Origin of the sequence: Streptomyces sp. NPDC059009 (assembly GCF_042740175.1) — a bacterium.
Lineage (GTDB): Bacteria > Actinomycetota > Actinomycetes > Streptomycetales > Streptomycetaceae > Streptomyces.
Window position 1 is genome coordinate 112,572 of record NZ_JBHYJB010000015.1, and the last position, 56,544, is coordinate 169,115.

A 56,544-nucleotide genomic window follows, 5' to 3' on the forward strand; every position below is an offset into this window, starting at 1 on the left:
CAGGGTGAGCTTCATGCGTAGCTCCGCTGAGTGGGGTGGACGTACTCGAAGACGAGGTCTTCTTTATGAAGGACCGGGGCATCGCCGGTCTCGGTGAACTCCCAGGCGGCCGCGTAGCCGAACTCGTCGTCCTTGCGGGCCGCTTCGCCGTCCGGCGTCTGGGACTCCTCGCGGAAGTGGCCGCCGCAGGACTCGGCGCGGTGCAGGGCATCGAGGCACATGAGCTCGGCGAGCTCCAGGTAGTCGACGATCCGGTTGGCCTTCTCCAGCGACTGGTTGAACTCCTCGCCCACGCCGGGGACCTTGATGCGGCGCCAGAACTCCTCGCGGATCTGCGGGATCCGCTCCAGGGCCTTGCGCAGCCCCGCGTCGGTGCGGGCCATGCCGCAGAACTCCCACATGAGCTCGCCCAGTTCGCGGTGGAAGGAGTCCGGCGTGCGGTCGCCGTCGACGGCGAGGAGCAGTTGCAGCCGGTCCTCGGTCTCGGCCAGCACCTCGCGCACGACGGGGTGTTCGTCGTCCACCGCGTCCTGATGGGGGTGGCGGGCCAGGTAGTCGTTGATGGTGGACGGCAGTACGAAGTAGCCGTCGGCGAGGCCCTGCATGAGCGCGGACGCTCCCAGCCGGTTGGCGCCGTGGTCGGAGAAGTTGGCCTCTCCGATGGCGAACAGGCCGGGGATGGTGGTCTGCAGGTCGTAGTCGACCCAGAGGCCGCCCATCGTGTAGTGCACGGCGGGGTAGATCCGCATCGGCACCTCGTACGGGTTCTCCGCGGTGATCCGCTCGTACATGTCGAAGAGGTTGCCGTACTTCTCCTCGACCTTGTCGCGGCCCATGCGCCGGACGGCGTCGGCGAAGTCGAGGTAGACGCCCTGCCCGCCGGGTCCGACGCCGCGCCCCTCGTCGCACACGTTCTTCGCGGCGCGCGAGGCGATGTCGCGAGGGACCAGGTTGCCGAAGGACGGGTAGATGCGCTCCAGGTAGTAGTCGCGCTCGTCCTCGGGGATCTCGCCCGCGGGCCGGGTGTCGCCCTTGGCCTTGGGCACCCAGATCCGGCCGTCGTTGCGCAGCGACTCGCTCATCAGGGTCAGCTTCGACTGGTGGTCGCCGGTGCGCGGGATGCAGGTGGGGTGGATCTGCGTGAAGCAGGGGTTGGCGAAGTAGGCGCCGCGCCGGTGGGCGCGCCACACCGCGGTGGCGTTGGAGTTCATGGCGTTCGTCGACAGGTAGAAGACGTTGCCGTAGCCCCCGGAGGCGAGCACGACCGCGTCCGCGAAGTACGTGTCGATCTTGCCCGTCACCAGGTCGCGGGCGACGATGCCCCGCGCGCGTCCCTCGACGACGATGACGTCCAGCATCTCCGTACGGGGGTGCATCTCCACGTTCCCGGCGGCGATCTGCCGCGAGAGGGCCTGGTAGGCGCCGAGGAGCAGCTGCTGTCCCGTCTGCCCGCGCGCGTAGAAGGTGCGCGACACCTGGACGCCGCCGAAGGACCGGGTGTCCAGCAGTCCGCCGTACTCGCGCGCGAAGGGCACGCCCTGCGCCACGCACTGGTCGATGATCTCGACGGAGATCTGTGCGAGCCGGTGGACGTTGGACTCGCGGGCCCTGAAGTCCCCGCCCTTCACGGTGTCGTAGAACAGCCGGTGGATGGAATCCCCGTCGTTCCGGTAGTTCTTGGCGGCGTTGATGCCGCCCTGCGCGGCGATGGAGTGGGCGCGGCGCGGCGAGTCCTGGTAGCAGAACTGCACGACGTGGTAGCCCTGTTCGGCGAGCGTCGCGCCCGCGCTGCCGCCCGCGAGGCCGGTGCCGACCACGATGACGGTGTGCTTGCGGCGGTTGGCGGGGTTGACCAGCTTCGCCTGGAAGCGGCGGGTGTCCCAGCGCTCGGCGACCGGGCCGCTCGGGGCCTTGTGGTCGACGACGGGCTCGCCGCTCGTGTACTCGACGTAGGAACTCATGGGTCAGCTCACCACTCCGGTCATGACGGCCACGGGGACGATGACGAAGCCCGCCGTCAGCACCAGGGCGACGCCGTTTGCAAGGGGCTTGAGGACGCGGTTGCGGGTCGCGGTGCCGGCTCCGAGGGTCTGCGCGGCGGCCCACAGGCCGTGCCGGACGTGGAGGCCGAGCGCGAGCATCGCGATGATGTAGATGACGTTGCCGTACCAGGTGGAGAAGGTGTCGATCACATTCTGGTACGGGTGCAGGTGCTGGTATCCGTCCGGGTGCACCGTGCCCGTCGTCAGGTCGAGGATGTGCCAGACGATGAAGAGGCCGAGGATGACGCCGCCCCAGCGCATGGTGCGCGTCGCGAAGCTCGCCGCGGCCTTCTTGTGTACGTACTGCGTCGGGCGGGCCTTGATGTCGCGGCGGCTCAGCTGGTACGCGGAGACGGCGTGCGCCACGACGGCGAGGACGAGCCCGGCGCGCAGCACCCAGAGCGTCCACTCGTAGTGCATGACCGGCTCGCCGATGGTGCGCAGCCAGCGCGCGTAGTGGTTGAACTCCCCCGGGCCGAAGAAGATCTTGAGGTTCCCGACCATGTGCGCCACGAGGAAGGCCAGCATCATCAGGCCGCTCACCGCCATGACGGTCTTCTTGCCGATGGTGGAGTCCCACAGGACGCGCATCAGGGACGGCTGCCTGCCCGGCCGGCCGCCGCCCGCCCCCTTGCCCGTCTTCCCGGTACCGGGTTTCGGACGTGCGTCCGCCGGTTTGTCCGTCCGCGTTGCCAGAGCCATGCCAGGAACGCTACGGCCGAAAGTCCCGATCGGTCCAAGACATGGATCAGCTCATCTCAATAGCGAACGCCTATCGACCGACGTACCCTGGCGTTCATGCAGTTCCAGCAGCTCCTCTACTTCGTCGCCGTCGCCGAGACCCGGCACTTCACCCGCGCCGCCGAGCAGGTGCACGTCTCGCAGCCCTCCCTCTCCCAGCAGGTCCGGGCCCTGGAGAGCGAGCTGGGCGCGGAGCTGTTCAGCCGGGCCCGCGGCAACATCGCGCTCACCGACGCGGGCGAGGCCCTCCTCCCGCTGGCCCGCCGCATCCTCGCGGACGCCGACACCGCCCGCATCGAGGTGCAGGAGCTGGCCCAGCTGCGCCGGGGCCGCATCCGCCTGGGCGCGACCCCGAGCGTCTGCACGGGTCTGCTGCCCGAGGTGCTGCGCTCCTTCCACGACCGCCACCCCGGCATCCAACTCCTCCTGGAGGAGGGCGGTTCCCACGATCTCGTACGTCAACTCGCGCGCGGCGCCCTGGACCTGGCCCTCGTCGTACTGCCCCTGCCGAGCCCGTCCCCGGCCCTGACGACGGTGGAGCTGCTGCGCGAGGACCTGGTCGTGGTGGCGTCTGCGGACGCGCCGCCCCTCGGCAAGCGGGTGCGGGTGGCCGACCTGGAGGGCGAGCGCCTCGTGATGTTCCGGCACGGCTACGACCTGCGCGAACTGACCGTCGCCGCATGCCGCGCCGAGGGTTTCGAGCCCGAATTCGCCGTGGAGGGCGGGGAGATGGACGCGGTCCTCGGTTTCGTACGAGCAGGGCTCGGTGTCGCCGTCGTCCCGCGCATGGTGGCCGAGCGGGCGGGCAGCGACTTGCGGGTCGCTCCGCTGGGGCGCCCCGGGCTGCACCGGACCATCGCGCTGGCGCACCGCAGTGACGTGGCGCCGCCTCGCGCTGCGCGGGAGCTGCAGAAGTTGTTGCGGTCCCGTTAGGGGCACCCTCTCGGTGAGCTGACCTCACGGGGGCTCCACCCCCGGAACCCCACGTCGCCGCTCCGCGGCTCGTCCTCAAGCGCCGGACGGGCTGACATTCCCGCGCTGCCCCGAGTCCGGCTGCCGCCCCGTCAGGCAGTACACGCCACCCGCCGGGTCCCTCATCACGATCCAGTGCGCCCCCTCCGCCACCGAGCTCGCCCCCAGTTCCTCATGCCACCGGCGACACGCCTCGCGGTCCGAACACGCCACGTCCACATGGGCGTTGACGGGCCCCTCCTCCTCCAGCCGCTGCACCAGGATCTGTACGGGAAGCTCTGCCGGGGACCGGACGACGTGGAATTCGGGCCTCGAACCCGGCACCGATTCCCAGCCGGTGAACGCCGACCAGAAGGACACCTCCGCCTCGAAGCGCGACGGGGCCGCGTCCACGCACACCTGGTCGAGGCGGCTCCGGTCGCCGGCCGGACCCGTCACCGGAGCAGGCCGGGTCTTCTCGCTCTCCCACGGGACCAGGCAGAACCCGTGCCCGGCGGGTGAGCGCAGCACCTCCAGGCCCTCCTCCGCGAACACGGGAGTGGCCCCCAGCTCGCGGGCCCGGCGCGCCGCGGCGGCCACGTCGTCCACCGCGAAGTCCAGGTGCGCCCCGCCCGCGCCCTCCACCGCCTGGGCCTTCACGAAGGCGTCGGCGCCCGCGGCGTGCGGCAGGAGCGTCGTGAACTGGCCCCATTCGCCGCGGAGTTCGGAGCGCTCCGTGTCCGTGACCGCCGACCAGAAGTCGACCGCCCGCGCGAAGCCCGCGACGGGGCGGTCGACGAACGCGTACACCCAGCGGATGCCACGGCTCATGGCGTGCTCACCGTCCATGACTCCCTCATCCCGTGGCGTCCACGAGCGCCAGCTGGTGGAGCCGGTCCGGCGGGCCCGGGCGGGCGTAGTACCAGCCCTGGGCCGTGTCGCAGCCCAACTCCCGCAGCTGGTCGGCCTGTGCGCCCGTCTCGACGCCCTCGACCGTGACCGCGAGGTCCAGGCTGTGGGCGAGCGAGACGATCCCCTCGACGATCTTCAGGTCCGTGGGGTCGGCCGGGTAGTGCTGCATGCCCTGGGTGAAGGAGCGGTCCAGCTTGAGGACGCTCACGGGCAGGCGGCGCAGGTTGGCGAGGTTCGAGTAGCCGGTGCCGAAGTCGTCGAGGGCGATGTCCACGCCCATCTCGGCGAGCCTGCGCAGCGGTTTGAGCAGGTCGTCGTCGGCGCCGATGAGCGCGGACTCGGTGACCTCCAGGCACAGGGCGCCGGGCTCCAGGCCGTTGCGCTCCAGGATCTCCACGGTGTCGGAGACCAGACCGGGGTGGGTGAGCTGGCACGGCGAGAGGTTCACATTGACGCGCAGCGGGCCCGCGTCGGCGTGCCGGGCCTCCCAGGTGCGGGCCTGGCGCACGGACTCCTCCAGGACCCAGCGGCCGAGCGGCACGATCAGACCGGTGTGCTCGGCGAGCGGGATGAACCGGTCCGGGCCGATCACACCGTGCTGCGGGTGCAGCCACCGCACGAGCGCCTCGGCACCGCGCACGCTGCCGTCACCGAGGCGTACCAGGGGCTGGTACTCGATGAAGAACTCGCCGCGCTCCAGGGCGGCGGGCAGCGCCGTGGTCAGGCCGTGCCGCGTGATCGCACGGGCGTCGGCCTCGGGGTCGGCGAGCTCGTAGCGGTTGCCGCCCGCGGACTTGGCGCGGTACATGGTGATGTCGGCGCTGCGCAGCACCTCGGCCGCGCCCCGCTCACCGGCCGGTCCCTCCACTATGCCGATGCTGCCGCGCACGGTCAGCTCACGGCCGTCGACACGGATCGGCGTGGTCAGGGCGTTCATGATGCGCCCGGCGAGCTCGTCCACCTCGGTCTCGGTGTCGGGCCCGGTGGTCAGCGCCACGAACTCGTCGCCGCCGAGCCGGGCGACCATCTCGCCGGGGGCGGTGGCGCAGGACTGGAGACGGTCCGCGACCTCCACCAGGAGCCGGTCACCGGCCGCGTGCCCGAGGCTGTCGTTGATGGTCTTGAAGCCGTCGAGATCGAGGTAGCAGAGCCCGAACCGGGCGTCCTGGCCGGCCGCGAGGGCCTTCTCCAGGCGCTCGAAGAACAGCGTCCGGTTGGGCAGCCCGGTGAGCGCGTCGTGCGTGGCCTCGTAGCGGAGGCGGAGGTTGAGCAGCCGCCGCTCGGTGGTGTCCTCCATGAGCGCCAGCTGGTACTGCGGAAGCCCGTCGGCGTCGCGGAGCAGCGAGACGGTCAGGTTGGTCCACAGGACGGTGCCGTCGGGCCGGTAGAAGGCTTTCTCCACGCGGTAGTGCTCGCGCTCGCCGCGCACCAGTTCCTCGTACAGGCGCCAGACGTGCGGCGAGTCGTCGGGGTGCGTCCAGGTGAGGACGTTGCGGCCGCGCAGCTGGTGCTCCAGGCCGCCGAACATCCCCACGAGCGCGTCGTTGACCTCGAGGACCGTGCCGTCCAGGTCGGCGATGCCGATGCCGATCGCGGCGCCGTGGAAGACCGCGCGGAAGCGGGCCTCGCTCGCGTGCAGGGCCTCGGCGACGGCGCTGCGGGCGGAGAGCGCAGCGCGGGATATGGCCTCCTGCTCGGCGAGGGTGCGCTCGCGCAGCGCCCCCGCGAAGCCCGCGGCCATGGCGTGCTGGAGCCGCGCACTGCGGGCGCGCAGCTCCTCCTGGTCGCCGTCGCCGCCGCAATACAGGACGAGGTAGGCGTCCACGCAGTCGAGGCTGCGGCTGAGTGCCTCCGGGTCGGTGCAGTGCGTGCCGATGAGCGCGGCGCCGACGCCCTGTCCCTCAGCCGTCGCCGTGTTGATGGACGCGTCGTGCAGCGCGTCGCTCAACCGCCGTGCGAGCGGCACCAGTTGCTGCTCGAACTCGGGGCGGGTCAGCGACGTCGCGGTCACCGGGTAGATCGCCCGGCTCCAGATCGTCGCGAACCTGCGCAGTCTGTCCTCCGGCCCGTCCGGCTCCCGGTTCATGCCGCGCGCCCCACACCTGCGTAACCGGAGAAGGCATAAGGATCCTCCTCCTGGGGAGCGGTGTCGGGCCGCCACTGCGGCATCGGCACGAGCCCGGGTTCCACCATGTCGTATCCCTCGAAGAACCGCGCGATCTCCTCGCGCGAGCGCATGATCAGCGGATTGCGGATGTCTCGGTAGACGTCGACTGCTTTTCCTGCCTGCTCCTGGGGGATGGGAATTCCTTCGTACGAGGCGTGTGTCAGGGCGATGAGGCTGCCGGGCGCGAGGGCGTCCCGCAGTTCGGCAACCGCGGCGTAAGGATCGTACGCGTCCTCCACGAAGTGCAGGACGGCGACGAGGAGCAGAGCGACCGGCCGGTCCAGGTCAAGTAGAGCGTCTACTTCAGAACTTCCCAGGATGTCCTGGGGTTTACGCAGATCGGCGGCAACGATTCCGGATTGTTCGTCGTCCTCGAGGACCTCGCGGCTGTGCGCGACGGCCACCGGGTCGTGGTCGACGTAGACGACGCGGGCCTCGGGAGCGGCCTCCCGCGCGATCTCGTGCACCGAGCCGAAGGTGGGGATTCCGGCCCCGATGTCGAGGAACTGGGTGACGCCCTCGGCCACGGCGTGGCGCACGGCCCGGCGCATGAACGCCCGGTGCGCCTGCATGACCTTGGGGAGTCCCGGCATGAACTCCATGACCCGCCGGGCCGCCGCCCGGTCCACCTCGAAGTTGTGGGAGCCGCCCAGGTAGTAGTCGTGCATGCGGGACACGCTGGGGCTGGTGATGTCGATGCCCTGCGGGGCCCAGGCAGGACGCACCATCGATTCTCCAAGACGTAGGCGTAGGCGAGCCGGTGTTCGAGCTGAGGCTACTGATCGTCCGCCAGCGGAGCGAGCCAAAACGGAAATTGGCCGTCCGTTCTCGGTCACTGCCTTTGGCAAGTGCCGAAAACGGACGGCCGGTACGGATCACATCACTCCGGATCCCGCCGGACACTCCTTCCTTACCGCCTGCGCGTGACCCCTGTCGTCACTTCTTGCCCACGGGCTTGCCGTCCGGCCCCGCCGCGTACCAAGTGCCGCCTACGCCCTGGCCGTTGGTGTCGCCGGGCTTGGCGTCACCGGAAAAGGTGTACAGGGGCCAGCAGTTGATGGTCTGCTGCTTGCCGCCGTCGGGCCGGGTGTAGGTCATGTAGCCCTTCTTCTTGATGCCTTGGGTGTCGCTCCTGGGCACGGGGGCGACGGCGGGCCACTTCTCGGCGCAGGCGCCCACGCAGGCGGACTTGATGGGCCAGGCGGAGTCCTTGGTGAAGCGGTAGACGGTCATGCCGTTCTTGTCGACGACGATCGTGCCGAGCTTGGGGTCCTTGCGGGTGGAGAGCCCGGCGGGGTCGGCGGGCTCGGCCTTGGCGGGGGCCGCCTTCTTGCCGTCGGGCGCGGAGGCGAACCATGTCCCGCCCACGCCTTGACCCTTGGCGTCGCCGGGCTTGGCATCCATGGCGTACCGGTACATCGGCCAGCCGTCGAGGGTCAGTTGCCTGGTGCCGTCGGACCGGGTGACCGAGCCGAGGAGCGACTTGTCGACGCCGGGCGCCGCGACGGCCCCTTCGGCGAGGACCGGGGGCCAGGTCTTCGCGCAGTCGCCGGAGCAAGTGGAGGCGGGGGGCTGGGCGGTGTCCTTGTCGAAGCGGTAGAGGGTGAAGCCGCCGCTGTCGGTGACCACCCGGCCCAGCTTCTTGCTGTCCCACACGGCGAGTTGACCTGCGGACTTGGCCGCGGCACCGCCCTTCGCCGCGCCGGAGCCCGAGCCGTATCCGTCGCCGGAGTCGCCGGAGTCGCCGTAGCCGTCCCCACCGCCGTAGTCGCCGCCCTTCGCCGGGTTCGCATTGCCCACGGACTGGCCCTTGGGGGACGCGTCGCCCTTGTCCTGGCCGCACGCCGTCGTCAGCGCCAGCAGGGCGGCAGCTGCTGCCACGAGCGAGGCATTCCGCCGTGCCCGGAGGGAACTCCCGGAAAAGCGCTGCATCTCTGACTCCCGTTGTTCTCCTGGGTGGTGTGGCGCCGGATGCGTCACACATGGCCCTAGGTACGGGTGCCGACGGCCGCCCCGTTCAACGGGATCTCAAGATTCTCGGGTCAACTCCCGCCCTCCGTACCCACGTTCGGGGCAATCAGGGGCGGCTACCGGCGTACTCGGGCGGCGCTTGTCACATGATCCCCCTCGTGCATGGATCTTCGAGGACCCAACGCGCCTGCCGCTCGCGGCTGTTGGCGCTCGCGGGTCTCGCCCTGATGTTCGGCGGCGCCGGCCCGGCGTCCGCCGCCCCCGCCGACGACTGCTCGTACGCCTCGGTCAGCCGGGACGGACCGGGCCACAGCGGTGCGAATCCCGACGATGCGGGGTCAACCGGCGCCGTGGCGGTCGCGGGCGACGGCCCGTCGTGCTCGGCGGGCCCCAGCCACCGACCGACGCGGCACCCGACCCACGCCCCGTCCCCTCGCCCGACCCACCGCCCCACGACGGCCCCCCGCGCCCCCGTACCGCCGACGCCCGAGCCCACACCCACATACCGGCCACGTTCCCCGACTCCCCCAACATCCCCGCAGGTCACACAGGGCGCACCGCCCGCACCCCCGCGTTCCACACCCCCAACTCCCCACCCCGGCAGGCCCGTTCGCCGCGCCCCCGCACCCGCCCCGGTGCACTACCCCGCCTACCACGCACCACCTCGCCCGGCACCCGTCCGCGACGGCCCGTCACTGGTCTCCCTGACCCTGCTGATCACCGCGCCCGCGGTGCTCGCCGTCGCCGCCCTGCGCCCACGCTGACCGCTGGAGGAACCCTTGTCGGAATGGCTTGTTCTCACCCTCGCGATGGCGGCGGCCTGCTCCGTGGTCCTCGTCATCACGCTCCTGCGGCACCGCACGGTCCGCGCGGACGAGGACCCCACGGAGACACCCGACGTCATCGAGTACATGACGATGATGATCGGCGTGGTGTACGCGATCGTGCTCGGCCTCGCGATCGCGGGCGTCTGGGAGGCGCGCGGCGCCGCGGAGGACCACGTCCGCGCCGAGGCCCAGGCACTGCACGAGATCTCCGAGCGGGTCCGCGTCTACCCCGCCGACGAACGGGACCGCGTGCGCGCGGACGTGGATGCGTACGTCGGGCACGTGGTGACGACCGAGTGGGACACCCTGACCGAGCGGGGCGAGCTCACCGGCCGGGGCCAGCAGCTCCTGGACCGCGTCCGCCACGACCTCGCCGACTACGCGCCGCGCTCGGACCTGGCGGCGCAGGCGTACCAGCCGCTGCTCGACCAGGCGGCCGCGGCGGACCGGGCCCGCGGCGACCGGGGGGACAGCGCGGGCGCCACCATGCCGGGCGTCGTGTGGTTCGGGCTGATCGCCGGGGGCGTAGTCACGGTCGGAATGGTCTTCGCGCTGCAGATCCGCCGCACCCCGCGCGAGCTGGTCCTCGCGGGCCTGTTCTCCGCCCTGATCGCTTTCCTGCTCTTCCTGATCTGGGACTTCGACGCCCCGTACAGCCGGGGCATCTCGGCCACCGCCGAGCCGTTCCTGACCCTGTTCCCGGGCGCCGGGGGCTGACGCCGGGTGCGCCGGGCCCCGGCTCGGCGCACTCTGGTGACATGCCCTGGCAGACACCCATCGTGGTGCACTCCCCGGATCCCGACGGCGGACGGCGGGTGACCGTGCGCGGTCAGTACGCGGGGACGGCCCGGTCGGACCACGAGCTGGTGGAGGTGCTGCGCCGCGCGGGCCTCGGCGAGGCCGACATCGCCCTGGACGATCCGCACCTCGTGGAGTGGCACGGGGCGGCAGCGCACGCTTGGGGCGCCGCCCGTCGCAGGTGACCGAGCCACCGTCTCAGGTGACCGAGCCGCTCGCCGCATGCACCGAGCCATCCGTCCGATTTGACTGATTCACACCCATTGCTATGGTTTTTTGTGAGCGGACAGATGGTGCGTTCAAGTCCACCCAGCTCCACTGCGCGGGGCTGTAGCTCAAGGTAGAGCGGTCCGCTCACCTACTTCCCCTCGGGGCCGGCCTGCTGGCCGGCCCCGAACCCGTGGTGCGGACGCCACGGTACGCAGACCGTCGGACGGATGGGGACGCGCGTGGAGCGGACGACCTCGCTGGCCTCCGGGCCTCTGGACTGGTCACTGGTCACGGGGGCGGTGCCGCTCGTCGTGGAGATCCTCGGCGCGGCCGGACTCGCAGTGCTGCTCTTCTCGCGCGACCGCCGCTGGTGGCTGCGATGGCTGCCCGTCGCGGTGGTCCTCACCGTGCTCCTGACGTACCTCGTGAAGCTCATCGTGGACGACTGGTGGCAGCCCTTCCCCGACGAACTCCCCTCCGACGTCCTCTTCTGGATCGGCGTCGCGCTGCTCGGGGTGCTCCTCGCCGTGTTCCGCATGCCGACGCTGCACTGGCGCGGCCGCCTGGGCGCGGTCGTCGCCGGAGCGCTCGTGGTGGTGCTCGGCTGCTCCGAGATCAACATCCACTACGACAACTACCCGACCCTGCGGACCATGCTGGGCCCGGAGGGCACGGTCAGCCTCAAGGACGCGACCGGCACCAAGGAGAAGACCCTCGACGTCCCCAAGGGCAAGGCCATCTCCGACGTGTGGAAGGCCCCGAAGGACCTGCCCGCCAAGGGCACCGTGTCCAAGACCCCGATCCCGGGCACCAAGTCCCACTTCGGCGCCCGGGACGCGTACGTCTATCTGCCGCCCGCCTACAAGGCGTCGCCGCGGCCGCTGCTGCCCGTGCTCGTCCTGATGGCCGGTCAGCCCGGCGCCCCGCAGGACTGGATCACCTCGGGCCAGCTGCCCGACATGATGGACTCCTACGCCGCCGACCACGCGGGCCTCGCCCCGATCGTCCTGGTCGTGGACCCGCTCGGCTCCTCCTTCGACAACCCGCTGTGCATGGACTCCAAGCTGGGCAACGTCCAGACGTATCTCGCCGAGGACGTCCCCGCCTGGGCCGCCGCCCACCTCCAGGCGTCGGCCGACCGCGCCCAGTGGGCGATCTCGGGCCTCTCCAACGGCGGCACCTGCGCCCTGCAGATGGCGGTGAACGCGCCGCAGCGCTACGGCAACTTCGTCGACATCTCCGGCCAGGACGAGCCCACGCTCGGCAACCGCCAGAAGACCGTGAACGCGGCCTTCGGCGGCAACGAGGCGGCCTTCGACAAGGTCAACCCGATGAGCGTGATGGCGCGCAAGAAGTTCCCCGACACCGCGGGCGTCTTCGTCGCCGGCGAGGAGGACTCGGTGTACGGGCCGCAGGCCAAGAAGGTCTACGCCGCCGCGCAGAAGGCCGAGATGAAGGTCGAGCTCATGGAGCTGCCCGGCGGACACAGCTGGCAGGTGTGGCGCCCGGGCCTGGAGAAGAACCTGCCCTGGCTGGGCAAGCACACGGGCCTGACCGACTGAGACACGCCCCGCCCGACGCCATGTCCGACGCCACGTCCGACGCACCGCCTGACGACGCGTCCGACACCATGCCTGACGCCATGCCTGACGCCGCGTCGGCCGGCTCTCGCACCGGCCGTCGCACCGGCCCACCGCCCTGACACACCGGCGGGCCCCGTCCCGGCCGCGACACCCGCCCGTTCCCCTGTCCGGCCCAGCGCATTGCCCCGTTCGCACGACAGCGATCGCGGGATCGGGGTGCCCTCCCTAGCGTTTCGGGCATCGAGGTGCATTTCAGGCCCGAGCGGAAGAGGTCCGCCCGCTGCTCCTCGGGGACCCGGAGGAACCACCATGCGCGCGATACCCGTCGCGGCGGCCACCCTGCTCACCGCCACCACCCTCGCCCTCTCCGCCCCCACCGCGTCGGCGGCCGTCGCGGGCGACAACAACATCACGTCGTTCGGCTTCCACGTCTCCCCCACCACCATCGCCGCGGGCGGCCAGGTCACGCTCAGCGTGGACGGGTGCGAGGGCGACGCCAAGGCGACGTCCGGCGTCTTCGACGACGTCAGCATCCCCAAGGGCCAGGGCTCCGCGACCGCCAACGTCTTCTGGGACGCCAAGCCCGGCGCCATGTACGAGGTCACGTTCAGCTGCAAGAACTCCGCGGGCAACTGGGAGTCGGGCACCACCGACCTCACCATCGCCACCGGCCGCCCCGACGGCAACACCCCCGTCCGCCGCGGCGTCAGGGCCGGTGTCGGCGGCAGCGTCGGCGGCTTCGACCTCCAGGAACTCGGCCTCGGCGCAGCACTCATCGCCGGTGCGCTCGGCACCGCGTACTACTGGACCCGCCGCCGCACCACCGGCGAGAACAACTCCTAGGGCCTGTCCGGCGGATCAGGCCCTAGCCCTCCCCGCCTCCCCGCACCCTTCGCCCCCGGGACGTCTCCAGGTCCCGGGGGCGAAGTGCTGCCGTGCTGCGGGCCGGGCGCGGAAGGGGGCACGCCCGCCCCGTTCCGTACGCCGGATCAGACCTTGTTCTCCGAGCGGCGGCGCATCCAGAAGACGCCGCCGCCGACCACGGCGGCCGCCACCAGGGCCCCGCCGATCGCCATGTCGGTGGTGGTCGCACCGGAGGTGGTGGCACCGCCGAGACCACCGCGCACGCCGCCGTGGATGACGGTGAACGCGGACGGCCGGGTGAGGGTCTTGCCGCCGCAGTTGGCGGTGATGTCGTACGCACCCGGGTTGGCGTGCTCGTGGATGGTGGCGGTCGCGCTCGACGTGCTGCCGCCGGGGATGGACGTCAGGTTCGTCTTCGGGAAGGCGGGCGATTCGACCGTGCCGCCGGACTGGCACGAGGTGCCGTCGACCGTGACCGTCAGCTGCCCTCCTCTCGCGATCACGCTGGGCATGGCCGTGATGTTGCTGGGGTCGGTCCAGGCCGAGGCCGCCGGGGCGGCGAGGGCGACGACCGCACCGGCCGCGGTGGCGACCGCGAGGGCACGAGTTGTACGCATGTGAAACCTCCGCGGAAGACGCCCCGGGGAAACCGGTCCCCGGTCGATCGGCGAGAGCGCCTCCCAGACAGACCCTCAGATGCCGTGTGCGGACCCGCATTTCGGGAATCGGCCGTCTTGGTGAGACGACACGCCGAAGGGCGTCCATACAACGCGACATAGCCGCAGGTCACGGACCGTCAGAAATTTACTGGGGGTGTCACCTCGGATGGCGCACGGCCGCCCGGTCCGCCACCCGTTCGCCCCCGCCCTTTCGCACGCCGCACGCGCTCGACTTAGCGTTCTCGTATGTGCGACGGACGCGGCCTTGAATTCCGCGTTGAGAGGGGATAGAGAATGCCTTCGTCCCAGCCGGCCGAGGAATCCGAAGACGTCGAGAGGCAGAAGAAGCGCGCACCCTGGGGTGCGATGGCGCTCGTGCTCCTGACCGGGCTCGCCCTGATCCGCAACGGCTCCGGCGAGTTCGACGTGGGCCCGCCGCAGCCCGCGTCCGCCGCTGCCGCCGACCAGCGGGCGGGCGACGCCGCGCACCCCAAGACCCCGCCCCCGCTGGCCTTCTCGCCCGCCGACCGGGTCCGTATCAAGGGCATCCGGGTGGACGCCCCGGTGATGCCCGTGGGCCTCGACGACGACGGCTGGGTGGACGCTCCGCCCCCGGACGACCCGAATCTCGCGGGCTGGTTCACCGGCGCCGTCGCCCCCGGCGAGAAGGGCACCGCCGTCATCGTCGGCCACGTCGACAATCAGCAGGGCCCCGCGGTCTTCTACGGCCTCGGTTCGCTCAAGAAGGGAAATCGCGTCGAGGTAACCCGCAAGGACAGGAAGACCGCCGTATTCGAGATCTACGGAATTGAGGTCTTCGAGAAGGAGAACTTCCCCGGAAAACGCGTCTACGCGAACAACGGGACCCCCGAACTGCGGGTCATCACCTGCGGCGGCGGATTCACCAAGCAGGCCGGATACGACGGGAACGTCGTCGCCTTCGCCCGCCTGATCGCCGTGCGCTGACGCGCGGCGACCGGGCGGGCGAGCCCCGAGCGGCGGCCCGGCAGCCGGGCGCTCCTGCTGCCGGGCGCCCCGGCTACCGCGCGTACCGGCGCGGCACCGTGATCCGGTAGCCCTCGTCGAGCAGGTCGGGCAGGTACGAGCGGAGTGCGGCGACGGTCTGCGAACGGTTGCCGCCCGCGTCGTGCGAGAGCACCACCACACCGGGCGCGGCGCCGGACTTGATGCGCCGGATGATCGTGCTCGTGCCCGGCTCCGTCCAGTCCAGCGAGTCCACGGTCCACGCCAGCGGCTCCATGCCGAGCTCGGCGCCGATCCGGAAGGCCGTGCGGTTCCAGGCGCCGTAGGGCGCGCGGAACCAGGCGGGCGGCTCCCCCGTGGCGTCCTCGATGACCTCGCAGGTCCGCTCGATCTCGTCGCGGATCGCGCCCTTGGTCATGCGCGTCAGCTGCGGATGGCTCCAGGTGTGGTTGCCGATCACATGCCCGTCGTCGAGCATCTCGCGGAGCAAGTCCTGGTTGTCGACGGCCATTTCACCGCAGACGAAGAACATCGCGCGCACGTCGTGCTCGCGCAGGGTCCGCAGGATGTCGGGGGTGTAGCGGGGGTCGGGGCCGTCGTCGAAGGTGAGCACCAGCGGGCGGCCGCGGCCGTCCATGCGCAGGATCGGCTTGCGGCGCACCCGCAGCTTGGCGGGCAGGGCGCGCGGCGGCCCGTATCCGGCCATGGGCTGCAGGCGGTACGCGGAGGGCTGGGCGGGCTTCGCGGCGCGGGCGGCCTGCGGTCCCGCGGGGGGTGCTCCGGTGGCGGCGGCCCGGTGGGGAGCGGTGGACCGTTCCGCTTCCGCGCCGCAGCCGGTCACCGTGGCGAGGCCGACGACGACGGCGCCGCGCAGCAATGCCCGCCGCCTTGGAGGCATCTGATCGTTTTTCATGACTAATCCCTCGCATGGCCGCAGCCCCGCGCGGAAACACCAACACCGGGGGCGCCCGCGAAAGCACCCGATGGGACCAGCCAGGAAGGGAGAAGAGCGCGGTCAGCGGCGGCGGACGAGGGGGAAGGGGAGGGTCTCGCGGATCGTCAGGCCGGTGAGGAACATGACGAGCCGGTCGACGCCGATGCCGAGGCCGCCGGTGGGCGGCATGGCGTACTCCAGGGCGTCGAGGAAGTCCTCGTCGAGCTCCATGGCCTCGGGGTCTCCCCCGGCGGCGAGCAGCGACTGGGCGGTGAGGCGGCGGCGCTGCTCGACGGGGTCGGTCAACTCGCTGTAGGCGGTGCCGAGTTCGGTGCCGAAGGCGACGAGGTCCCAGCGCTCGGCCAGGCGCGGGTCCTCGCGGTGCTGGCGGGTGAGCGGGGAGACGTCGGTGGGGAAGTCCTTGTAGAAGGTGGGGAGCTTGGTCTTCTCCTCGACGAGGCGCTCGTACATCTCCAGGACGACGTCGCCGCGGCCGTCGTCCGGGGTGTACGGGACGTCGGCGCGGTCGCAGAGGCGGTGCAGGGCGGGCAGCGGGGTGTCGGCGTCGATCTCCTCGCCGAGTGCCTCGGAGATCGCGCCGTAGACCGTCTTGACCGGCCAGGGCCCGGAGATGTCGTGCTCGACGCCGTCCTTGTACGCCACCGGTCTGCCGAAGGCGGCGGTGGCGGCGCCCTGGATGAGTTCGCGGGTGAGGTCGAGCATCACGTCGTAGTCGGCGAACGCCTGGTACGCCTCCAGCATCGTGAACTCGGGGTTGTGCTTGTAGCTCACGCCCTCGTTGCGGAAGGTACGGCCCATCTCGAAGACCTTCTCCATGCCGCCGACGCAGAGCCGCTTGAGGTAGAGCTCGGGGGCGATGCGGAGGTAGAGGTCGAGGTCGTAGGCGTTGATGTGGGTGGTGAAGGGGCGGGCGTTGGCGCCGCCGTGGATCTGCTGGAGCATCGGGGTCTCGACCTCGAGGTAGCCGCGGTCCAGGAGGCCCTGGCGCAGCGCCTGGACGGCGGTGGAGCGGGCCCGGACGACGTCGCGGGCCTCGGGGCTCGCGACCAGGTCGAGGTAGCGGCGGCGGACCTTGGCCTCGGGGTCGGCGAGGCCGCGGCGCTTGTCGGGCAGCGGGCGCAGGCACTTGCCGGTGAGCCGCCAGTCGGTGACGAAGACGGTGAGCTCGCCCTTGTCGCTGGTGCCGACGGTGCCGGTGGCGGTGATGTGGTCGCCGATGTCGGTGTCCGCGGTGAAGCGGTCGAGGGTGTCGGCGCCCGACCGGTCGCGGGTGAGGGCGAGTTGGCGGTCGCCGGACCAGTCGCGCAGGACCGCGAAGACGACGCCGCCGAAGTCGCGTACGAGCATGACGCGGCCCGCGACCGTGACCTGCTCCCCCGTCAGGGCGGGGGTCAGGTCGGCGAGGGGGTGGGTGCGCGGGGCGAGGCCCACCGGGTAGGGGTCGACGCCGTCGGAGCGCAGCCGGTCGAGCTTGCGGTGGCGGATGCGGACCTGGTCGGGGAGGCGGGAGGCGGCGTCCTGGTCGGCGTCCTCGCCCTGGCCGGTGAGGCCGAGGGCCGCGAGGGAGGGGAGGCCCTCGGTGGTGGCGGGCTGGGTGACGCCCCTGGTGCGGTGGCCCTTGCCCCACAGGGTGCGCAGGGACGGCACGGACACGAAGCCCTCGGCGATGCCCGAGGCCAGGCTGATGCGGGCGAGGGAGCCGCTGTCGCCGTAGCAGATGAAGCGCGGGTACCACTCGGGGTGGTACTTGGCGTTGGAGCGGTAGAGGGCTTCGAGCTGCCACCACTTGGAGAAGAACAGGAGCAGCTTGCGCCACAGGCGCAGGATGGGGCCCGCTCCGATGCGGGCGCCTTCTTCGAAGACGGAGCGGAACACGGCGAAGTTCAGGGAGATGCGGCGCACCCCGAACTTGCCCGCCCCCGCGCACAGTTCGCTGACCATGAACTCCATCACGCCGTTGGGCGCGGTGCGGTCGCGGCGCATCAGGTCGAGGGAGATGCCGTCCTTGCCCCAGGGGACGAGGGAGAGCAGCGCGAGGAGCTTGCCGTCGGCGTCGAGGGCCTCGACGAGGAGGCAGTCGCCGTCCTCCGGGTCGCCGAGCCGGTCCAGGGCCATGGAGAAGCCGCGCTCGGTCTCGGTGTCCCGCCAGGCGTCCGCCTTGTCGATGATCTCCTCCATCTCCTCGTCGGTGAGGGTGGAGTGGCGGCGGATGCGGGCGGTGGCGCCGCTGCGCTGGACGCGGTTGACGGCCTGGCGGGTGACGCGCATGTCGCGGCCGTCGAGGTCGAAGTCCGCGACGTGCAGGATCGCCTCGTCGCCGAGCTGGAGCGCGCCGAGCCCGGCGCGTGCGAAGGCGGTGGCGCCGTCCTCGGAGGCGCCCATCACGGCGGGCGCCCACGCGTAGCGGCGGGCCACGTCGAGCCAGGCGCCGATGGCGTGCGGCCATGCCTCGCGGTCGCCGACGGGGTCGCCGCTGGCCAGGCAGACCCCGGCCTCGACGCGGTAGGTGACGGCGGCCTTGCCGCTGGGCGAGAAGACGACGGCCTTGTCGCGCCGGGTGGCGAAGTAGCCGAGGGAGTCCTGGGCCCCGTAGACGTTGAGGAGGGCGCGGATGCGGGGTTCCTCGTCGCCGTGCAGGGCGGCTTCCATGCGCTGGGAGCGGAAGAGGGTGGCGACGGCGTTGAGGAGGGCGAGCGCGCCGAAGACGCCGAGCCAGAAGTACAGGGGGCGGGGCGGGCTGCCGTCGAAGTAGTCGCGGCCGTGCAGGAGTCCGCCGAGGACGCGGTTGGCGGCCCACAGGAGGCGTTCGCCGCGCGGCAGCGTGCCGGGGAACAGCTCCACGAGGCCCCAGCCGGCGAGGATCGCCACGCCGAGGCTCGCGGCGAGCACGCCGAGGCCGCGCAGGACGGCGCCGCGCCGGGTGTCGGCGTAGAACTCCTTGCGGGCCAGGATCAGCAGGGTGAGGGCGCCCGCGGCGACGACCAGGGAGGGCACCGAGTCCCACCAGTAGCCCAGGAAGATGCCGAGGACGTCGAAGAGGATCAGCAGGCAGGTGTACCAGACCACCAGCCACCAGGCGACCTTCTTGCGGGACGCGGTGGCGGCGGCGAGCAGGAAGAGGAACACCGCGTACGCGAGGTTGGCGCTGACCGGCACCGTGACCAGTTCGAGCGCGTCGACGACGGGGCGCAGCAGGCGGCGCAGCGGCGGGATGACGGCGAGGATCGCGCAGAACAGGCCGAGGGTGCCGAAGAAGGCGGCGAAGCCCTCGGGGACGCGGCTCAGCGGGCCGTGCCCCCGGCCGGGGGCGGCCGGGCCCTCGGCCTTTCCGGTGCCCGGGTCGTCCTTCGGCGCTCCTTTCCCGGGCGGCGCGGCTGATGGCTCTTCCACGCTGGCACTCATGGTGACGACTCTAAGAAGACCTGGCCCGCGCCGCCCGTCGAGAGCGGTTCGATAGCCTCTCCCCGTGACGGATGACCCTTCCCACCAGTTCGAACGCGGCACCGACGGGCCCAAGGTGATTGTCGTCGGCGTCGACGGCTCGGACTCCTCCCTGCGCGCTGCGGCATATGCCGGGGGCCTGGCCCGGCGGCAGCGGGCGCTGCTCGCCGTCGTCTATGTCCAGCCGGTGATGGCTGCGGGCGCGGCGCTCGGCGCCCCGGTCGCCGAGACCACCGATGAGATCGCCGAGGGGCTGATCGCCGAGATCCGCTCGGCGACCGAGCGCGTGAAGGGGATATTCGATGTGCGCTGGGAGTTCCACACGTTCCGTGGGGACCCCTACAACGGCCTGGTGAGCGCGGCGGACGACCTGACGGCGGACGCCGTGGTGGTCGGCGCCTCCGAGCAGGCGGGGCACCGGATCGTCGGCTCGGTCGCGGTGCGGCTGGTGAAGGCGGGGCGCTGGCCCGTCACCGTGGTTCCGTAGGCCCGTCACCGTGGTTCCGTAAGTGCAAGGGGCGTGCCGTCTTCCGTGACGGGCGCCCCTGGGCCATCATGATCCGCCGTCAGCCGCCCCCACGTAAGCCGAGGTGAGCTCATGGCCGGACTCAAGATGGGGCAGGGCGTACTGCGCCGCAAGCCCATCGAACAGATCGAGGAGACGGAGTCGGGCGGTGCGCTGACCCGCACGCTCGGACTGTGGCAGCTCACCGCGATCGGGGTGGGCGGCATCATCGGCGCGGGGATCTTCAGCCTCGCCGGTGCCGTGGCGAACAAGACGGCGGGGCCCGCGGTCCTCATCTCCTTCCTGATCGCGGGCGTCGCGAGCGCCGCGGCCGCGTTCTCGTACGCCGAGTTCGCGGGCATGATCCCGAAGGCCGGCTCCGCCTACACCTACGGGTACGCGGTGCTCGGCGAGCTCACGGGCTGGTTCATCGGCTGGGACCTGCTCCTGGAGTACACGGCGATCGTGGCGGTCGTCGCGATCGGCATCTCCGGCTACTTCGGCTTCCTCGTCGAGGAGATGGGCGCCGAGCTGCCGAAGTGGATGATGGGGGCGCCGGGCACGGGCGACGGGCACAAGGTCGACCTCTTCGCGGCGGTGCTGTGCCTGCTCATCGCGTATCTGCTGACGCTCGGCATCAAGAACGCGGCGCGCTTCGAGATGATCGTCGTCGTCCTGAAGGTCATCGTGGTGCTGATCGTGATCGCGGTCGGCTTCTTCCACATCGACAGCGGGAACTACAAGCCCTTCTTCCCGTTCGGGGTGAGCGGCGCGTTCACGGGGGCGGCGACGGTCTTCTTCGCGGTGTTCGGCTATGACGCCATGTCGACGGCCGCCGAGGAGTCCAAGGACGCCCAGCGCCACATGCCGAAGGCGATTCTGTATTCGCTGGCGATCTCCATGGTGCTGTACGTGCTCGCCTGTCTCGTCCTCACCGGCATGCAGAGCTACAAGGACGTCGACCCGGAGAGCGGGTTCTCCACCGCCTTCAAGTCGGTCGGCCTCGGCGGGCTCGCGGACGTCATCGCGGTCGGCGCCATCATCGGCATCCTCACCGTGATGTTCACCTTCATGCTCGGCTGCACGCGCGTGTGGTTCTCCATGTCGCGCGACGGGCTGCTGCCCAAGTGGTTCGCGAAGACCCACGAGACGCGGCATGTGCCGACGCGCGTGACCTGGATCGTCGGGGTCGCGTCGGCCGCCATCGCCGGGTTCCTGCCGATCGGCGAGGCGGCCGAACTCACCAACATCGGGATCCTGTTGGCCTTCGTGGTGGTGTGCGTCGCGGTGATCGTGCTGCGCTACCGGCAGCCGGAGCTGCCGCGCACGTTCCGCTGCCCCGGCATGCCGGTGGTGCCCGCGATCGGGGTCGTCTTCTCCATCTGGCTCATCACGTTCCTGGAGTGGCAGACCTGGGTGCGGTTCGCCGTGTGGTTCGTGATCGGGCTCGGGGTGTACTTCGGGTACTCGTACCGGAAGTCGGAGCTGGCGAAGGCGGACACCACGTCGGCCTAGGCCGCCTGGCCTTACGCCGTCTTCTCGATCGACTCCTGGAACTCGCGGGCCATCTGCTCCAGGCCCTTGTTCCGCCACTCCGACCAGAACGGCTTCCACTCACTGATCTTCTTGCGGCCGCTGACGATGTCGTTGACGAGGTCTCCCGCCTCCTGCGACATCCGGCCGTAGTGCTCGGTGTAGCCGTCCGAGTAGTGGCCGACCGTGGGGTTCCTGATGCCGGTCTCGGTGAGCTTCTTCTCCATGCCGTAGACGGTGCGGACGTCGTCGACGCTCTTCGTGCCGGGGAACGACGACGCCAGGATCGCGAAGGGCGAGGTGGTGGCGGTGCGCAGGCCGCTGTCGAGCCCTTCGACCTGCTGCTTGCCCTGCTTGGTGCGCTCCGGGAACCCCTGGTCGTCGTAGGTGAAGTCCTGGCCCTCGGTGCCGAATTCGAGGAACTCGCGTTCCTTGGTGCCGAAGGGCGAGGCCAGGTAGTTGAGGAGTTCGAGGAGCATGCGGACGCGCTTCTCGTCCCCCTTCTTGATCGCGGTGTAGCCGATCGTGCCGAGGTGCATGTGGTGCAGCGGCTCCGCGCCGCCCGCCGCGAACGGGATGAGTACCTCGGCGCCCATCTCCGGGTCGTTGGTGCGGGTCTTCACGCGGGCGTCGTAGGGGCTGGAGTAGACGCAGGCGCCGATGGAGCCCTGCGCCATCTTGATGTACGCGTCGGCCATCTTCGGGTCGCCGGGGTAGAAGACGCCCGCCTTCTTCATCTTCATGACGAAGTTCAGGGCCTCGGTGTACTCGTCGGTCTCCTGCCAGAACGTCAGCGAACCGTCCTTGTTCAGGCGCCACTTGTTGGGGGCGCCGAAGCACTGGCTCAGGACACTGGCGGCGTTCACATAGATCGGCTCAAGGGCCCACACCTTGCCGCCTGTGACCTCCTTGCACTTGGACAGGAACTCGTCGGGGCTGGTCGCGGAGAGGCCGTCGGCCTTCTCCCAGACCTTCGGGTTGCCGCCGTAGACCTGCCCGAACGCCGGGTAGGGGCTGGGGACGCCCCAGATCTTGCCGTTGACGACCGCGGTCTTCCAGTGCGCCGGGGTCATCGCGGCGAGGTTCGGATAGTCCTTGACGGCGTCACCGGAGACGTACTCCGTGATGTTCGCGCACTTGGCCTCCAGGAGCTCGGCGATGTGCTGGAGGCCCTGGTTCGGCGGTATCCACATCAGGTCGGGCAGGTCGCCGCCCGCGACGATCGCCGGGAACTTCTCCTCGTAACCCGGGTCGGTGCCGAGGATCGCGGTGATGTCGAAGCCGGTCTCCTTGTTGAGCCGCTTCCAGTGGTCGTTGCGGGACTTGGGCAGCGGCGGCTGCACCCAGATCTCGGTGAGGACCGAGACCGCGGAGCCGTCGCCGGGGGTCTTCGGGACGCCGCGCACCAGCTTCTCGGGATACTTCAGGAAGCCCGCCGACAGGCCCTTGGCGTTGGACGGCAGATCGGGCTGGATCCTGGTGAAGGGGATGTACGTCGGCAGCTTCACCTTCGACGAGGCGGCCTCGCTCTGGCGCTTGGCCGACGAGCCGCACCCCGTGAGCGACGCGGTGGCCGCGCCCGCCGCGACCGCGGTGGACACGCTGAGGAAGGAGCGTCGGGACATGCCTGGCATGGGATTCTCCGCAACTGGGTGAGGGGGGAAAGGAGTTCAGCCCTTGATGGCGCCCGTGAGCACGCCCTTGGTGAAGTACTTCTGCAGGAACGGGAAGAGCAGCAGGATCGGGATGAGCGCGAGCATCACCACGGCCATGGAGATCGACTGCTGCGGCGGCATGTGGGCCACACCCAGCTGGTCGCCGGATATGGACTTGCCCTGCACCACATAGGTGCGCAGCACCAGTTGGACGGGCCACTTGCCGGAGTCGTTGAGGTAGAGCATCGCGTTGAAGAAGGCGTTCCAGTACGTCACCGCGTAGAAGAGGCCGACGACGGCGATGACGCCCTTGGAGAGCGGGAGCACGATGCGGGTGAGGATCCGCCAGTCCCCCGCGCCGTCGATGCGGGCGGCCTGGTAGAGCTCCTCGGGGATGTTCATGAAGAAGGCGCGCAGGACCACCAGGTTGAAGGCGTTGATGAGCACCGGGAGGATCAACGACCAGTAGGAGTCGAGGAGTCCGAGCTCCTTGACGACCACGTACATCGGGACCATGCCGGGCGCGAACAGCAGCGTGAACAGGACCAGGAGCAGGACCGGTTTGCTGCCGGGGACGCCGCGCTTGCTGAGGGCGTAGGCCAGGGCGATCGTGGTGAGGAGGGAGAGCGCCGTGCCGACGACCGTGATGCCGACGCTGACCATGACCGCCCGGCTGACGATGCCCCCGGAGAGGATCGTGCGGTAGGCGTCCAGGGTCGGGTCCGTGGGGAAGAGCACGAAGCCGCCCGCCTCGGTGATCTCCTTGCGGGATGCGAGGCTGGTGGAGAGGACCGTGAGGAACGGCAGGACCATCACGGCGACCAGGACGGTGAGGACAACTGCCTTGGCCGCGCTGCCGATCCGGGTCGGGGGCTCTTCCCAGGCGGGGCGCCGCTCGTCTCGGCCACCCTGAGTCCCCTTGGTGCGCAGGGGGAATCCGAAAGCGCTCATTTGCTGTACACCCCGTGCTCTCCGAAGGCGTGGGCGACCTTGTTGGCGCCCCAGATCATCAAGGCCCCGACGACGCCCTTGACCAGGCCGGCGGCCGCGCCGACGCCCCAGTCGCCGTAGACGACGCCGTGGTAGTAGACGTAGGTGTCCAGGACCTCGGCGGCGCGGGCGCCGACCGCGTCGCGCTGCAGCAGGAACTGCTCGAAGCCGACGGAGAGGACGTCGCCGAGGCGCAGCACCAGGAGCATGATCGTGACGCCGCGCACGGCGGGCAGGGTCACGTGCCACATGCGGCGCCAGCGGCCCGCGCCGTCCACGGCCGCGGACTCGTACAGGCTCTGGTCGACGCTCGCGAGGGCCGCCAGGTAAATGATCATGCCCCAGCCGATGTCCTTCCAGATCACCTGGCCGGTGATGAGGAGCGGGAAGGTGGAGGGGTCGGTCATCACGTCCAGGGCCGACATGCCGTGGTCGCGCAGGAAGTTGCTCAACAGGCCCGCGCCGCCGAGGACTTGCTGGAAGAGGGCGACGACGAGAACCCAGGAGATGAAGTGCGGGAGGTAGACGACGCTCTGGATGAACCGCTTCACGCGGGTGCTGACCAGGCTGTTGATGAGGAGGGCCAGGGCCAGCGGGGCCGGGAAGAAGAAGATCAGCTGGAGCGCGGCGAAGGCCAGGGTGTTGCGCACCGACTCCCAGAACGCCGGGTCGGCGAAGAGCTCCTGGAAGTTGGCGAGGCCGACCAGCGGGCTCTCCTTGAAGCCGATGAAGGGCTGGTAGTCCTGGAAGGCGACGATGTTGCCCAGCATCGGGACGTAGAAGAAGACCGCGAAGAACAGCACGCCGGGGGCCATGAGGGCGAACATCACCCAGTTGTTCCGCAGCCGGACGCGGAGCGGGGGCCGTCGGCGGGCAGGCGGACGCTCGGACTTGGACACCGGAGGCGACGCGGCGGCCCGGGGCCCGCGTTGCGTTACAGGGGTGGTCACACGTACTCCGCGAAGGAATTTGGAAGCCAACTTGCCTAAAGTGAGCCACATCATGGGAGGGACACCGGCGCCCGTCAACCATCTGCCCACGGTGAGGAGTTGGACTTTTCGCGGCGGACCAGGACGCGAGCCGCGCAGCCGGGTCAGACGAGGTTCTCGATGTGGTCCAGTGCGAGCCGTGCTGCCCCGATTGCGGTCGATTCCTCGCCGAGTACGGAGGTTTGCACCACCGGTGGTGAGAGGCAGAGCGTGCCGAGCCGGGCGGCGAACGGCTCGCTGAGCAGGGCTCCCGCGCGCGAGATGCCGCCGCCGAGGACCACGGCCTGCGGATCCAGGAGCGCGACGTGCCGGGCCAGGCTGTCGGCGAGGCACTCGGCGAAGGCGCGCAGCGTGTAGCGGGCGCCGCCGTCGCCGCGGGCCGCGGCGGTCACGACCGCGCGGGCGGCGTTCTCGCGGGTGGGCTCGCCGTCGCCGCGGTGCCCGGCGAACCAGTCCAACAGCCGCTCGTACGACCGCGGCCAGCCGTCACCCGCGACCATCTCGCCCGCCGCCCCGTGGTGCCCTCGGTGCAGCTCGCCGTGGATCCACACGCCGACGCCGAGCCGGTTGCCGACGTACAGGTAGAGGCAGTCCCGGGTGCCGACGCTGACGCCGAGGGTGCACTCGGCGAGCGTCGCCAACTGGATGTCGTTGCCGACGAGTACGGGTCCCGTCGTGGCGTCGGCGAGCTCGGCGGCCAGGTCGATGCCGGTCCACTCGGGCAGCGAGTCGCTGACCGCCACGCGCCCCTGGGTGTCGACCATGCCGCTGGTGCCGACGCCGGTGGCCAGCGGCCGCACGCCCGCCGCCCTGGGGTGGGCGAGGCAGCCCGCGAGGGCCCGGCGCACCGCGTCCAGGCGCCGGTCGGCGGGCAGGTCCGGGGTGACGGCGACGCGCTCGGCGGCCACCGTGCGGCCGAGCAGGTCGGCGAGGTGCACCAGGACCTTGTGGGCGCCGATATCGACGCCGAGGACGTGGCCCGCCTCCGCGCGGAAGCGGAACCTGCGGGCGGGCCTGCCGACGCTGCCGCTGCCCGGGGCCAGCTCGACCAGGCGGCCCTCGCGCAGGAGTTGGGCCGTGAGGTCCTGGGCGGTGGGCCGGGAGACCCCGATGAGCGCGGCCAGTTCGGGCACCGTGATCTCGTCGCGCTCGCGCAGCACGCGCAGCGCGGCCGCGGCGTTGAGGCGGCGCAGCAGCGACGGATCGCCGCTCGTGGTCCGATTCGAGAGATCCAAGGCGTCCCCCCTTGACAGCATGATCAATTGCTCACAGGGTGGCCCCGGAGCGATTGAGCAACTTACCTAATAAACAGCGCCCTTGGGGGTACCGCGACGATGGGTGAGCAGGGCCATCCCGAGCTGGAGTGCGGCTTCGGCATCTGGGACCAGGACGTCTACGGCAACCATCGCATCCTCGTGGAGGTCACCGCGGCGGCCACCGCGGTCGCGGCCGACATCCCCTGGCGGCGCCAGGACGGCGAGCCCGATCTGGCCGCCGGCGCCGTCGACGTGCTCGTCCTCGCGCCGTCGGGCCATCGCGTGCACAACACGGTGACCTTCGAGGCGACGGCCGAGCGCGGCCGCGTCGCCTTCGAGCCGACCGAGGGCCCCGGCGCCTACGCGGTGCACTACCTGCCGTACGCGCACACCGGCAAGCCGCACTACCCGCAGGCCGCCTACCGGCCCCCGACCCGCACCGCCGACCCCGGCTGGGTCCACCGCTGCGGGGTGCACCGCCCCGACAGCTGGGCGGATCTGCCCCGCGCGGAGGCGTTCCGCTACGAGGCGGTGAGCGCGGTCGACTCCTTCGCGCCGCTCGGCTTCGCGGCGACGGCCGCCGAGCGCGAGAAGCTCCACCAGGCGTACGCGGGCGAGGAGTTCCTGCTGTTCGGCGCGGACCGGGCACACCCGCTCGGCCGCTACCGCGCGCTGCCCGCCCGCTGGGCCCGCGCCACCCCGTTCACCGCCTTCTCCGGGACGGCGGAGCGCGGCGAGTTCTTCGCCTTCCAGGTCGGCGTGCACGCCCTGCGCGGGCTCGCGGACGTGCAGGTGGAGGCGCGCGGGCTGCCCTTCCCCGTCCGCTGCCTCAGCACCGGCGGCGTGGACGCGCGCGGCCGCTCCTTCACCCGCCGGGTGGATGTCCCCGAGGACGGCGTGACCGCCCTCTGGCTCGGCGTGGACGTCCCCGAGGGCGCCCGCCCCGGCCTGTACGAGGGGGAGGTCGCCGTGCGCGCGGAGGGCGCCGGGGAGCGCGTCCTGCCGCTGCGCCTGACCGTCACGCGCACCGCCGTCGCCGACCACGGCGCCGGGTCCCCGGAGCGCCTCGCGCGCCTGCGCTGGCTCGACTCGGCGTACGGTCACGACGACGAGGTGGTCGCGCCCTACGAGCCGATCCGGGTCGAGGGGCGGGACGGGCGGCGTCTCGGTCTGCTCGGGCGCACCGTGGAGCTCGGCCCCGACGGGCTCCCGCACCGCATCACCTCGGCCTTCACCCCGTCCGTCACCCGCGCCGAAGGCCCCGCCCGCGACCTCCTCGCCGCCCCCGTCGCCCTCGGCCTCGGCCGCCCCCTCGACCACGCGGAGCCCGTCCTCGACCGGCCGGGCCCGGCCCGGGCGCGCTGGACGACGACGGCCACCGGCAGGGACGTACTCCTGCGCACCGAGGGCGAGTTGGAGGCCGACGGGTTCCTCGTCGTGCGCGCCACCGTCGAGGCCACCGCCGACACCGAGCTCGACGTGACCCTGACCGTGCCGGTGCGCGAGGAGGTCGCCCGGTACGCGATGGGGCTCGGCCTGACCGGCCGGGCCTGCCCGGACACGTACGACTGGACCTGGGACACCCCCACCCGCAACCAGGACGCCTTCTGGCTCGGCGACCCGGCCGCCGGGCTCCAGCTGAGCCTGCGCGACGAGCACTACACCCGGCCCCTCAACACCAACTACTACCGCGAGAAGCCCCTCGTGACCCCGCGCTCCTGGGCGGGCGACGGGGACGGCGGGGTGCACCTGCGCACGGCGGGCGGGGTGCGGGAGCTGACCGCGTACAGCGGGCCGCTGCGGCTGCGGGCGGGCGAGAGCCGCCGCTTCGAATTCCGGCTGCTGCTCACGCCGTTCAAGCCCATCGAGCCGGGGCGGCAGCTCGCCGAGCGCTACTTCCACGCCTACGCGGCGCCCGAGGAGATCGCGGCGTACGGCGCGAACGTCGTGAACCTCCACCACGCGACGCCGCCGAACCCGTACATCAACGACCCGCTGCTGCGCGCCGACGCGCTGCGCTCGTACACGGACGCGGCGCACCAGCTCGGCATCCGCGTGAAGGTCTACGACACGGTCCGTGAACTGACCCGCAACACACCGGAGTTGCCTGCTCTGGCCGCGCTCGGCGACGAGGTCTTCGCGCCGGGTCCCGGCGGCGGGCATGCCTGGCTGCGCGAGCACCTGGGCGCCGACTACGTGCCGGGCTGGGTGGCGACGGACGTCGGGGACGTCGCGGTGGTGACCGGTGGGGAGTCCCGCTGGCACAACTCCTATGTGTGCGGCGTGGAGCGGCTGCGGCGGGTCCTCGGCGTGGACGGGCTCTACCTCGACGACGTGGCGTACGACCGGACGACGATGAAGCGGGTCCGCAAGGCCCTGGAGCGCTCCGGGAACGGGCGCGGGGCGCCGCTGGTCGACCTGCACTCCTGCAACCAGTACCGGGCGCCCGACGGCTTCGCCTCCAGCGCGAACCTGTACGCGGAGCTTCTCCCCTACACCGACCGGCTCTGGCTCGGGGAGCTCTTCGACTACGAGGGCTCCGACCCGGCGTACTGGCTGATCGAGCTCTCCGGCATCCCGTTCGGCGTGATGGGCGAGATGCTGGAGGGCGGCGGCAATCCGTGGCGGGGCCTGGTGTTCGGGATGACGGCGCGGGCGCCGATGACGGACGTCCGGCCGCTGTGGCGGGCCTTCGACCAACTCCGGCTTCCCGAGGCCGAGATGACCGGCTGGTGGGCGCCGGACGCGCCCGTGCGCACGGGGCGCGAGGACGTCCTCGCGACGACGTGGCGGGGGCCCGGCGGGACGGCTGTGGCGCTCGCGTCCTGGGCGGCCGAGGAGACCGAGGTCGTGCTCACCACGGGGTCGGGCCCGGTCGCGGCCCACGCGCCCGCGATCGAGGGCTTCCAGCCGGAGCGGAGCTTTGCCGCGGGGGCGGGGGTGCGGGTGCGGCCCGGCCGTGGGTGGCTGCTTCGGCTCTGCGAGCCCGGCGAGTAGGGGGTGGCGGGGGCGGTTGTCGGGGCGGGGGCGGGTGAGGGTGCGGGTGCGGGTGCGGTGTTGGTGCGGGTGCGTCGTGGTGTTTCGCGCAGTTCCCCGCGCCCCTGAAGTGGTGCGTTTGTCGGCTGCGGGTGCGTTGTGGTTGCTCGCGCCGTTCCCCGCGCCCCTGAAGTGGTGCGTTTGTCGGCTGCGGGTGCCTTGTGGTTGCTCGCGCCGTTCCCCGCGCCCCTGAACGGTACGTTCGTCGGCTGCGGGTGCCTTGTGGTTGCTCGCGCCGTTCCCCGCGCCCCCTGCGGGGCCCGGGGAACTCGGCCTTCTCCGGCTGCTACTGGCCCATCGTCAGGCCGCTCTTGCCAGCGCCGCGACTCAGCACGATGCGGCGGATGCGGTCGCGGACCTCGCTCACCTCCGCGCCGCGCGCCACCGCGCGGTTGAGGTTCACGACGCGGCCCGCGTCGGTGTCGAACCACATGGGGATGAACTCCGCCTTCTTGACCTCCCAGCGCCCGCCCGGCTTGGCGGGCGGCACGAAGGTGAAGCGGCCGATCGAGCCCTGGTTGCCGCGCGGGTCGTGGGCGTCCTCGTGGTTGATCATGTCGCCGGCGATCTGGTCGCCCATGCCGTAGATGACCCAGGTGCCGTCCTTGCCGCCGACCTTCTCGTACGCCTGCGGGACGTGCGCGTGCGTGCCGAGGATCAGGTCTACGTCCGGGCGGCCGCCCGTGCGGGAGGACGTGAGCTGCTTGCCGAGGCGCAGCTGCTGGGCGTCCGGCGCGTCCTGCCACTCGGTGCCCCAGTGCAGGGAGACCACGACCACGTCGGCGCCCGCCTTCCGGGCGGCGCGGGCGTCCGCGACGATCCGGGCGCGGTCGATGACGTTGACCGTCCAGGGCTTGCCCTGCGGCTGCGGGATGCCGTTCGTGCCGTACGTGTACGACAGCTGCGCGACCTTCGCGCCGCCCGCGCGCAGCCAGGCCGGGGACTTGGCCTCGGCGGCCGTACGGCCCGAACCCGCGTGCTTGACGCCCGCCTTGTCGAGGGCGGACAGGGTGCGGCGGACCCCGGCCGAGCCGTCGTCCAGGGTGTGGTTGGAGGCGGCCGAGCAGGAGTCGTAGCCGGTGGCCTTGAGAGCGCGGGCCACCTGCGGCGGGGACTTGAAGGTGGGGTAGCCGGTGTAGTCGCCGTTCTCGCCGTACACCGTCTCCATGTGACAGATCGCCAGGTCGGCCTTGGACACGACCGACTTGGCGCCCGCGAGCATCGGCGCGAAGTCGTAGTCGTCGCCGCCGCCGTCGGCGAGAGCCTGGCGGATGATCGAGGCGTGCGGCAGGACGTCGCCGGAGGCGACGAGGGTGAAGCCGCGCGGGGCGGCCGCGCCGCCCAGGGCGGAGGGTGCGGGCTCGGCGCCGTGCCGCGCCTTGCCGTGCGGTGCGTGTGGGGCGTGCGGGGCATTCGGTGCGTTCGGGGCGGGCTTCTTCGCTCCGTCCGCCGTGCCGCCGGACGGCGGCTGCTGTGCCGTGCAGGCGGCGGTGGCGCCGATCAGGGCGGCCACCAGGACGGCCGTCGTGCGCCGCGCGCTCGGGGCGCGCAGGGTGCGCTGTGTCATCGAGCAGACTCCGTGGATTCGGGGACCTTCGGGAAAATGCGTCGATATGAATCCACATATGGAGATTACGGAGAGTCAAGGAACAACCCCGCAAGGGTCCCTAAAAGGGGTTCAACTTTCCGGGCCATGTGACTCGTTGAACACGACCACTCTGACCTGCGAGGAAACCGGAGCCCGGGTCAAGGCTCAGTAAAGCGCCTTGCTCGCAAGGCCGTTGAGTACTCGGCTGTCCTCTATCCGTGTTCCGGATCGGGGACCAGAGGCCGGTGACGCGCACGGACAGAAGGAGGAAGGCGGAGCGCGATGCAGCACGAGAGCAGAGACAGCACCGAGGGCTCCAGCGGCGGTGAGCTGCGCGTGCCGATGGCGTGGCTGTACGCCGAGTACATCGCCGACGAGCTGCTGCGCACCGGCGACCTGATGCCGCCCACGTCCTTCGAGTACCGCGCCGGGCGCGACGCCCTGGCGCTCACCATCTACCTCTCCGACACCGAGGGCGAGCTGTCCGGGATCCGGGTGGTCACCCAGCTGGAGAACTGGCTGTCGCTGACGGCCTACGACCAGCCGTGGCGCGAGTGGGTGCGCGAGCGGATGGACGGGCTCGCCGAGGCCGCCGCCGCGGCGCGCGCCCCGAGCCCGGACCTCGACCTCGCCGACGCCGCCTGGCGCTGGCTGGAGGAGACCGAGCTGCTCGCTCCCGACCTGGACGCGGTGCCCGGCGGCGGCGCCGTGCCCGGCGAGGACGAGGGGCCCAAGGTGTGGACCCCGGCCTGGCGGCTCGGCCTCCCGCTCGGGCATCTGGCGATCCACCTCTTCTGACGGATCACCCGGGGCACCAGCGGGAACTGACGGGGCCTCACCAGGACCTCGTGCGGCGTGACATGAGTGATTCGGCCGTCCACTGCGTACGGGAGGGCACTCGTCCCCCCATCCGCGAGGAATGCCATGAGGTCCCTGGAGCGGCATCGTGACGCCGGCGCCTATGCGCTCGGCGTCCTCGGCACCGCGGACGCCTTCCGCTTCGAGGAGCACCTCGCACAGTGCCCCGACTGCGTCCGCCGCATCGACGAACTCGCTCCCGCAGCAGACCTGTTGGGGCTGTACGGCCGGGTGACGCCGGACCGCGTCGAACCGTTCGCGAGGCCGGACCCCGGCCTCCTGGACCGCCTGGTGCGGGCGCCCCGCGGGCAGCGGCGGGAGCGGGCCCGGCGGGGCGGCCTGTGCGCGGTCGCGGCGGCGGTGGCGCTCGCCCTCGCGGGCCCCGTGGCGGGCGTCCTGACGCCGTCCGGGTCGGGCCCGGCGCGGATCAGCGCGCGCGACGGCCGCACCGGGGTCGCCGCCACCCTCTCGGCGCGCGACCGCACCTGGGGCACGGAGGTGCGGCTCACCGTGACGGACGGCGCGCGGGGGCGGATCTGCGAGCTGGTCGCGGTCGCCGCCGACGGCTCCGAGGAGACCGTCACGACGTGGCACTCCCCCGCCCGCTCGTCCAGCACGCGGGGCGGGGCGGCGCTGCACCGGCGCGACATCAGCCGGTTCGAGGTGCGCACCGAGGACGGGCGGCGGCTGCTGACGCTGCGGGGCTGAGCCGCCCGGCTCCCGGACCCGCCGCTTCAGCCGCTTCAGCCGCTTCAGTCACTGCCTTCGCTTCATTCGCTGCAGTCGCTGCAGTCACTTCAGCAGGCGTGACATGCGGCGGTCCGCCAGGGGCTTGCCGCCCGTCTGGCACGTCGGGCAGTACTGCAGCGACGAATCCGCGAACGACACCTCGCGGACGGTGTCGCCGCACACCGGGCAGGGCTCGCCGGTGCGGCCGTGCACGCGCAGACCGCTCTTCTTCTCCGCCTTGAGCCGCCCCGCCGCGACCCCGCGCGAGCGCTCCACCGCCTCGGTGAGGGTGCCGCGCAGGGCCTCGTACAGCTGGTGCGTCTCGTCCGGGGTGAGGCTCGCGGCGAGCTTGAAGGGGGACATGCGGGCGGCGTGGAGGATCTCGTCGCTGTAGGCGTTGCCGATGCCCGCGATGAGGGACTGGTCGCGCAACGCGCCCTTCAACTGGCGCCGTTCGCCGTCCAGGAGGGCCGCGAGGCGCGCCTCGTCGAAGTCGGGGGCTGGGGGTCCCCCCTGGTCCTGAAGACCTTGGGGGAGGGTCGGGGCCAGCCGGGCGATGCCGGGGACGGTCCGCGGGTCGGCGGTGACGTACACGGCGAGGCGCTTCTGGGTGCCGGCCTCCGTCAGGTCGAAGCCCGCTCCGGTCTCCAGGGCGACGCGGAGCGCCAACGGGCCCTTCCCCGGCCGGGGTTGGCCGTCCGGGAGGCGGTCCTTCCAGTGCAGCCAGCCCGCGCGGGCCAGGTGCGTGACCAGGTGGAGGCCGCCCGTGTCGATCGCGAGGAACTTGCCGTGCCGGGCGACGCCCTCGACGGTGCGGCCTTCGAGGGCGGTGAGCGGGGGCTCGTACGTCTTGAGGACGCTGATCGCGACGGGCAGCACCCGGACGATCTCGTGGCCGACGAGGTGCTCGGTGAGGAAGTCCCTGAGCGCCTCGACTTCGGGGAGTTCCGGCATGACCCTTCCCGTCTGTCGTGGTCCGTCGCGTCAGTCTCGCGCGGGCACGATGAACTCGCACCACACGCACTTGCCGGTGCCCCGCGAGTCCACGCCCCAGACGTCCGCGAGCCGGTCCACCAGGAGCAGTCCGCGTCCGGACACCCCGGACTCCCCCGCCTCGCGGCGGCGCGGCAGGGCGCTGGAGGAGTCCTCCACCTCGACGCGCAGGCGCCGGTCGGTGCCGGTGAGCACGCGCAGGGTGACGATCGCGGAGCCGTCGGTGTGCATCAGGGCGTTGGTGATGAGTTCGTCGGCGACGAGCTCGATCTCGTCGGAGCGCTCACGGGCGCCCCAGGCGCGGACCGCCGCCCGGATCATGTGCCGGGCCTCGGCGAGGGCCTCCGGGTCGCTCGGCGCGACGTGCTGCTGGAGGCGGCCGCCGGACTGCGGGGCGTCGATCATGCGGCGGCGCAGGAGCAGCAGCGCCGCGTCGTCGTCGCCGCCCCGGCCGTCCGTGATCGCGCAGAGCCGGTCGGCGAGCTGCTGGAGGTCGCGCGGCCCCGTCGCGGCGAGCGAGGCGAGGGCCTGCAGCCCGTCGTCGAGGTCGGCCCCCGGCTCCTCCACCAGGCCGTCGGTGTAGAGCAACAGGGTCTGGCCCGCGTCGAGTTCGAGGGTGGTGACCGGGTACTCGAGGCGGCCGAACTCGGCGGAGAGGCCGAGCGGGAGCCCGCCGTCCACGGGCACCCGGCGGCAGCTTCCGTCGGTGAGCTGGAGCAGCGGGTCGACGTGGCCCGCCCGGACGAACTGCACGACGCCCGTGGACAGGTCGGCCTCCGCGTACAGGCAGGTCGCGAAGCGGTCGGTGTCGAGCTCGTGCAGGAAGCCGGAGGCACGGGCCATCACGGTGGCCGGGGTGTGGCCCTCGGCGGCGTAGGCGCGCAGCACGATGCGGAGCTGGCCCATGACGGCGGCCGCGTGGGTGTCGTGGCCCTGGACGTCGCCGATGACGGCGCCGACCCGGCCGCCGGGCAGCGGGATCACGTCGTACCAGTCGCCGCCGATGTCCCGGCCGAGGGCGGCGGAGCGGTAGCGCACCGCGATGTCGGCGCCCGGCACGCCGGGGATGGTGCGCGGCAGCATGGCTTGCTGGAGCCCCTGCGCGAGATCGCTCTCCTGCTCGTAGAACATGGCGCGCTGCAGGCTCTGCGCGATGCTGCTGCCGAGGGCGACCAGGACGTTGCGCTCGTCCTCGGGGAAGCCGGTCTTGCGCTCGTACAGCAGGCCGAGCGCCCCGATGGACCGGGCCTGCGCGATCAGCGGCAGATACGCGGCGGAGGTGATCCCGAGGTGCTCGATGTGCGGCCACAGCAGCGGGTACTCGGCGGCGAACTCCTGCGCCGACTCGATGAAGCGCGGCGTCATCGTGCGCACGACCTCGCTCATCGGGTACGGCTCGTCGACCCGGGTGAACCGGGTGCCCGGCACGAAACTGCCCACCGGCCCCTCGGCGACGAGGCGGATCCGGCCCGCCTCGACGAGCCCCATGACGAGGTTCGAGGCGCCGAGGTGGGCGAGCCCGTGGGTGTCCTTCAGGACGTCGATGACGTCCCGGACGGTACGGGCGTGCGCGAGGGCCGCCGTGGTGTTCTGCACCAGGCTCGTGGTGCGGTACCGCTCGGCCTCCTGGGCGACGCGCTCGGGCAGCGCCGTGGTGTCGCCGAGCTCCTGGGTGGCGTCGCGCAACAGACCCACGATGCGGTACGGGCGGCCGTTCTCGTCGCGGTGGATGTAGCCGTGGGTGTGGGTCCACTGGGGGCTCCCGTCGCGGCGCCGGATGCGGAAGTACGCGCCGTAGGACGCGCTGCCGTCCTTGAGGGCCTGCGAGACGAGGGCGTCGAGCCGGTGGGCCTGGACGGGCGGGACGCGGCCGGACAGGGACTCGGGGCGCCCGTTGTACTCCTCGCGGCGCACGTCGAACAGGCGCAGGGCCGTGTCGTCGAGGTCCATCTGGCCGCGGTCGAGATCCCAGTCGAAGGAGCCGGTCGCGAGGGCGGGGCCGTACGTCTCCAGGAAGCCGGTGCCGGAGGCGGTGTCGGAGGCGGTGTCGGAGGCTGCGCCGGAGACGGTCCCTGAGGTGGCACCGGAGACGGTCCCTGGTTCGTCTACTGAACCGGACGCGTGCTCCTCGGACGCGTGTCCCTCGGCCTGCGGCTCATCGCGGCCGCCGCTCCCGGCGGCCGTGTCGCCAGCCCCTGTTCCCGGGTCCATGCGCCCACGCTAGACGCGGCCCGCCCGCATCGCTCGGCGAGGCGGGGCCGGGCGGCACGGATCAGTCGTCGCCGGCGGCGGGGACGACGGCGACCGGGCAGTGCGCGTGGTGCAGCGTCGCGTGCGCCACGGAGCCGAGCAGCAGGGAGTCGGGCAGCCTGCGGTGGTGGCGGCCGACGACCACGAGGGCGGCGGTCCGCGACGCGTCGACGATCGGCCCCGCGGCGTCGGCCGGCGCGGCGGCCGCGGTCACCGCCACGTCCGGGTACCGCTCGGCGAACGGCCGCAGCCGCTCCGCCTGCGCCTGCCGCGTCTGGCCCTCGGCCGCGGCGGCGCCCTCGCTCCCGTCCATCACGGTCTCCAGGGCGACGGCGTCGAGCGGGGAGTTCATCAGGAGCGCGGGCGAGGGCGGCACGTGGTACGCGGAGATCACGAGGAGCGGCAGCTGCTGCGCGGTCGCCGCGGCGAAGGCGAAGCCCACGACGGCGTCCGCGGTGTCGGTGGGGTGCAGGCCGAGGACGACCTGGTCGCCCGGGGTGCCCGCGCCCGCGTCGGTCGTCCGGTCGTCGTGCGGGACCACGACGACGGGGCAGGGCGCGCTGCCCGCGACCTTCCGGCTGGTGGACCCGAGCAGCAGGCTGGCGAAGCCGCCGCGGCCGCGCGAGCCGAGGACGAGGAGGCGGGCTCGGGCCCCCTGGTCGCGCAGCGCGCCGACGACGTCGCCCTCCAGGGAGACATGGCGGGTGGCCGGGCCGTCCGCCGCGCCCCGGCCGGGCAGGGCCGACAGGACGGGGTCGGCGTCGCCTCCGCCGTGGCCCGGCCGGACGTGGGCGACCACGAGCTCCGTGCCGATCCGGCCCGCCGCGCGCGTCGCCCAGGCGAGCGCCTTCAGGCTGGGTTCCGATCCGTCCACGGCGGCGACCACGGGGCGGTGCTCGCCCGAGCGGTCGGAGGGGTTTGCGGCCATACGTTCAGAATGGCATTTCTCCTTTGCGTTCGCCCCCTCCTGTCCTTCAATGCGAGGGTTTCACCGGAATCACAGAACCCGGACCGGAAGTCACCGGACCGGAGGTCACCGGACCAGGAGTCAGGAGTCACGTGGTGAGCAAGGAAAAGCAGTTGATTGTCGTCGGCGTCGACGGCTCGCGCCATTCACTGGCCGCCCTGCGCTGGGCCGCGGGACAGGCGGAGCTCGCCGGCGGCCTGGTGCACGCCGTCATGAGCTGGGAGTGGTCCGCGAACCCCTTCAACATGGGCGCCAAGGGCCGCGACGGCGAACCCGTCACCCCTGAGGAGGCGGCCCGCGAGAAGCTTGCCACCGCCCTCGCCGAGACCTTCCCCGGCGGCACGGTGCCCGACGCCGTGAAGGGCCGGGCCGTCCAGGGCGACCCGGCCCATGTGCTGGTCGAGGAGTCGCAGTCGGCGTCCCTCCTGGTGGTGGGGACGCGCGGCTACGGCGGTTTCAAGAGCGCGATGCTCGGCTCGGTCAGCCAGCAGGTGGTGCAGTACGCGGCGTGCACGGTGGTCGTGGTGCGCGAGGAGAGCTGACACCGCTGACGCTTCCTCAGCTCTCCTCGCCCCGGCCCTCCTCGCCTCAGCTCTCGAAGACGCCCGCGTCACCGCCGCCGTCCGACTGACCCGGCTGATCCGGCTGATCCGGCTGGTTGGGCTGGTCCTGGGTGTCCGGCTGGTCCGGGACCACCGGCTCCGGGTTCGGCGGCTGGGGCGGTACGGGCGGCGGCGGCTCCTGCGACGAGGTGCTGGGCGAGGGGCAGCCGCTGGGCCACGGGCTCGGGCTGTCCAGGAACTGGCCCGGGTTGTCCGGGTCCGGCGACGGGCAGTCCGTCGTCGCGGGGCTCGGGCTGGTCGAGTCGTCCTCGTCCGGGCTCGACGACGTGTCGTCCGGCGAGGGGCTCTCCTCGTCGGGGCTCGGCGAGGTGTCGTCCGGGTCCGGCGACGAGGAGTCCGGGTCGGGGCTCGGGCTGCTCGGGTCCGGTGTGGGCGGGGAGGGCTTCGGCTTGGGCTTCGGGACGACGCGGTCGCGGTTCGCGTCCTCGTCGCCGATCTTCCGCTCGATCCAGGTGTTGTTGATGATGTTGATGATCGTGATGTTGGTGATCGGCTGCGGCGCCGGGGTCACGATGACGACCTGGCCCTGCCGGTAGCCGTTCCACTGCGGCCCGACGTGGTGCGGACTGCCCTTGAGGGCGACCGGGGGCTTCAGCGGGTTGCCGCAGGCGCAGCGCACCCGGGGCATGCCGCGCTCGTCGACGAGGACGGCGGTGCCGGCCTGGAGCACCGACTGGAAGCTGGTCGCCTGCCCGCTCCGGAAGCCGTGGTTGGTGACCCGGGTGTCGGCGCGCAGCACGACCGGGGTGAGCCCGCGCAGGAAGCTCGCGATGTCCGCCTGGGCGATGCCCGACGCCTGCGCGAACGCGCGGCCCTTGGCCTGGTCGGAGGTGAGGAAGCGGATCTGCTGCCCGACGTCGCAGCTGCCGATGTTGTGCGTGCCGCCGTACAGGCCGGGGGTGCCGCCCTGGATGGAGCGCAGGCCCTGGGCCGTCGGCGAGGACGAACCCGTGGGCGCCGGCTCCGGCGAACGGGTGACGACGGGTGAGGGCGTCGCGGTGGAGGTGGCGGTGGAGTCCGTGAAGGGGTCGGGGCCCTGGGCGGCCACGGGCTGCAGGAAGAGCTCCTCGCCGCTGCTCGCCGTGCTCGCGGCGTCCTTGGAGCCGCCGCTGGAGCAGCCCGCCACGGCGAGGGCCATGGATATCGCGAAGGCCGCCGCGTAGGTCCTGGTCGGTGTGCGCACCGGGGGTCTCCCGCCTGTTGCCGGGGCATTTCGGCCCATTCTGGGAGGAGCAGGGCGAGATCGCACGAGGGAGGCGCGGCCCTCGGAGCTTCTGAGGCTGCGGGAGACGGGGCGACTCTCACGCCACGTGGGCCGCAGCTCTCACTCAGCGTCACGATCGGCGTGACAATGGGCACGTGCAGTGGTTCACGGATGCCGACTACGGGCTGAGCCGGCTGGTCTTCCAGCGGGTCCTTGCCGCCGTCTACCTCGTGGCGTTCCTCGGGGCGGCACGGCAGTTCCGTGCGCTCATCGGGGAGCGGGGGATGCTGCCGGTGCCCCGGTACGTGGCCCGGGTGCCGTTCCGGCAGGCGCCGAGCCTCTTCCAACTCCGCTACTCCGACCGGCTGTTCGCGACGGTCGCGTGGACGGGCGTCGGGTGCGCGGCGGCGCTGCTCGCGGGCGTGGACGGACTGCTGCCGCTCGGGGGCGCGATGGCGCTGTGGGCGCTGCCGTGGCTGCTGTACCTGTCGATCGTGAACGTGGGCCAGACCTGGTACGGCTTCGGCTGGGAGTCACTGCTGCTCGAAGTGGGGTTCCTGGCGGTCTTCCTCGGCAACGACGAGGTCGCGCCGCCGGTTCTGGTGCTGTTCCTGCTGCGGTGGGTGCTGTTCCGCGTCGAGTTCGGGGCCGGGCTCATCAAAATGCGGGGGGACGCGTGCTGGCGGAAGCTGACATGTCTGTATTTCCACCATGAGACGCAGCCGATGCCGGGGCCGCTGAGCTGGTTCTTCCACCACCTCCCGAAGCCGGTGCACCGGATGGAGGTCGCGGCCAACCACTTCACCCAACTCGTCGTCCCTTTCCTGCTGTTCACTCCGCAGCCGATTGCCACGTGGGCCGCGTGCCTGATGGTGGTCACGCAGGTGTGGCTGGTGCTGTCGGGGAACTTCGCGTGGCTGAACTGGCTGACGATCGCGCTCGGCCTGTCTGTGGTGGACTTCTCGGTGCTCGGGGTCGGGTCGTCCTCTTCGTCTTCTCCTTCGTCCTTCTTGTCCTCGTCCTCGTCCTCGTACGGGAGCACTCCCCTTTGGTACGAGGTGGTGGTCGTCCTTGTGGGGTGTGTGCTGGTTCTGCTGAGTTATCGGCCGGTGCTGAATCTGGTCTCACGGCGGCAGGTCATGAACACCTCGTTCGACCCGCTCCATCTCGTCAATTCCTATGGGGCGTTCGGGAGTGTGAGCCGGGTGCGGCACGAGATCGTCATCGAGGGCGCGGTGGAGGCTGGGGACGGGAAGGCGGGGACCGGGGAGGCGGTGGAGTGGCGTCCGTACGAGTTCAAGGGGAAGCCCGGAGATCCGGGGCGGTGGCCTCGGCAGTTCGCTCCCTATCACCTCCGGCTGGACTGGATGATGTGGTTCGCGGCGCTCTCGCCTGCTTATGCGGAGGCGTGGTTCGGGGGGTTGATGGAGCGGTTGCTGGAGGGGGACCGGGACACGCTTCGGTTGTTGCGGAGGAGTCCGTTCGGGGTGGGGGTGCGGCCTGCGGTGGTGCGGGCTCGGCTCTATCGGTATCGGTACGCTTCTTGGGCCGGGCTTCGGAAGGAAGGGGTCTGGTGGGAGCGGGAGTTGGTGCGGGAGTTCTTTCCGGCTTCTCGGCTCGGGCGGTGAGGTTCGCCTTGTCCTTTCCCCGATCCCGCCCCTTCCCGAAAAGCGACTCCGTCGCTCTGGGTGCTGTCATGGGGCTTCGTCCCTTGCCCCCTGTCGGCGCTTCGCGCCTCGTCCTCAAACGCCGGACGGGCTGAGGTACACCCTTCTCGCCGTGCCTGCGAAGACTTCCGCCCGCTCGTCGAGAGTCAGTGTTTCCGTCAACTGTTGTGCCGACCGCACCACTTCGCCATACGCGGCCCGCACCGTGCACACCGGCCAGTCCGAGCCGAACATCAGGCGTGCCGGGCCGAATGCGTCGAGGGCCGTCTCCGTGTAGGGGCGCAGGTCCGCCGGCGTCGACCGTCCCGGCGCCGCCTCCGTCACCAGGCCGGACAGTTTGGCCACCGTGTTGGGGAGCCCGGCCAGGGCGCGGATGTGGGTCGACCAGGGTTCCAGGCCGCCCGAGGCGATCGGAGGCTTGCCCAAGTGGTCGAGGACGAAGGTCAGTTCGGGGTGGGCCGCGGCTGCCTGGATGCAGGACGGGAGTTGGGGTGGGGTCACGATCAAGTCGTACGTGAGGCCCGCCGCCGCCACCGCCGACAGTCCCCTGCGGACGTCGGGGCGGAGCAGCCACTCCGGGTCCGGTTCGCCCTGGACCTGGTGGCGGATGCCCACCAGGTGCTCGCCGCCCGGGAGTTCGCGGAGGGCCGCCAGGGTGGACGCCACGTCGGGAGCCGTCAGATCCGTCCAGCCCACCACCCCCGCCACCAGGTCGCTCCGCGCCGCCAGGGCCAGGAACTCGGGCGTCTCCTCCGGCACCGTGATCGTCTGCACGAGAATCGTGGCCGTCACTCCGTGAGCCTTCGCCTCGGGGGCCAGGTCCGGGAGGGTGAAGTTGCGGCGGAGTGCGGCCAGTTCCGGGCCCCTGATCCAGTCCTGGTCGCGGACCGAGAGGTCCCACACGTGGTGGTGGGCGTCGATGCGGGCCGCGGGAGTGCCCATGTCGATGCGGGTCATGGAAGTTCCCATACCGTGGGGAGACCCGCCTGCGCGCCCTCGGACGAGTAGTCGTGGACCACGTCCAGCAGCTCCGCCATGCGGGCCTGCCAGGTGACGTTGGCGGGGAGCCCCTCCAGTGCGGCGAGCATGCGGGCGTAGTCCTCGCACTCCAGGACGTGGAAGAGGTCCGTACCGCTGCGCCAGATCGTCCACGACGTGGCGCCCGCCGCGCGGATCGCGTCGGTCAGTTCGGCGGGGACCTCGCGGTGCGCCGCCTCGTACTCCTCGATGCGGTCCGCGCGGACCTTGGTGTGCAGGGCGATCCTCACGGGAGCGGATCCTCCTCGGGGGTGGGGGTGTCGGCGGGCAGGAGGCCCTCGGCGCGTGCTTCCTTCCAGAGGTCCGGTGGTACGCGTGACCTGAACTGGCTCACTGCATCGCTCACTTCGTGCGGTGAGCGGGTGCCGACCAGCACGCTCGCCACCGCCGGGTGGCCGAACGGGAAGGCCAGGGCCGCCGCGCGCAGCGTCGTGCCGTGGCGGGTCGCGAGGGCTTTGAATCGGCCCGCTCGGTCCAGCAGCGCCTCGGGGGCCGCCGCGTAGTCGTACGTCGCGCCCGGGCGCGGGTCCGCCAGGAGGCCCGAGTTGAAGACGCCGCCGATGACCACGGAGACGTGGTGTTCCTGTGCCGCCGGGAGGAGTTCGGCGAGGGCCCGCTGGTCCAGGAGCGTGTAGCGGCCGGCGCACAGGACCGCGTCCACGTCCGTGTCGCGGACGAAGCGGGTGAGCATCTCCGCCTGGTTCATGCCCGCGCCGATCGCGCCGACGACGCCTTCGGCGCGCAGGCGTTCCAGGGCCGGGTACGCCTCGCGGAACGCCTGCTCCGCGTGGTCGTCGGGGTCGTGGAGGTAGACGACGTCGATGCGGTCGAGGCCGAGTCGGGTCAGGCTCGCCTCCAGGGAACGGCGGACGCCGTCGGCGCTGAAGTCCCAGACGCGGCGGTGGGTGGCGGGGACCGCGAAGCCGCCGTCGCTCAGGTCGTCGGCTGTCTGCGGGGCTCCGGCCATCAGCCCTGACTCCGGCTCCGGAACCGGATCCGGCTCCAGGAGGCGGCCCGCCTTCGTCGAGATCGTGTACGTCGCGCGGTCGCGACCGGCGAGAGCCGCGCCCAGTCTGCGTTCCGAGAGGCCCAGGCCGTAGTGCGGGGCCGTGTCGAAGTAGCGGATGCCCGCGTCCCAGGCCGCCGTCACCGCCTCGTGTGCCTGTTCGTCGGTGACCGGCGTGAAGAGGTTGCCGATGCCCGCGCCGCCGAAGGACAGCTCCGTCACCGGGACGGTGGTGCGTCCCAGGCGGCGGGTGGCCAGGGGCGTCACCGGCCCGCCGGGCGCAGCCGCAGGCCCTGCATGCCGCCGTCCACGGCGAGCGCGGTGCCGGTCGTGGCGCCGGACAGGGGGCTCGCCAAGTAGGCGATGGCGCCCGCGACTTCGGCGGCCGTGACGAGGCGGCCGGTCGGCTGGCGGGCCTGGAGCGCGGCCCGCTCGGCGGCCGGGTCGGGGGCGGCGTCCAGCAGGCGGCCGACCCACGGCGTGTCCACGGTGCCGGGGTTCACGCAGTTGACGCGGATTCCCTCGCGCACGTGGTCGGCGGCCATCGCGAGGGTGAGGGAGAGCACGGCGCCCTTCGAGGCCGAGTACAGCGCGCGCTGCGGAAGTCCGGCGGTGGCGGCTATGGAGCAGGTGTTGACGACGGCCGCGTGGGCGGACTCCCGCAGGTGCGGGAGGGCGGCCCGGGTGGTGCGGACGATGCCGAGGACGTTGACGTCCAGGACGCGGTGCCACTGCTCGTCGTCGTTGTCCTCGACGGTGCCCTGGGCGCCGATGCCCGCATTGTTGATGACGACGTCGAGTCCGCCGAGGTCGGCCGCTGCGGCCGCCACCGCCGTGCGCACCGACGCGTCGCCGGTGACGTCGGCCTCGTACGCGTGCAGGGGCTTGTCCACGGTGCTCGGGTCCAGGTCGAGGACGGCGACCCGGGCGCCCCGCGACGCCATCAGCTCGGCGGTGGCGCGGCCGATGCCGGAGGCCCCGCCGGTGACCAGGGCCCGCAGCCCCTCGAAGTCGGTCATGCCACTGCTCCTTTGTGTCGGGGGTGCCTGGGCTCCTGAGTGCGCTGGGGCTGTCCGGCCAGGTCCGCGGCCCAGAACGTGCCGTCCGGGTAGGCGAATTCGGCCAGCGACTCGGCGCGCATCGTCGCCGAGAAGCCGGGCGTGGTGGGCGCCTGGTAGTGGCCGTCGCGGAGGACGACCGGCGCCGTGAAGTGGTCGTGGAGGTGGTCGACGTACTCGATGACGCGGTTCTCCGTGGTGCCCGCGAGCGCCACGTAGTCGAACATCGACAGGTGCTGGACGAGCTCGCACAGGCCGACGCCGCCCGCGTGCGGGCAGACGGGGACGCCGAACTTGGCGGCGAGCAGCAGGATCGCGAGGTTCTCGTTGACGCCGCCGACGCGGGCCGCGTCGATCTGCAGGACGTCGATGGCGCCCGCCTGGAGGAGCTGTTTGAAGACGATGCGGTTCTGTACGTGTTCGCCGGTGGCGACCCGGACAGGGGCGACGGCCTCGCGGATCGCCGCGTGGCCGAGGACGTCGTCGGGGCTGGTGGGCTCCTCGATCCAGTAGGGGTCGAAGGCGGCGAGGGCGCGGGTCCAGCGGATGGCCTCGTCCACGTTCCAGCGCTGGTTGGCGTCGATGGCCAGGCGCACGCCGGGGCCGATGGCCTCGCGGGCGGTGCGGCAGCGGCGGATGTCGTCGTCGAGGTCCGCGCCGACCTTCAGCTTGATCTGCGTGAAGCCGTCGGCGACGGCCTGGCGGGCGAGCCGGGTCAGCTTCTCGTCGCTGTAGCCGAGCCAGCCGGGCGAGGTGGTGTAGCCGGGGAAGCCGCGCTCGCGCAGGGCTGCCGTGCGGGCCGCCGCGCCCTCGCGTCCGGCCCGCAGCAGGGCGAGGGCCTCCTCGGGGGTGAGGGCGTCGGCGATGTAGCGGAAGTCGACCTGGGAGACGAGCCACTCCGGGTCCGCCTCGGCGAGGAGCTGCCACAGGGGCTTCTCGGCGCGTTTGGCGGCGAGGTCCCAGACCGCGTTGACGACAGCCCCGATCGCCATGTGCATCACGCCCTTCTCGGGGCCGAGCCAGCGCAGCTGGCTGTCGCCGACCAGGGCGCGGTTGACAGTGCCGGGGTCGGCGCAGACCTCCTCGACGGAGCGGCCGACGACGTGGTGGCGCAGCGCCTCGATGGCGGCCACCTGGACGTCGTTGCCGCGGCCGATGGTGAAGGTGAATCCGTGCCCCTCCAGGCCCGCGCCGGTGCCGGTGGGTTCGGTGCGCAGCACCAGGTAGGCGGCGGAGTAGTCGGGGTCCGGGTTCATGGCGTCGGACCCGTCGAGCTCCCGGGATGTCGGGAAGCGGATGTCGTACGTGTCAACCGCCGTGATGCGCGCGGGAGTCGGGTAGGCAGGAGGCACAGCATGCCTTTCTGGCAGGGAGCGGGGGCCGGCGGACCGGGTGCGGCCGCGGTGGCTCAGTCCTGGGCGCGGCCCGTGGTGACGCGCGCGATCATGAGGGCGACCAGGATGATGCCGCCGTAGATGGCCTGGATCCAGAAGGACGGCACCTGGGCGAGGGTCAGCAGGTTCTGCACGACGCCGAGCAGCAGCACGCCGGTGAGGGCGCCGAACATGGTGCCCTTGCCGCCGTCGAGGCTGATGCCGCCGATGACCGCCGCCGCGAACACGGTGAAGATCATGTTCTGGCCCTGGTTGGCGTTGATCGCGCCGACGTAGCCGGTCTGCATCAGGCCGCCCGCCGCGGCGAGGACGCCCGCGACGACGAACACGCCGAGCATGACGCGCTCCACCCGGATCCCGGCCGCGCGCGCCGCCTCCGGGTTGCCGCCGATCGCGTACAACGCCCGCCCCACCCGGTGGTACTTGAGGACGAGACCCGCGACGGCGAAGGCGGCCGCAGCCAGCCACACCGACATGGGGATGGACAGGAAGGTGGAGGTGGCCAGGGTGTAGAAGGCTTCGGGCATGCCGAAGAGCGTCTTGCCCTCGGTGGCGCCGACGAGCAGTCCGCGCAGCACGATCAGCATGGCGAGCGTCACGATGAACGCGTTGAGCTTCAGCTTCACCACGAGGATGCCGTTGAAGGCGCCGATGACCCCGCCGACGACCAGGATGGCCAACAGCGCGAGCGCGACCGGGAATTCGCTGCCCCAGCCCGACTGCGCGGCGGGCAGCACGAGGAGCGCCCCGACGGCGGGCGCGATGCCCACGACCGACTCCAGGGACAGGTCGAACTTCCCGGTGATCAGGACGAGGGACTCGGCGAGCACGACCATCGCGAGGGCCGCGGAGGCGCCGAGGATGGAGATGAGGTTCCGCTCGGTGAGGAACGAGTCGTTGACGACCGCGCCGAGCACCATGAGCAACAACAGGGCCGGTACGAGGGCGAGTTCACGGGCGCGGCGGAGCAGGACGGCCTTGGCCGATGCCGCTTCGCGGCCGCCTTTCGCGGTGACGGCGGGTGCGGCCGACGCGGCCTTCAGGTCAGCCATGTTCTTGGTCCACTCCTTCGATGGAGGCGATCAGCTCGTGGTCGTGCCAGCCCGCCGGATGCTCGGCGACGACACGGCCGTGGAAGAGGACGAGGACGCGGTCGCAGCGGCGCAGGTCGTCGAGTTCGTCCGAGACGACGAGGACCGCGGTGCCGTCCTCGCGGGCCCCCGCCATCCGGGCGAGCAGGGACTCCTTCGACTTCACGTCGACGCCCGCGGTGGGGTTGATGAGCACGAGCAGGCGCGGATCACAGGCGAGAGCGCGGGCCATCACGACCTTCTGCGCGTTGCCCCCGGAGAGGTCCGACACCGGCTGGTCGGGGCCCTCGGCGTGGATGTCGAGCCGCTCGATCAGCTCGTCGGCGAAGGCCCGCTTGTTGTCGCCGCCGACGAAGCCGAAGCGGCCGAGCCGGTCCAGGACGCTCATCGTGGCGTTGTCCCCGATCGACATCCCGAAGACGAGCCCCTGGCCGTGCCGGTCGCGCGGCACGCACCCCACGCCCGCCTTCAGCGCGGCGCTCACGTCCCCGAACGGCAGCTCCTCGCCGTCGAGTTGCGCGCTGCCACGCGTCGGCGTGTGCAGCCCGGCGAAGGTCTCCGCGAGATTGATCTTGCCGCTGCCGCTGGACCCGGCGAGCCCGACGACCTCGCCGCGCCGCACGGTCAGGTCGACATCGGTGTACGAGGGTGAGGTGAGCCCCTTCGCGGCGAGGAGCACGGGTGCGTCGACCGGGCCGGTCTCGCGCGCCGCGGCCCGCTCCTGCTCGGCGACGGCCTCGCCCGCCATGGCCTCCACCAGGGCGGTGCGCGGGAGTTCGGCGACGGGGGCGCTGGTGATCCAGCGGGCGTCGCGCAGCACCGTGACGGTCTGGCACACCTCGTACACCTCCTGGAGGTGGTGCGAGATGAACAGGAAGGTGACGCCGGACTCCTGGAGGCCGCGCATCCGCGTGAAGAGCCGTTCGATCTCCTTGTTGTCCAACTGAGCGGTGGGCTCGTCGAGAATGATGAACCGCGCCCCGAAGCTCAACGCCCGGGCGATCTCCACCATTTGACGGTCCTCGACCGAGAGCTCGGCGGTCACGGCATCCGGGTCGACGCGCACGTCCCAGGTGTCGAGCACGGCCGCGGCCTCGGCGCGCAGACGGCGCCAGCTGATGAGGCCGCCGCGGCCCTGCGGCTGCCGGTTGATGAAGAGGTTCTCGGCGACGGTCAGGTCGGGCACGACGGTGGGCTTCTGGTAGACGCAGGCCACCTTGGCGCGCCAGGCGTCGCGGTCGGCGAGCGGCGGGGCGGGCTCGCCGTCGAAGCGGATGTCGCCCGCGTCCGGTGCCTGGAGGCCGGTCAGCAGGGAGACCAGGGTGGACTTCCCGGCTCCGTTGCGCCCGACGAGGGCGTGGGACTCGCCCGCCCGGACGGTGAGGCAGCCGTCCTGGAGCGCGACGGTGGGCCCGTACCGCTTGACGATGCCGACGGCCTCGACGAGGGGCGGGGCGGCGGGCGGTGGACTCTGCGGTGTCGGCTCGCTCATCGGCTCACTCATTTGACCGCGTTGCCCCACAGCTTGGCGTCGTCGACGTTGTCCTTGGTGACCAGCGGGGCGGGCAGCTGGTCCTCCAGGATGCCGCTGGGCAGCTTCACGATCTTCGAGCCGTGGTCGGTCGGTCCTGGCGTGAACTTCTTCCCGTTCATGGCCGCCTTGATGTAGTACATGCCGTACTTGGCGTAGGCGTCGGCGGGCTGCGACACCGTCGCGTCGATCTGGCCCTTGCGGATGGCGTCGAACTCCTGCGGAATGCCGTCGTTCGAGACGACGGCGATGTGCCCCGCCTCCCCCGCCTTCTTCAACTTCCCCTTGGCCTTGAGGGTTTGGAGGGTCGGCGCGAGATATACACCGCCCGCCTGCATGTAGATCCCCTTGATGTCGGGGTTGGAGTTGAGGAGGGTGTCGAGCTTGGAGGCGGCGGTGTCGGACTCCCACTTGGCGGGGATCTCCAGGACCTTCAGCTTCGGGTACGTGTCCTGCACGCAGTCGCGGAACGCCTTGGACCGCTCACGCCCGTTGACGGACGCGAGGTCGCCCATGATCTGCACGACCTTGCCGCTCTTGACGGTCCTGCCGAGGTACTCGCACGCCTTCTGCCCGTACGCGACGTTGTTCGCCCGTACGACCATCGCGACCTTGCCCTTCTCGGGGGCGACGTCGACGGCCACGACGGGCACGCCCTTGCGCTCGGCCTGGTCGAGTCCGGCGGAGATGGCGGCGCTGTCGAGCGGGGCGACGACGAGGCCCTTCACGCCCTGGTTGAGCTGGTTGTTGATGTCGGTGATCTGCTGGGAGGGGTCGCTGTTGGAGTTGACCGTCTTCAGCGTGTCGACGTCCTCGGACTTCGCCATCTTCGGCACGTAGTCGTTGTACGACTGCCAGAACGGCGAGGTGAGCAGCGGCAGGATCACCCCGACCTTGCCCTCTCCCCCGCCGCCCGCGCCGCCGCCGGTGTCCTTCGTGCTGCCGCACGCCGTGAGCACGAGGGCGGCACACGCGGCCGCCGCGGCGGCGCGCACCACCCGCGAAGTGCCCGGTCCGCTACGCCTGTTCCGCACTGTTGTGGCGGCCATCTGAGGGCTCCTCATCGAAGGGGATCGAATGGGTTCCAGCTCCTGATGGGCGAATATTTATCAGACCACTTGGCACGCACAACACCCCTCGTCGCCTACTTTTCGCGGTTTCCGGCCGTAGTGGTCCGACCACCTCTGTGGCTAGACTGCGGCGCACCCGACGCCGTCGGCTACTGGAGGAGCGTTACGTGGAGAGCACCGTGGAGAGCCCTGTGGACGGCCCCGTGGCCCCGCAGAAGGGCACCGTGACGCAGCGGGCCATCGAGCAGATCAAGGCGATGATCGCGGAGGGCCGCCTGGAGCCTGGCCAACGCCTGCCCACGGAGCGGGACTTGGCGCAGCAGCTCGGCATCTCGCGGAGTTCGATGCGGGAGGCGATCCGGGCGCTGACGGTCCTCGGCGTCCTGGAGGCCCGCCACGGCTCAGGGATCTATGTGACGCAGCTGGAGGCCGGGGACCTCCTGGAGACCTTCGGGGTGGTCGCCGACCTGTCGCGGGGGCCGCGGCTCGTGGAGCTCCTGGAGGTGCGGCGGGTCCTGGAGTCGACGGCGACGGCGCTGGCGGCCGCGCGCATCTCCGCCGACCAACTGGCCGATGTGGAGCTGCACTTGGAGGCGATGAACGCCACGGACGACCCCGAGGAGATCCTCTCCCACGATCTCGCGTTCCACCGCACGATCGCCCTCGCGGCGGGCAACGACACGATGGCCGCCATCCTGGAGGGCCTCTCGTCGCGCACGTTCCGTGCCCGTGTGTGGCGCGGCTACCAGGAGGAGGGTGCGTTCGAACGCACCCGCAGGGAACACGCCCGCATCCACCGCGCGCTGGCGGCCCGCGACCCCGAGGCGGCACGCGCCGCGGCGGCGGCGCACGTCGGCGAGGTCGAGACGTGGCTGCGGGCCCAGCTGGACGATCAGGACTAGCCGGAGGATCAGGACCAGCCGGAGGATCAGGACCGGCCCGTCGGCCGGGTCCAGATGACGGACCTCTTACGGAGTTCCTACGTGTTGCCCCTTCGTGCAATACCGACGATCCGCCGCATGCCCTAATTTCGAAGGGAGTTGATCGAACACACGTGATCCACGGGGAGACGCTGTATGCAGATGAATCGCCAAGCGGGCCTGATGGTCAGCGCGCTCGCGGCCGCCGCGGTCGTCGCACCGGTCGGGGCGAGCGGGGCCACGACGGCTGTCGCCGCCACGCAGGGCGACAAGGCGCCCGTGTCCGCCGCGGCCGACGGCTTCCACTCCAAGAAGGGGACGAAGAGCTGCGGGCGCGGCAAGTACGCGCACGTCATGGTCTCGGCCATCGGGTACACCCGCTTCTCATGGAAGGTTCCGGGCGGCAAGGTGCACTCCGCGCGCTACGCGTTCGACCCTTCGGGCATCGCCAGCCACCCCCTTCCCACCTGGCGCAAGAAGGTGACGTGGAAGGTCACCAGCGAGTGGGGCGCGACCAAGAAGAACCTCACCAAGGTCTACGCCTACTGCAGCAAGGACGGCGGCCAGCCGCGGAAGGGCCGCTCCACGAAGGTGATGGCGAAGAAGACCGGCACGAAGCACTGCGGACGCGGCAAGCAGGTCGTCATCCGCTCCTGGGGCATGGGCTGGGTCCGGCACAAGTTCAAGTCCACCAAGGGCGGGCACACGTACACCCATGACCTCACCCGTCAGGGCTACCTGATGGACATGCGCATCACGCCGACCGGCATGCGCAACGTGAAGTATGTCGCCAGGGCCCACGAAGGGGTGTACCCGAACGGCGGCAAGCTGAAGGAAATGAAGGTCTACTGCGGCAAGCTCTCGGGCACGTGAGCCGTGGCCGACAGGCCGCCGCCACAAGGGTCTTGAGCCCTTGAGCCCTCGGAACGCCACCTCCTCCGGAATCGGGGAGGTGGCGTTCCTTGTGCGGGTCAGGCCCCTATCAGGTCGCGATCAGGCCCGCGTCAGCCGCAGCGTCATCAGCTCGAACGGGCGCAGCGACACCGCGATCGCCTCGCCCTCGCACCGGGGGGCGGCCGCGTCGGCCAGGGGCCGCTCCAGCAGATCCGTCACGGTGACCGAGCCGACCGCGAAGCCCGCCGTCAGCGTGGCCCGCGCCCGGCCCCCGTCCGCCTCGTGGAAGCGGACGACCACATCGCCGCTGCCGTCGTCCGCCAGCTTGACCGCCGTGACGACCACCGCGTCGTGGTCGACGCTCACCAGCGGGGCCACCTCGGCGCCGCCGGAGACCCGGCGCCCGGGCAGGTTGATCCGGTACCCCTCGCGCACGGCGTCGCCGATCGCCGCCCCCGGCACCAGCGCGTGCCGGAAGCGGTGCACCCCCTGGTCCGTCTCCGGGTCGGGAAAGCGCGGGGCGCGCAGCAGCGAAGCCCGTACCGTCGTGGTCGTGCCGCCGTCCGCCGGCCGCACGTCGCGCGTGACGTCGTGCCCGTACGTCGAGTCGTTCACCAGCGCCACGCCCCAGCCCGGCTCCGCCACATGCACGAACCGGTGGTTGCACGCCTCGAACTTCGCCGCCTCCCAACTCGTGTTGGTGTGCGTGGCTCGGTAGAAGTGCCCGAACTGGGTCTCCGACGCGTACCGCTCGGCGTGCACGTCCAGCGGGAACGCCAGCTTCAGGAACTTCTCCGTCTCGTGCCAGTCCACCTCCGTGTCGATGTCGAGCCGTGGCGCGCCCGGCGGGAGGGTCAGCACCTGCGTCATACGGGAGGCGCCGAAGGCGCGGAGCACACGGACCGAGGCCGCTCCCCGCGGACCGGCCTCCCCCGGCACCACCTCGTCCGCCGCCGTCAGGTCCGTCACCGTGTTCCGGTAGAACTCGTCCACGTCCCACGCGTCCCACATGTTCGGGAAATCCGCGTGGAGTTGGGGGAGGTTGCCGACGGCGCCCGGCGCGATCGTCTCGCGGTCCGACTCCCTGTCGTACGCGGAGACGAGCAGGCCGCGCCCGTCGATCTCCACCCGCAGAAGCCCGTTGTCCAGGACGTAGCCGCCCTCCGTGCGCGGGGTGACCGTCGAACGGCCCGCCTCCACCGCCTCCCCGGTGCGCGCCGCGCCGCCCGCCGGGATGCCGTCCAGGGCGTGCGGCGCCGCGTTGAAGGTCAGGGGCGTGTCGCCCTCCCCCGCAAGCGCGCGCTGCGCGGACTCGATGATCCCGGTCAGCTCCGCCGCCACCTTCGCGTACGTCGCCCGCGCCTCCCGGTGCACCCACGCGATCGACGAGCCGGGCAGGATGTCGTGGAACTGGTGGAGCAGCACCGTCTTCCAGATACGGTCCAACTCCTCGTACGGATAAGGGAATCCGGTGCGAACCGCCGCCGTCGCCGCCCACAGTTCCGCCTCGCGCAGCAGGTGCTCGCTGCGCCGGTTGCCCTGCTTGGTGCCGGCCTGGCTGGTGAGCGTGGCCCGGTGGAGTTCGAGGTAGAGCTCGCCGACCCAGACGGGGGCGTTCGGGTGTTCCGCCTCGGCCTTCTCGAAGAAGGCGGCCGGGGTCGCCCACTCGACGGTCGGCGAGCCCTCCAGGTTCCGCAGCCGGGCCGCCTTCGCGATCATCTCGCGGGTGGTGCCGCCGCCCCCGTCGCCCCAGCCGGTCGGCGCGAGGGAGTGGCGTGCCGCGCCCTTGTCCTTGAAGTTCCGTGCGGCGTGGGCGATTTCGCTGCCCTTCATGGAGCAGTTGTAGGTGTCGACGGGCGGGAAGTGCGTGAAGATGCGGGTGCCGTCGATGCCCTCCCACCGGAAGGTGTGGTGCGGGAAGCGGTTCGTCTGCGACCACGAGATCTTCTGCGTGAGCAGCCACTTCGACCCCGCCGCCTTGATGATCTGCGGCAGCCCCGCGGCGAACCCGAAGGTGTCGGGCAGCCACGCCTCGTCGTTCTCGATCCCGAACTCGTCGAGGAAGAACCTCTTCCCGTGCACGAACTGACGGGCCATCGCCTCCGAGCCCGGCATGTTCGTGTCCGACTCCACCCACATGCCGCCCGCGGGCACGAACCGCCCGTCCGCCACGGCCTTCTTGACCTTCGCCCACACCTCGGGCCGGTGCTCCTTCACCCAGGCCCACTGCTGCGCCTGGGACATGGCGAAGACGAAGTCCGGCTCGTCCGCGAGCAGCGCGGTCATGTTGGAGGTCGTACGGGCCACCTTCCGCACCGTCTCGCGCAGCGGCCACAGCCACGCCGAGTCGATGTGGGCGTGACCGACGGCGCTGACGCGGTGCGCGGAGGGTTCGGCGGGGGTGGAGAGGACGTCGGTGAGACATGAACGGGCTGCCGCTGCCGTGCCGTTGACGTCCTGGAGGTCCACGGCGTCCAGGGAGCGGGCGATCGCGCGCAGGATGTCGTGGCGGCGGGCGGCGTCCTTCGGGAGCTCCTGGGCGAGCTCGCCGAGGACTTCGAGGTCGAGCACGAGCTGCCACACCGTCTCGTCGAAGACGGCGAGGTCCATGCGGGCCAGGGTGTACTGGGGCTCGTCCCCCGCGGTCTCCTTGTCGCCCAACCGGGTCGGCAGAAAGGGGTGATAGTCGAGGATGACGGGGTTGGAGGCGGCTTCGATGTGGAGCCTCACCTCCTCGCCGCCCTGTGCCGGGGCCGCTATCCGCACCCACTGGTTGCGCGGGTTGAGTCCCTTCACGGGGGTGCCGTCGGGGAGGTAGACGAGGCCCTCGCACTGGAAGCCGGGCATGTTCTCGTCGAAGCCGAGGTCGAGGAGGGCCTCGACGGTCTCGCCCGCCCAGTCGTCGGGGACGGTGCCGGTGACGCGGAACCAGCTGGTGGACCAGGGGGCGCCCCAGCGTTCGCCTGCGGCGGTGGGGTGCGGGGTGGCGGTCAGTCCCTCCTGGACGGGGACGGGTTCGCCGGGGGCGGTCCATATCTCGAGGGTGAGGGGGGTGGAGCGGGGGTGGATCGCGGGGCGGATGCGTTCGTCCAGGACGCGCTTGAGGCGGGCTTCTGTGAGGGTGGTGTTGTCGTGCATGGGGGTGCGGGTTCCTTTCGGGTGCGGGTTCGGGTGCCGGTGATTGTTCTTCTTTCCCCAACCCCGCCCCTTCCCGATCCGGCGACTCCGTCGCCCTGGGGTGCCCGTCCTGGGGCTGCGCCCCTAGACCCCCGTATCGGCGCTGAACGCGCCTCGTCCTCAAACGCCGGACGGGCTGAAAACCCCCAGCCGAGGCCGAGCACACTCAGCCCGTCCGGCGTTTGAGGACGAGCCCTTGAGGCGATATCGGGTGCCCCAGGGCCGCGGGAACGGCGATTCGGGAAGGGGCGGGATTGGGGAAAGGGAAACCTCCTGGGCCTACCGGCCCACCTCCTCCGGCCGCACCACCTCCCCCACCCCCCGCGCCGCGAGATACCCCGGCTCCCCCACCCGTCCGGCAAGGACCACCGCAGGGCGGACCCCATCCGCCGACAGGCCCGCGAACGCCTCGAACACCGCTCCCCCGGGCGCACACGAGGACCGCCACCCCGGGGCGGAGTCGTCGAGGACGAGCGCCGTCGTACGGGGCGGGACCGCACGCGCGCGACCCCGGCTCTCCTTCGCCACCCGCGCCAACGCCGCCCCCACCGGCTTCACCCGCCCCTCGTTCGTCAACAGCCCCAGGCTGTACTCCAGTTCAGGAAAGTCCGCGAGCGTCCGCGACACATCGTGGGAGCACCACCACGTCACGCCCCACACATCCGCGCAGTCCAGCGCCGCCGCCACCGTCGCCTCGGTGAACGCCGCCGCGTCCGCCGCCGGGATCAGCGGAGCGGGGGCGCCCACCTCCTGGAGCCAGACGGGGCGGTGCGGGTCCGGGGACCATGCCTTGGAGAGCTCGATGAGGTACGCCGCGTGGTGGCGGGTCGCGGCGCCGTCCCGCCCGTGCCGCTGCGCCGTCCCGTTGAACACCCACGAGTGCACCGCCGTCATCGCCCCGAGGCGCGCCGCCTGCGCCGGGGTGAAGGGCTGGTCGTCCTGGTACCACGCGGCGTCGTACTCGGCGTGCACGTGCGGGCGGCCGGGGGCGCCCTCCTCGCAGGCCGCGAGGAGGCGGCTCAGCCAGCTCTCGGCCTGCGCCTCGGTGATGCGGTCGGGGTCGGGGTGCGGGCCCGCCGCGAACTGGTTCACCTCGTTGCCGATCGTCATGCCGATGAAGTTCGGCCGGTCGGCGAGGGCGGCGGCCAGGGTGCGCAGGTACTCCGCCTGCGCGGCCACCACGTCCGGGTCGGTGAACATGTTGCGGCGGTGCCAGGTCCGGGTCCAGGCGGGGAGGAAGTCGAAGCTGGACAGGTGGCCCTGGAGTCCGTCGACGTTGACGTCGAGTCCCCGCTCGGCGGCCGCGTCCGCGAGGGCGACGAGCTGCTCGACGGCGCGCGGGCGGATCAGGGTGCGGTTGGGCTGGAAGTAGGGCCAGACGGGGAAGACCCGGATGTGGTCGAGGCCGAGCGCGGCGATCGCGTCGAGATCCGCGCGCACGGCGTCGAGGTCGAAGTCGAGCCAGTGGTGGAACCACCCCTGGCTGGGCGTGTAGTTGGCGCCGAAGCGCACCACGTCGTCAGACATGCACTTCCTGGTTCGTCGGGGAGTGAGGCAGGTGCTCAGCCCTTCACCGCGCCCTCGCCCACCCCGCGGAAGAAGTACCGCTGCAGGCAGGCGAAGAGGGCGATGAGGGGGAGGACGGCGATGACGGTGCCCGCTGCCACGAGCCGTTCGTCGTTGGCGAACGTGCCGTGCAGGTAGTTGAGGCCGATGGTGAGGGTGAAGCGGTCGGGGTCGCTGAGCACGATCAGGGGCCACAGGAAGTCGTCCCAGGCGCCCATGAACGCGAAGATGGCCACGACGGCGAGCGTCCCCCGTACCGAAGGCAGGGCGATGCGCACGAACCGCTGCCAGACGTTCGCGCCGTCGACGAACGCCGCCTCCTCCACCTCGTACGGCAGATTGAGGAACGCGTTGCGCATCAGCAGCACGTTCAGGGAGGAGACCGAGGCGGGCAGCAGGACCGCGATCAGGGTGTTGTTGAGCTCGAGGTCCCGCATGGTCGTGAACTGGGCGATGATGATGCTCTCCACGGGCACGAGCATCGCGAGGATGAAGACGAGCGTCGCCGCCCTGCGGCCCCGGTAGCGCAGCCGCGCGAGGGCGTAGCCCGCGCAGGAGGCCCCCACGCAGTTGGTGACGACGTTGGCGACGGACACCTTCAGGGAGTTGAGGGCGTAGTCCCATACGGGGATGGTGTCGGCGACCCGCTCGTAGTTGTGCAGCGTCGGGCTGGACGGCAGGAAGCGGGGCGGCGAGCTGAAGATGTTCTCGTGCGGGCCCTTCAGGGAGGTGGACAGCTGCCACAGGAAGGGGCCCACGGAGATCGCGAGGACGGCCAGCAGCAGCACGTAGCGGAGGATGAGCTCCCACAGCGGCATGCGGCGCCCGTTCTCGTCGACGAACCGTCGCCGCCGCCTTCGCTGTTCGGTGGTGGCACTCACTGCTCCTCCTTCCGGTCCGCGCGCAGCACGAGCAGCATCAGGCCGACGGTGACCACGAAGACGACCACGGAGAGGGCGGAGGCGTAGCCGATGCGGCCGGTGAGGCCGGTGCCGGTGCGCTGGACGAGCATGACGAGGGTGGTGTCCTCGCCCGCGGGGCCGCCGTTCGGCCCGGCCATCAGATACACCTCGGAGAACACCTTGAACGCGGTGACCGAGGAGAGCGCGCCGACCAGGACCATCGTGGAGCGGACGGCGGGGACGGTGACGGTGAGGAAGCGGCGGAACGCTCCCGCGCCGTCCACCGCGGCCGCCTCGTGCAGCTCGCGCGGGACGCTCGCGAGCGCCGCGAGGTAAATGATCATGTAGTAGCCGAGTCCCCGCCAGACCGTGACGGCCATGGCGCTCAGCAGGAGCAGCCACTGGTCGCTGAGGAACCCGACCTTGCCGACGCCGACCGCCTCCAACACGGCGTTGACCAGGCCCCGTTCGTCGAGCAGCCACACCCAGATGAGGCCCACGACGACGATGGACGCCACCACCGGCGTGTAGAAGGCGGACCGGAAGAAGCCGATGCCCGGGATGTGCTTCTGCACGAGCATCGCGAGCAGCAGCGGCAGGACGACCAGGGCGGGGACCACGCCGAGCACGTACAGGCTGCTGTTGCGCAGGCCGATCCAGAACATGTCGTCGTGCAGCAGCTCACGGAAGTTGGCGAGGCCGACGTACTGGCCGTCGATCAGGGTCCGCTTGTCGGTGAAGGCGTTGATGACGGTGCTGATGAACGGATACAGGATGAACGTGCCGACGATGCCGAGGCCGGGGGCGGCGAACAGCCAGGGGCTGACGGCCAGTTGGCGGGGGATGCGCCCCTTGCGCCCCTTGCGGCGGCGCGGGTGGCCATCGGCACCGGCGGTGGCGGATCCGGATGCGGGGCGGGTCAGGGTGGAGGAGCCGCTGCTCTTCATGG

General features: G+C 71.5%; 47 protein-coding genes (1 of these 47 cut by a window edge). 16 read left to right on the forward strand and 31 right to left on the reverse strand.

The window, feature by feature from the left end:
• The 3 genes in view from ACFWYM_RS17370 to ACFWYM_RS17380 are tightly spaced (at most 3 nt apart) and all read right to left on the reverse strand, a layout consistent with a single transcriptional unit that may run on beyond the window.
• A protein-coding gene (locus tag ACFWYM_RS17370) for a succinate dehydrogenase/fumarate reductase iron-sulfur subunit (protein ID WP_384836976.1) crosses the window boundary here: on the reverse strand, positions 1-15 show its 5' end (the start). Its footprint begins 732 nt before the window's first position; only the first 15 of its 747 coding nucleotides appear in the window; its start codon is at positions 13-15; the stop codon falls past the left edge of the window.
• Complete coding sequence (locus ACFWYM_RS17375) at positions 12-1,961, reverse strand: fumarate reductase/succinate dehydrogenase flavoprotein subunit (protein WP_384836979.1); 1,950 nt, start codon at positions 1,959-1,961, stop codon at positions 12-14. The genes ACFWYM_RS17370 and ACFWYM_RS17375 overlap by 4 nt, the downstream gene beginning before the upstream one ends.
• Before the next feature lie 3 nt (positions 1,962-1,964).
• On the reverse strand, positions 1,965-2,636 hold the full coding sequence (locus ACFWYM_RS17380; protein WP_384837149.1) for a succinate dehydrogenase: 672 nt from the start codon (positions 2,634-2,636) through the stop codon (positions 1,965-1,967).
• Positions 2,637-2,840: 204 nt separating this feature from the next.
• On the opposite strand from ACFWYM_RS17380, the gene ACFWYM_RS17385 reads away from it, so the two are divergent.
• Entirely contained in the window at positions 2,841-3,716 is an 876-nt protein-coding gene (locus tag ACFWYM_RS17385; RefSeq protein WP_384836982.1) for a LysR family transcriptional regulator, read from the forward strand.
• Between the two features lie 75 nt (positions 3,717-3,791).
• Here the strand turns inward: ACFWYM_RS17385 and ACFWYM_RS17390 are convergent, their stop codons facing one another.
• From ACFWYM_RS17390 to ACFWYM_RS17405, 4 genes are all read right to left on the reverse strand, one after another.
• A complete protein-coding gene (locus ACFWYM_RS17390) occupies positions 3,792-4,583 on the reverse strand; it encodes a VOC family protein (RefSeq protein WP_384836985.1) in 792 nt (263 codons plus the stop codon).
• Positions 4,584-4,590: 7 nt separating this feature from the next.
• Complete coding sequence (locus tag ACFWYM_RS17395) at positions 4,591-6,732, reverse strand: putative bifunctional diguanylate cyclase/phosphodiesterase (protein WP_384836988.1); 2,142 nt, start codon at positions 6,730-6,732, stop codon at positions 4,591-4,593.
• On the reverse strand, positions 6,729-7,541 hold the full coding sequence (locus ACFWYM_RS17400) for an SAM-dependent methyltransferase (protein ID WP_384836991.1): 813 nt from the start codon (positions 7,539-7,541) through the stop codon (positions 6,729-6,731). Before ACFWYM_RS17400 ends, ACFWYM_RS17395 begins: the two co-directional genes overlap by 4 nt.
• Positions 7,542-7,749: 208 nt before the next feature.
• Positions 7,750-8,745, reverse strand: coding sequence for an SCO0930 family lipoprotein (locus ACFWYM_RS17405; RefSeq protein WP_384836994.1), 996 nt, complete (start codon positions 8,743-8,745; stop codon positions 7,750-7,752).
• A 674-nt stretch (positions 8,746-9,419) separates the two neighbouring features.
• Between ACFWYM_RS17405 and ACFWYM_RS17410 the strand changes: the two genes are divergently transcribed.
• The 5 genes from ACFWYM_RS17410 to ACFWYM_RS17430 all read left to right on the forward strand — a co-directional run bounded on the left by ACFWYM_RS17410 (position 9,420) and on the right by ACFWYM_RS17430 (position 13,045).
• Positions 9,420-9,548: a hypothetical protein gene (locus ACFWYM_RS17410; RefSeq protein WP_384836997.1), complete on the forward strand. Its 129-nt coding sequence runs from the start codon at positions 9,420-9,422 to the stop codon at positions 9,546-9,548.
• 15 nt (positions 9,549-9,563) lie between these two features.
• Positions 9,564-10,328, forward strand: a complete 765-nt coding sequence (locus ACFWYM_RS17415; protein WP_384836999.1) for a hypothetical protein — start codon at positions 9,564-9,566, stop codon at positions 10,326-10,328.
• A gap of 41 nt (positions 10,329-10,369) precedes the next feature.
• On the forward strand, positions 10,370-10,594 hold the full coding sequence (locus ACFWYM_RS17420) for a hypothetical protein (RefSeq protein ID WP_384837002.1): 225 nt from the start codon (positions 10,370-10,372) through the stop codon (positions 10,592-10,594).
• Positions 10,595-10,846: 252 nt separating this feature from the next.
• Positions 10,847-12,181, forward strand: a complete 1,335-nt coding sequence (locus ACFWYM_RS17425) for an alpha/beta hydrolase (RefSeq protein WP_384837004.1) — start codon at positions 10,847-10,849, stop codon at positions 12,179-12,181.
• A 330-nt stretch (positions 12,182-12,511) separates the two neighbouring features.
• The gene (locus tag ACFWYM_RS17430; protein ID WP_384837007.1) at positions 12,512-13,045 is read left to right on the forward strand and encodes a hypothetical protein; all 534 of its coding nucleotides are present in this window, start codon (positions 12,512-12,514) and stop codon (positions 13,043-13,045) included.
• Positions 13,046-13,191: 146 nt separating this feature from the next.
• On the opposite strand, the gene ACFWYM_RS17435 is transcribed toward ACFWYM_RS17430, so the two are convergent.
• The gene (locus ACFWYM_RS17435) at positions 13,192-13,683 is read right to left on the reverse strand and encodes a hypothetical protein (protein ID WP_384837010.1); all 492 of its coding nucleotides are present in this window, start codon (positions 13,681-13,683) and stop codon (positions 13,192-13,194) included.
• Positions 13,684-14,019: 336 nt separating this feature from the next.
• Between ACFWYM_RS17435 and ACFWYM_RS17440 the strand changes: the two genes are divergently transcribed.
• The gene (locus ACFWYM_RS17440; protein ID WP_384837013.1) at positions 14,020-14,691 is read left to right on the forward strand and encodes a class F sortase; all 672 of its coding nucleotides are present in this window, start codon (positions 14,020-14,022) and stop codon (positions 14,689-14,691) included.
• Positions 14,692-14,764: 73 nt separating this feature from the next.
• Here ACFWYM_RS17440 and ACFWYM_RS17445 read toward each other — a convergent pair whose 3' ends face one another.
• On the reverse strand, positions 14,765-15,622 hold the full coding sequence (locus tag ACFWYM_RS17445; protein ID WP_384837016.1) for a polysaccharide deacetylase family protein: 858 nt from the start codon (positions 15,620-15,622) through the stop codon (positions 14,765-14,767).
• 102 nt (positions 15,623-15,724) lie between these two features.
• Complete coding sequence (lysX, locus tag ACFWYM_RS17450) at positions 15,725-19,066, reverse strand: bifunctional lysylphosphatidylglycerol synthetase/lysine--tRNA ligase LysX (RefSeq protein WP_384837019.1); 3,342 nt, start codon at positions 19,064-19,066, stop codon at positions 15,725-15,727.
• A gap of 64 nt (positions 19,067-19,130) precedes the next feature.
• Here lysX and ACFWYM_RS17455 point away from each other — a divergent pair, with 64 nt between their 5' ends.
• Both ACFWYM_RS17455 and ACFWYM_RS17460 read left to right on the forward strand, forming a co-directional pair.
• Positions 19,131-19,592, forward strand: a complete 462-nt coding sequence (locus ACFWYM_RS17455) for a universal stress protein (RefSeq protein ID WP_384837022.1) — start codon at positions 19,131-19,133, stop codon at positions 19,590-19,592.
• 111 nt (positions 19,593-19,703) lie between these two features.
• Positions 19,704-21,125: an amino acid permease gene (locus ACFWYM_RS17460; RefSeq protein ID WP_384837025.1), complete on the forward strand. Its 1,422-nt coding sequence runs from the start codon at positions 19,704-19,706 to the stop codon at positions 21,123-21,125.
• Positions 21,126-21,136: 11 nt separating this feature from the next.
• Here the strand turns inward: ACFWYM_RS17460 and ACFWYM_RS17465 are convergent, their stop codons facing one another.
• The 4 genes from ACFWYM_RS17465 to ACFWYM_RS17480 all read right to left on the reverse strand — a co-directional run bounded on the left by ACFWYM_RS17465 (position 21,137) and on the right by ACFWYM_RS17480 (position 26,012).
• Complete coding sequence (locus ACFWYM_RS17465; protein ID WP_384837027.1) at positions 21,137-22,768, reverse strand: extracellular solute-binding protein; 1,632 nt, start codon at positions 22,766-22,768, stop codon at positions 21,137-21,139.
• Positions 22,769-22,813: 45 nt separating this feature from the next.
• A complete protein-coding gene (locus ACFWYM_RS17470) occupies positions 22,814-23,749 on the reverse strand; it encodes a carbohydrate ABC transporter permease (protein WP_384837030.1) in 936 nt (311 codons plus the stop codon).
• Positions 23,746-24,789 carry an ABC transporter permease gene (locus ACFWYM_RS17475; RefSeq protein ID WP_384837152.1) on the reverse strand — a complete coding sequence of 348 codons (1,044 nt, stop codon included), beginning with the start codon at positions 24,787-24,789 and terminating at the stop codon, positions 23,746-23,748. Before ACFWYM_RS17475 ends, ACFWYM_RS17470 begins: the two co-directional genes overlap by 4 nt.
• A gap of 92 nt (positions 24,790-24,881) precedes the next feature.
• Positions 24,882-26,012, reverse strand: a complete 1,131-nt coding sequence (locus ACFWYM_RS17480) for an ROK family protein (protein ID WP_384837033.1) — start codon at positions 26,010-26,012, stop codon at positions 24,882-24,884.
• A gap of 99 nt (positions 26,013-26,111) precedes the next feature.
• Between ACFWYM_RS17480 and ACFWYM_RS17485 the strand changes: the two genes are divergently transcribed.
• On the forward strand, positions 26,112-29,030 hold the full coding sequence (locus ACFWYM_RS17485; protein WP_384837036.1) for a glycoside hydrolase domain-containing protein: 2,919 nt from the start codon (positions 26,112-26,114) through the stop codon (positions 29,028-29,030).
• A 325-nt stretch (positions 29,031-29,355) separates the two neighbouring features.
• Here the strand turns inward: ACFWYM_RS17485 and ACFWYM_RS17490 are convergent, their stop codons facing one another.
• Entirely contained in the window at positions 29,356-30,636 is a 1,281-nt protein-coding gene (locus ACFWYM_RS17490) for a CapA family protein (RefSeq protein WP_384837039.1), read from the reverse strand.
• Between the two features lie 303 nt (positions 30,637-30,939).
• On the opposite strand from ACFWYM_RS17490, the gene ACFWYM_RS17495 reads away from it, so the two are divergent.
• Positions 30,940-31,455 (forward strand): hypothetical protein, encoded by a 516-nt coding sequence (locus ACFWYM_RS17495; RefSeq protein ID WP_384837041.1) that lies wholly within the window; start codon positions 30,940-30,942, stop codon positions 31,453-31,455.
• Between the two features lie 126 nt (positions 31,456-31,581).
• Entirely contained in the window at positions 31,582-32,223 is a 642-nt protein-coding gene (locus tag ACFWYM_RS17500; protein WP_384837044.1) for a zf-HC2 domain-containing protein, read from the forward strand.
• An 84-nt stretch (positions 32,224-32,307) separates the two neighbouring features.
• On the opposite strand, the gene ACFWYM_RS17505 is transcribed toward ACFWYM_RS17500, so the two are convergent.
• The 3 genes from ACFWYM_RS17505 to ACFWYM_RS17515 form a co-directional block, all read right to left on the reverse strand.
• Positions 32,308-33,198 (reverse strand): Fpg/Nei family DNA glycosylase, encoded by an 891-nt coding sequence (locus tag ACFWYM_RS17505; protein ID WP_384837046.1) that lies wholly within the window; start codon positions 33,196-33,198, stop codon positions 32,308-32,310.
• A gap of 30 nt (positions 33,199-33,228) precedes the next feature.
• Entirely contained in the window at positions 33,229-35,448 is a 2,220-nt protein-coding gene (locus tag ACFWYM_RS17510) for a SpoIIE family protein phosphatase (protein ID WP_384837049.1), read from the reverse strand.
• 61 nt (positions 35,449-35,509) lie between these two features.
• Positions 35,510-36,415 (reverse strand): universal stress protein, encoded by a 906-nt coding sequence (locus tag ACFWYM_RS17515; protein ID WP_384837053.1) that lies wholly within the window; start codon positions 36,413-36,415, stop codon positions 35,510-35,512.
• Positions 36,416-36,549: 134 nt separating this feature from the next.
• On the opposite strand from ACFWYM_RS17515, the gene ACFWYM_RS17520 reads away from it, so the two are divergent.
• On the forward strand, positions 36,550-36,996 hold the full coding sequence (locus tag ACFWYM_RS17520) for a universal stress protein (protein ID WP_384837056.1): 447 nt from the start codon (positions 36,550-36,552) through the stop codon (positions 36,994-36,996).
• 46 nt (positions 36,997-37,042) lie between these two features.
• Here ACFWYM_RS17520 and ACFWYM_RS17525 read toward each other — a convergent pair whose 3' ends face one another.
• On the reverse strand, positions 37,043-38,260 hold the full coding sequence (locus ACFWYM_RS17525; RefSeq protein WP_384837059.1) for a DUF6777 domain-containing protein: 1,218 nt from the start codon (positions 38,258-38,260) through the stop codon (positions 37,043-37,045).
• A 176-nt stretch (positions 38,261-38,436) separates the two neighbouring features.
• Here ACFWYM_RS17525 and ACFWYM_RS17530 point away from each other — a divergent pair, with 176 nt between their 5' ends.
• Positions 38,437-39,909 (forward strand): lipase maturation factor family protein, encoded by a 1,473-nt coding sequence (locus ACFWYM_RS17530; RefSeq protein ID WP_384837062.1) that lies wholly within the window; start codon positions 38,437-38,439, stop codon positions 39,907-39,909.
• Positions 39,910-40,023: 114 nt separating this feature from the next.
• Here ACFWYM_RS17530 and ACFWYM_RS17535 read toward each other — a convergent pair whose 3' ends face one another.
• Genes ACFWYM_RS17535 through ACFWYM_RS17570 form a run of 8 tightly spaced genes read right to left on the reverse strand, consistent with a single transcriptional unit; the run spans position 40,024 to position 48,115 of the window.
• Entirely contained in the window at positions 40,024-40,905 is an 882-nt protein-coding gene (locus ACFWYM_RS17535; RefSeq protein WP_384837065.1) for an amidohydrolase family protein, read from the reverse strand.
• A complete protein-coding gene (locus tag ACFWYM_RS17540) occupies positions 40,902-41,216 on the reverse strand; it encodes an L-rhamnose mutarotase (protein ID WP_384837068.1) in 315 nt (104 codons plus the stop codon). Before ACFWYM_RS17540 ends, ACFWYM_RS17535 begins: the two co-directional genes overlap by 4 nt.
• Positions 41,213-42,259: an aldo/keto reductase gene (locus ACFWYM_RS17545; RefSeq protein ID WP_384837071.1), complete on the reverse strand. Its 1,047-nt coding sequence runs from the start codon at positions 42,257-42,259 to the stop codon at positions 41,213-41,215. The genes ACFWYM_RS17540 and ACFWYM_RS17545 overlap by 4 nt, the downstream gene beginning before the upstream one ends.
• Positions 42,256-43,011 carry an SDR family NAD(P)-dependent oxidoreductase gene (locus ACFWYM_RS17550; protein ID WP_384837074.1) on the reverse strand — a complete coding sequence of 252 codons (756 nt, stop codon included), beginning with the start codon at positions 43,009-43,011 and terminating at the stop codon, positions 42,256-42,258. Before ACFWYM_RS17550 ends, ACFWYM_RS17545 begins: the two co-directional genes overlap by 4 nt.
• On the reverse strand, positions 43,008-44,402 hold the full coding sequence (locus tag ACFWYM_RS17555; protein ID WP_384837077.1) for an L-fuconate dehydratase: 1,395 nt from the start codon (positions 44,400-44,402) through the stop codon (positions 43,008-43,010). Before ACFWYM_RS17555 ends, ACFWYM_RS17550 begins: the two co-directional genes overlap by 4 nt.
• A 56-nt stretch (positions 44,403-44,458) precedes the next feature.
• Entirely contained in the window at positions 44,459-45,496 is a 1,038-nt protein-coding gene (locus ACFWYM_RS17560) for an ABC transporter permease (protein WP_384837080.1), read from the reverse strand.
• Positions 45,489-47,027 (reverse strand): sugar ABC transporter ATP-binding protein, encoded by a 1,539-nt coding sequence (locus ACFWYM_RS17565; protein ID WP_384837083.1) that lies wholly within the window; start codon positions 47,025-47,027, stop codon positions 45,489-45,491. Before ACFWYM_RS17565 ends, ACFWYM_RS17560 begins: the two co-directional genes overlap by 8 nt.
• 8 nt (positions 47,028-47,035) lie before the next feature.
• Positions 47,036-48,115 carry a sugar ABC transporter substrate-binding protein gene (locus ACFWYM_RS17570; protein WP_384837086.1) on the reverse strand — a complete coding sequence of 360 codons (1,080 nt, stop codon included), beginning with the start codon at positions 48,113-48,115 and terminating at the stop codon, positions 47,036-47,038.
• Between the two features lie 212 nt (positions 48,116-48,327).
• Between ACFWYM_RS17570 and ACFWYM_RS17575 the strand changes: the two genes are divergently transcribed.
• Positions 48,328-49,038 carry a FadR/GntR family transcriptional regulator gene (locus ACFWYM_RS17575; RefSeq protein WP_384837155.1) on the forward strand — a complete coding sequence of 237 codons (711 nt, stop codon included), beginning with the start codon at positions 48,328-48,330 and terminating at the stop codon, positions 49,036-49,038.
• A gap of 180 nt (positions 49,039-49,218) precedes the next feature.
• Positions 49,219-49,929: a hypothetical protein gene (locus ACFWYM_RS17580; protein WP_384837089.1), complete on the forward strand. Its 711-nt coding sequence runs from the start codon at positions 49,219-49,221 to the stop codon at positions 49,927-49,929.
• Between the two features lie 120 nt (positions 49,930-50,049).
• Here ACFWYM_RS17580 and ACFWYM_RS17585 read toward each other — a convergent pair whose 3' ends face one another.
• The 4 genes from ACFWYM_RS17585 to ACFWYM_RS17600 form a co-directional block, all read right to left on the reverse strand.
• Complete coding sequence (locus tag ACFWYM_RS17585; protein WP_384837092.1) at positions 50,050-53,088, reverse strand: alpha-mannosidase; 3,039 nt, start codon at positions 53,086-53,088, stop codon at positions 50,050-50,052.
• A gap of 318 nt (positions 53,089-53,406) precedes the next feature.
• Positions 53,407-54,654: a glycosyl hydrolase gene (locus tag ACFWYM_RS17590; protein ID WP_384837095.1), complete on the reverse strand. Its 1,248-nt coding sequence runs from the start codon at positions 54,652-54,654 to the stop codon at positions 53,407-53,409.
• 35 nt (positions 54,655-54,689) lie between these two features.
• Complete coding sequence (locus tag ACFWYM_RS17595; protein ID WP_384837158.1) at positions 54,690-55,511, reverse strand: carbohydrate ABC transporter permease; 822 nt, start codon at positions 55,509-55,511, stop codon at positions 54,690-54,692.
• A 59-nt stretch (positions 55,512-55,570) separates the two neighbouring features.
• Complete coding sequence (locus ACFWYM_RS17600; protein ID WP_384837098.1) at positions 55,571-56,542, reverse strand: carbohydrate ABC transporter permease; 972 nt, start codon at positions 56,540-56,542, stop codon at positions 55,571-55,573.
• Positions 56,543-56,544 lie beyond the last annotated feature (2 nt).

Excerpts from the sequence above, each read along its gene's own strand:
- ACFWYM_RS17375 (WP_384836979.1), bottom strand. The coding sequence starts at position 1,961 with ATGAGTTCCTACGTCGAGTACACGAGCGGCGAGCCCGTCGTCGACCAC.
- ACFWYM_RS17385 (WP_384836982.1), top strand. The coding sequence starts at position 2,841 with ATGCAGTTCCAGCAGCTCCTCTACTTCGTCGCCGTCGCCGAGACCCGG.
- ACFWYM_RS17390 (WP_384836985.1), bottom strand. The coding sequence starts at position 4,583 with ATGGACGGTGAGCACGCCATGAGCCGTGGCATCCGCTGGGTGTACGCG.
- ACFWYM_RS17395 (WP_384836988.1), bottom strand. The coding sequence starts at position 6,732 with ATGAACCGGGAGCCGGACGGGCCGGAGGACAGACTGCGCAGGTTCGCG.
- ACFWYM_RS17400 (WP_384836991.1), bottom strand. The coding sequence starts at position 7,541 with ATGGTGCGTCCTGCCTGGGCCCCGCAGGGCATCGACATCACCAGCCCC.
- ACFWYM_RS17405 (WP_384836994.1), bottom strand. The coding sequence starts at position 8,745 with ATGCAGCGCTTTTCCGGGAGTTCCCTCCGGGCACGGCGGAATGCCTCG.
- ACFWYM_RS17420 (WP_384837002.1), top strand. The coding sequence starts at position 10,370 with ATGCCCTGGCAGACACCCATCGTGGTGCACTCCCCGGATCCCGACGGC.
- ACFWYM_RS17425 (WP_384837004.1), top strand. The coding sequence starts at position 10,847 with ATGGGGACGCGCGTGGAGCGGACGACCTCGCTGGCCTCCGGGCCTCTG.
- ACFWYM_RS17430 (WP_384837007.1), top strand. The coding sequence starts at position 12,512 with ATGCGCGCGATACCCGTCGCGGCGGCCACCCTGCTCACCGCCACCACC.
- ACFWYM_RS17435 (WP_384837010.1), bottom strand. The coding sequence starts at position 13,683 with ATGCGTACAACTCGTGCCCTCGCGGTCGCCACCGCGGCCGGTGCGGTC.
- ACFWYM_RS17440 (WP_384837013.1), top strand. The coding sequence starts at position 14,020 with ATGCCTTCGTCCCAGCCGGCCGAGGAATCCGAAGACGTCGAGAGGCAG.
- ACFWYM_RS17445 (WP_384837016.1), bottom strand. The coding sequence starts at position 15,622 with ATGAAAAACGATCAGATGCCTCCAAGGCGGCGGGCATTGCTGCGCGGC.
- lysX (WP_384837019.1), bottom strand. The coding sequence starts at position 19,066 with ATGAGTGCCAGCGTGGAAGAGCCATCAGCCGCGCCGCCCGGGAAAGGA.
- ACFWYM_RS17460 (WP_384837025.1), top strand. The coding sequence starts at position 19,704 with ATGGCCGGACTCAAGATGGGGCAGGGCGTACTGCGCCGCAAGCCCATC.
- ACFWYM_RS17465 (WP_384837027.1), bottom strand. The coding sequence starts at position 22,768 with ATGTCCCGACGCTCCTTCCTCAGCGTGTCCACCGCGGTCGCGGCGGGC.
- ACFWYM_RS17470 (WP_384837030.1), bottom strand. The coding sequence starts at position 23,749 with ATGAGCGCTTTCGGATTCCCCCTGCGCACCAAGGGGACTCAGGGTGGC.
- ACFWYM_RS17475 (WP_384837152.1), bottom strand. The coding sequence starts at position 24,789 with ATGTGGCTCACTTTAGGCAAGTTGGCTTCCAAATTCCTTCGCGGAGTA.
- ACFWYM_RS17485 (WP_384837036.1), top strand. The coding sequence starts at position 26,112 with ATGGGTGAGCAGGGCCATCCCGAGCTGGAGTGCGGCTTCGGCATCTGG.
- ACFWYM_RS17490 (WP_384837039.1), bottom strand. The coding sequence starts at position 30,636 with ATGACACAGCGCACCCTGCGCGCCCCGAGCGCGCGGCGCACGACGGCC.
- ACFWYM_RS17495 (WP_384837041.1), top strand. The coding sequence starts at position 30,940 with ATGCAGCACGAGAGCAGAGACAGCACCGAGGGCTCCAGCGGCGGTGAG.
- ACFWYM_RS17500 (WP_384837044.1), top strand. The coding sequence starts at position 31,582 with ATGAGGTCCCTGGAGCGGCATCGTGACGCCGGCGCCTATGCGCTCGGC.
- ACFWYM_RS17505 (WP_384837046.1), bottom strand. The coding sequence starts at position 33,198 with ATGCCGGAACTCCCCGAAGTCGAGGCGCTCAGGGACTTCCTCACCGAG.
- ACFWYM_RS17510 (WP_384837049.1), bottom strand. The coding sequence starts at position 35,448 with ATGGACCCGGGAACAGGGGCTGGCGACACGGCCGCCGGGAGCGGCGGC.
- ACFWYM_RS17515 (WP_384837053.1), bottom strand. The coding sequence starts at position 36,415 with ATGGCCGCAAACCCCTCCGACCGCTCGGGCGAGCACCGCCCCGTGGTC.
- ACFWYM_RS17535 (WP_384837065.1), bottom strand. The coding sequence starts at position 40,905 with ATGACCCGCATCGACATGGGCACTCCCGCGGCCCGCATCGACGCCCAC.
- ACFWYM_RS17550 (WP_384837074.1), bottom strand. The coding sequence starts at position 43,011 with ATGACCGACTTCGAGGGGCTGCGGGCCCTGGTCACCGGCGGGGCCTCC.
- ACFWYM_RS17560 (WP_384837080.1), bottom strand. The coding sequence starts at position 45,496 with ATGGCTGACCTGAAGGCCGCGTCGGCCGCACCCGCCGTCACCGCGAAA.
- ACFWYM_RS17565 (WP_384837083.1), bottom strand. The coding sequence starts at position 47,027 with ATGAGCGAGCCGACACCGCAGAGTCCACCGCCCGCCGCCCCGCCCCTC.
- ACFWYM_RS17570 (WP_384837086.1), bottom strand. The coding sequence starts at position 48,115 with ATGGCCGCCACAACAGTGCGGAACAGGCGTAGCGGACCGGGCACTTCG.
- ACFWYM_RS17580 (WP_384837089.1), top strand. The coding sequence starts at position 49,219 with ATGAATCGCCAAGCGGGCCTGATGGTCAGCGCGCTCGCGGCCGCCGCG.
- ACFWYM_RS17585 (WP_384837092.1), bottom strand. The coding sequence starts at position 53,088 with ATGCACGACAACACCACCCTCACAGAAGCCCGCCTCAAGCGCGTCCTG.
- ACFWYM_RS17590 (WP_384837095.1), bottom strand. The coding sequence starts at position 54,654 with ATGTCTGACGACGTGGTGCGCTTCGGCGCCAACTACACGCCCAGCCAG.
- ACFWYM_RS17595 (WP_384837158.1), bottom strand. The coding sequence starts at position 55,511 with ATGCCGCTGTGGGAGCTCATCCTCCGCTACGTGCTGCTGCTGGCCGTC.
- ACFWYM_RS17600 (WP_384837098.1), bottom strand. The coding sequence starts at position 56,542 with ATGAAGAGCAGCGGCTCCTCCACCCTGACCCGCCCCGCATCCGGATCC.